The following is a 56,791-nucleotide window of genomic DNA, read 5'->3' as shown; positions in this document are numbered from 1 at the left end:
CCGGGATGGCGAGCACGGCGTCGCGCAACGCGGTGATGTCGACGGTGCCGAGGTCGCGCACCGACAGCGTCTTGCGCGGATTGCCGGGCACCATGCGCGCGTCAGAAGGCATAGCCGAACAACTCCAGGTCGCGGCGATACAGCGCGGCGACGCCATCGATGAGCGCGCGGTCGTAGTACTGGCGGTAGTCGCCGCGGCGCGAGCTGTTCACCTGTTCGAGCGTGCGCGACGGGATGCCGATGCGGTCGCAGATGGTGTCGTAGGACGCCTGCATGTCTTCCACGCGGCCGACGTAATCGGTGAGCAGCGCGCCGGCATCGTCGACCAGCACGGTGTGCTGCGGCTGGAACAGCACGTGTTCGAGCGGCCGCAGGTCGAACAGCACCTGGCGCATCACCGCCTGCGGTTCGCGCGCGAAGCGATCGTCGTTGCGCGTCATGAAGGCGCAGTACGAGACGAAGCGGTCGAACGGATTGCGCACGAACGCGAACTTGAAATACCGCGCGAAGGCCTCGTCGCCGAGGTAGGGCCGCACCTGGCGCAGGCTGATGTGCCCGTGGCGCAATGCGGCCAGGTCCGACCACGGGAAGCGCTTGTCGACGAACAGGCCGACCTGCTCGATGTCGTCGGGCCCGGTGTGTTCGCGCAGGGCCTGGCGGACCGAGTGGGTGCCGGTCTTCGGCACGGCGGCGAAGATGAAACGGTGCTGGTGGGAAATGATCATGCGGGGGCAAGTCTAGCGAGCCCGGGCGGCGCCAGGAGCAAAAGCTCCAGCCCCGCGGGCGCAGGCTCGGCGCATGGACCGCCCCTCGACCGACGCGCCCCTGTCCCCGCTCGCCTTGCGGGAGGAATTCGCCAGCGCGGTGACCCATGGGTTCGGGGCGCTCGCGGCGCTGGCCGGCGGCATCGTGATGGTCACGCTGGCCGCGCTGCACGGCGATGGCTGGCAGCTCGCGTCGGCGATCGTGTTCTCGCTGTCGATGCTGCTGCTGTACGTGGCCTCCACGCTGTACCACGCGATGGCCTCGCCACGCGCCAAGTCCGCGCTGAAGGTGTTCGACCATTGCGCGATCTACCTGCTGATCGCCGGCACGTACACGCCCTTCACGCTCGTGGGCCTGCGCGGCGACGTGGGCCGCAACCTCTTCATCGCGATCTGGTCGCTGGCCGCGGCGGGCATCGTGTTCAAGTTCTTCTTCACCGGGCGCTTCCGGTTGCTGTCCACCGCCGTGTACGTCGCGATGGGCTGGCTCGTGCTGCTGGCCATCCGCCCGGTGATGGCGGCGCTGGATGGCTGGACCTTCGGCTGGCTGATCGCCGGCGGCGTGGCCTACACGCTGGGCACGGTGTTCTACCACCGGCCGTCGATGCGCTATTCGCACGCGGTGTGGCACCTGTTCGTCGTGGCCGGCACCGTGTGCCACTACATCGCGGTGCTCGCGCAGGTGTGGCCGCGGGACTGAACGCGGCGCAACGCATTCACCGGGCTTCGACCGCGCCCTGCGGATGGTGGGGTTCCCCCGGAGAACCGCGCACGGATGGCCACCCCCAAGTCCGATCCCGACGCGCCCCGCCCCCTCGCGCGCGGCGGCCCGCTCGCCCCGCTCGCGCGGCATCCGTTCCTCACGGTGCTCGGCGTGCTGGCGGTGGGCATCGCGTTGCTGCTCGCGTTCTGGGACTGGAACTGGTTCAAGCCGCTGGTCGAACGCCAGGTGGAAGCGCGCACGGGGCGCAAGTTCCACATCATCGGCAACCTCGATGTCGATCGCTTCGGATGGACGCCGCTGGTGCAGGTCGGCGCCTTCACGTTCGGCAATGCCAGTTGGTCGAAGGAGCCGACGATGGTGTCGGCCGATTGCCTGCAGTTCGCGATCGAACTGAAGCCGCTGCTCTTCCATCGCGAATATCGCCTGCCCGAGATCCGCCTGCGCAAGCCGCGCATGCGCCTGGAATACGGCCCCGGCCACACGGGCAACTGGGTGTTCGGCGAAGCGTCGACGGACACGACGCAATACGGCGCACTGTGGATCGACGATGGACGCCTGCGCTTCCTCGATGCGTCGCGCAACACGGACATCGATGTCGCCGTGCACAGCGACCTGCGCGATCCGTCGTCGAAGGCGCCGCCGGTGCTGGCCGATGGTGGCGGGCGTTGGGAAGGCCGCAAGTTCAAGCTCGACGGGCGCGCGGAAACGCCGCTCGCCTTGCGCGAAACCACGCACCCGTATCGCATCGACGTGCACGTCACCGCCGGCACGACGCGGGCGCATGCGCGCGGCACGTTGCTCGACCCGTTCCGCCTGCGCGGCTTCAACCTCAAGCTCGCGCTGGCCGGGCAGAACCTCGCCGACCTGTATCCGCTGCTCGGCATCGCCGCGCCGGATTCACCGCCGTATTCGTTCGATGGCCGCTTCACGCGCGAACAGACGCCCACCAGCCGCACGGGCACGAAGGACACCGGCAACATCTGGCACTACGACGATTTCACCGGGAAGCTCGGCGACAGCGACCTCGGCGGCGACGCGAGTTTCGAAACCGGCCGCAAGCGTCCGATCCTCAAGGCGACGCTCGTCTCCAAGCGCCTGGACTTCGATGACCTCGCGGGCTTCGTCGGCAAGCCGCCCGCCGCGGGCGCGGGCGAAACCGCGACGGCGGAACAAGCGGCGAAGGCGGCGCAGGAACGCGCGAAGACGCGCGTGCTGCCCGACAAGCCCTACGAACTCGACAAACTCCGCGCGATGGATGCGGACGTGCGCTGGAAGGCGCATCGCATCAACGCACCGAAGCTGCCGCTCGACGACATGGATGCGCACCTGTTGATCGATGCGGGCCTGCTGCGCCTGGATCCGCTGAACTTCGGCGTGGCCGGCGGCGACATCCGTTCGACGATCCGCATGGATGCGCGCGAATCGCCGATCCACACGCGCGCCGACATGCAGGTGCGCGGCCTCAGCCTGCCGCAGTTGCTGCCGGAATCGGACGTGATGCGCGAAGCGGTCGGCCGCGTCGGCGGCGACATCCACATCACCGGCACGGGCAACTCGATCGCGAAGATGCTCGGTTCGGCGAACGGCACCGCGCAACTCGGCATGGGCCACGGCCAGATCAGCAACCTGCTGATGGAATACGCGGGCATCGATATCGCCGAAGCGTTGAAGTTCCTCGTCGAAGGCGACCGGCGCATCCCGATCCGCTGCGCGTTCGCGGACTTCGAGGTCAGGAACGGCGTGATGACGACGCAGTCGCTGGCCTTCGACACGACCGACACGCTCATCGTCGGCGAGGGCAGCGTCAACCTGCGCGACGAAACGCTCGACCTGCACCTGCGGCCGCGGCCGAAGGATCGCAGCCTGTTCGCGTTCCGCTCGCCGCTGCTCGTGGGCGGCACCTTCAAGGATCCCTCGTTCCGTCCGGACCTCAAGCGCGTGGGACTGCGTGGCGCGATCGCATTGTCGCTGGCCACGATCACGCCGCCGGCGGCGCTGCTGGCAACGATCGAACTCGGGCCGGGCAAGGACGTGCAGTGCGGCGGGAAGTACGCGAAGTAGGTCGCGCCCGCCAAGCCCGCGCTTCGGACGTCAGCTCGCGATGTAGCGCTGCAACTGGTCGATCTCGACCTGCTGGTCTTCGATCACGGCTTTCACCAGGTCGCCGATCGACACCACGCCCAGCACCGCATCGCCGTCGACGACGGGCAAGTGGCGGATGCGCTTGTCGGTGACCAGTTGCATGCAATGCGCGGTGGTGTCGGACAGGCCCACGCGCACGACGTCGGACGACATGATGTCGCGCACCGGCGTATCGGACGACGCGCGGCCCTGCAGCACGACCTTCCGCGCGTAATCGCGCTCGGAGACGATGCCGACGAGGCGGCCGCCCTGGATCACCAGCAGTGCGCCGATGCGTTTTTCCGCCATCAGCTTGATCGCTTCGAGGACCGGCTGGTCGGGCCCGATGGCGTAGACCTCAGGCGTTTTCGATTCGAGCAGGTGGCGGACCGTGCGCATCGTCGTGTCCCTCCGTCGGCGGCTGGGCCGAGGATACTCCCGCGGCCGGCCGCCAGGCGTCGACGAGGTAGAGCGGGCGCTGCTTGGCCTCTTCGTACAACCGGCCGAGGTATTCGCCCAGCGTCCCCAGCGCGATCAGCTGCATGCCGCCGAGGAACAGGATCACCGCCATCATCGTGGGCCAGCCCGCGACCGGGTCGCCCCAGAGCATCGCCTTCACGACGATCCAGGCGCCGTAGAGGAAGGCCAGCAACGCGGTGGCCAGGCCCACGTACGTGGCCACGCGCAGGGGCGCGGTGGAGAAGCCGGTGATGCCCTCGATCGCGAGGTTCCACAGCTTCCAGAAATTGAACTTGCTGCCGCCGGCGGCGCGCGCCTGGCGCTGGTAGGGAATCGAGGCCTGGCGGAACCCGACCCAGCCGAACAGGCCTTTCATGAAACGGTTGCGTTCGCGCAGTTGCCGCAGCGCGGACAGCGCGCGCGGCGACAGGAGGCGGAAGTCGCCGGTGTCGGCCGGGATGGGCGTGCGCGAGAGGCGGCCGATCACGCGATAGAACATGTGGGCGGTGGCGCGCTTGGCGAGGCTTTCGCCTTCGCGCGCCATGCGCGTGCCGTGGACGTCGTCGAAGCCTTCGCGCCACTTGGCGACGAACTGCGGGATGAGTTCCGGCGGATCCTGGCCGTCGGCATCCAGGATCATCGCCGCGCCCGATTCGATGTGGTCCAGGCCCGCGGTGAGCGCGGCTTCCTTGCCGAAGTTGCGCGACAGCCGCAGCAATGCGATGCGCGGATCCTGCGCGGCGAGGCGTTGCAGCACCTGCCACGTCGCGTCGCGGCTGCCGTCGTCGATGTAGAGCACGCGCCCGACGATGCCGGCGTCGTGCGCAAGCGCGTCGAGCACCGCGGCGATGCGCGGCTGCAGCAGCGGCAGGGCGTCGGCTTCGTCGAAGGCGGCGACCACGACGGTCAATCGCGGATCGCGGCGGGCGTCGTCCGTGGGGAGATGGGCATCCATGCCGGCAATGTTAGTCCAGCGTGCGCACCCACGCGCCGCCGCCGAGCTGGCGCATCTGGCGCTGGATGGCGTTGCTGCGGCGCTGGATGTAGGGCCCCGGGCGGCCGGCGTCGTAGCGGCGCGGGTTGGGCAGCACCGCGGCCAGGCGCGAGGCCTCCGCGGGCGACAGGCGCGCAGCGTCCTTGTTGAAGAAGCGCACGGCCGCGGCCTGCGCGCCGTAGGTGCCGTCGCCGAACTCGGCGATGTTCGCGTACACCTCCAGGATGCGGCGCTTGGGCCACAGCGCTTCGATCAGCACCGTGTACCAGGCCTCCAGGCCCTTGCGCACGTAACTGCGGCCGCTCCAGAGGAACAGGTTCTTGGCGGTCTGCTGCGAAATGGTGCTCGCCCCGCGCAATCGCTTGACGGGCGTGCCGCGCTGTTCGGCGCGCTCGGCCATCTTCTGGTTGTGCGCGCGCGCTTTTTCGATCGCCAGGAAATCGAAGCCATGGTGGCTCGCGAAGTTCTGGTCTTCCGCCGCCACCAGCGCGACGGGGATCGAGGGCGACATGTCCTCGAGGTCCTCCCAGCGATGACCCATGCGATAGCCGAAGTCGCCCTGCCCGATCGCTTCGAACTGCCGCGCGACCATGAAGGCGCTGAAGGGCGGGTCGATGAAGCGCAGCAGCAGCACCTGCAGGGTCGTCAGTACCACGAAGCACACCGGCAGCAGGAGCATCCAGCGCAGGAGGCGCCGCTTGCGCGTGCGCGCTTGCTTCGGCGGGCGGGCGTCCCCATTTCGCACGGCGTTGTCCTTCTTCCGATGTTTTCCCGCGGCGCGGGCGGCGCGCATTATCCACTGGCGCGCCCACGCATCCGCATTTCACGACGGGTCTTCCATGATCGAATCCATGACGCACGCTCCCGCCCAGGCCGACGCCCGCGTTGGCCGCGACGACCACCTCACGCGCTTCCTCCTGCCCGAGGCGGGCGTCCGCGGCGTGCTGGTGCACCTGGACGAGACGTGGAAGCAGATCCGTTCGCGGGCGGACTACCCGGAGTCCATCGCGCGCCTGCTGGGCGAGGCGAGCGCGGCCTCGGCGCTGTTCACCGGCCACGCGAAGGTCGAAGGACGCCTGTCGGTGCAGCTGCGCGGCACGGGCACGCTGCGCACCCTGTTCGCCGAATGCACCGCGGCCGGCACGCTGCGCGGGATCGCGCAGCTGCAGGAAGACGCCCCGCCGCCGCAGGGCCTGGCCGACCTGGGACCGGAGCCGATCCTGGCCATCACGATCGAGAACCCCTCCCCCCACGGGCGCGACCCCCAGCGCTACCAGGGGCTGGTCCCTCTGGTGGGGGACGACCTGGCCTCCGCGTTCGAGCACTACTTCGTCCAGTCCGAGCAGTTGCCCACCCGCCTCCTGCTGGCGGCCAACGGCGAGCGGACGGCCGGCCTGATGCTGCAGAAGCTTCCGGGCGACGAGGGCGACGCGGACGGCTGGACGCGCGCCTCGGCCCTGTTCGACACCCTCGGGCAGGACGAGCTGCTGGCGGTGCCCGGGCCGGTCCTGCTGCACCGCCTGTTCCACGAGGAGGCGCCGGAGGTGCTGGCCGGGAAGGACCTCGCCTTCGGGTGCTCGTGCTCCCGCGGCCGGGTGGAGGCGATGCTCCAGTCCCTCGGCCGGGAAGAAGCCGAAGCGGCCGTGGCCGACGGGCACGCCCACGTGCGTTGCGAGTTCTGTGGGCAGGGGTATTCGTTCTCGGGGCAGGACATCGCGGGGCTGTTCGAACCCGCGGCCTCCGAGCCGATGCCGGCCCCCGACCGGCTGCAATAACGGGACCCGGATCGCGGGTCCCGGGATGTTTTTTCACCGTGGGGCGATTGTTAAAGAAACATAAACGGAATAGGATTCCCACCAAGACCGAAAAAGGAACTTCGCCCGGGGTACCGGGTCAGACACGCGCCATGCGACAGCCGTCCCGCCTCCGCCTTTTCACTGCATTCCTCGCCCTCGCGATGTCGGCGGGCGTGCATGCGCAGGCGAAGAAAGACGACACCATGCAGCTGCCGATCTGGAACCAGGCAAGCGGCAAGGTCGAAGCGGTGCTGTTGCTCGAACCCGCGGACGCTTCGGTCGGCGTGCGCCGCCGCTTCAGCGAAGGCGCGCTCGATGCCGCGTTCGGTCTCGGTGCCGGCGATTCGCTCGGCCTGCTGTGCGATCGCAAGTCGGGTGTGTCGAGTGCGATCGGCAACCTCGCCAATCATTGCCTGCTCGCATCGATGGGCGATGACGCCGCGTCGTCGGACAACCACCGCATCAACGCCACCACCGGCTTCAGCCGCAATGGCGGCCGCGTCGGCCTGACGGTCGGTGCTTCGCAGGAAACGCTGCCGGCCTGGCTCAGCCCCGCGCGCGGCAGGGTCGAACAACACGACGTCACCGTCTCCGGCGAAAAGACCATCGGTCGCGAAGGCTTCGTCACCATCGGCGGCACCGTCGCCAAGGCACGCATCGTGTCCGCGGCCGACGTGCCGGAACTCGCCGATCGCTGGAACACGCACAGCGTCACGCTCGGCGGCGGCTACGGCCACTTCAGCGGCAACATCATCGGTCGCGTCATCGACGTGCCGGGTGCACCGGGCGGCCAGTGGCAGGGCCTCGGCCTCGGCTTCACCTGGCGCACGCCGTGGAGCGGACAGCTCACGGTCGGCGCGGACAACGTGGTCACGCGCGGCAAGAATCCGTTCGCGGCGCCGGCGACGTCCGACGAGCAAGGCACCATCCCGTACGTCCGGTACGAGCAGGACCTCTAAGCGTCCCTGCACCGCGCCGCGTCATCCGACGGCGAGCGCTTCCCGCAACGGTCCCAGCCACTGCGCATACGGCGCCCATTTCGGCACCTCGCGCGCTTCGACTTTCTGTCGCACCTGCACCGCGCTCGCGGTGGCCACGCCGCGCTTGCGCTGGCCGAGCGCCAGCATCCCCGGATCGAACTCCAGTCCGCAGAACGCCGTCACTTCGCGCAGCACCGCATCGGGCTCGCGCGTCAGGCGCGCGTAGTCGACGTCGCAGATCCGGCCGGGATGCGCGGCGTGCCAATGCGCCATGAGGCGCCGGTACTGGTGGTGGAAGTCCGCGAGCTCGCGCTGGTCGTACGAATACGGGTTGGCGTCGGAGAACAATTCGCGCAGGTTCGAAAAACACGTCTCCATCGGGTCCCGCACCATGTGCAGGATGCGCGCGTGCGGCAACGCGCGGCAGATGAAGCCGATGTTGAGGAAGTTGGACGGCAGCTTGTCGGTGAAGCAGCGCTCCGTGCCCAACCGCCATTCCATCTCGCGCAGGTAGCCGGCGCCGACGCTTTCGAACGCCGTGCCCGGCGCGCGCTCGACGATCGTGCGATCGATGACGCCGCGGCAATGGTGGTCGGTGGCGTAGCGCATCTGGCTGGTGAAGTCGTACAGCTCGCCGACGCCGCGTACCTCCGGATGGCCGTCCAGCAGATGCTCGAGCAGCGTGGTGCCCGAGCGATGCATGCCGACGATGAAGATCGGCGTGCGGCCTTGCGCCTGCACATCGAGCGGCCACGGCGAGGCCGGCATGGCGATGAGCGCATCGACGAGGTCGCGCGAGTCCTGCGCGCGATAGTCGAGCGTGGCGCGCTTGGCCTTGCACATCTGTTCGAGCGCGGCCCAGGCGCCGGCGTGGTCGCCGAGGTCGTCGAGCGTCTTGTGCAGCGCTTCGGCGAGCGTGGCGATCTCCGCCGGCTTGCGCGCGGGATGCCGCAGCTCGCGGCGGATCGGATCGACGCAGTTGTCGTCCGGCGTCTGCTTGCGCAGGCGCGAGAGCAGCCACCACCCCTGCGGGATTTCCGGCGCGCGCTGCGTTCCGCGCAATGCGTCGGCCTGCGCTTCGTCGAACCGGCCCAGGTACATCAGCACCTGCGATCGCGCGAGCAGCGTGGGCGGGAAGTCGGGATCGCCGCGCTTCGCTTCGTCCAGTAGCGCAAGCGCGCGCTCCTGTTCGTTGAGGTAGCTGTACTGCGCCGCGCACGCGAGCAGCAGCGGGATCGGCACGCGGTCCGCGGGGCCGAGGCGCTGCACGCAGGCATGCAGGGCCTGGGCCGCATTGAAGGTGCGCAGGCGCGCGACCAGTTCGCGCACGATCGCAGGATCACGCGGCCCGGCGTCGTTCGCACGCAGCGCGTACGCGCGCGCGGCGCGATAGTGGCCGGCGAGCGATTCGACGTACGACAGTTGCACGAGCACGCGCGCATCGTTGGGCGCACGCGCGAGCAACGCTTCGAAGTGCGCGATCGCCTGCGGCCATTCGCGCCGGCTGGCGTGCAGTTCCGCCTGCCGCCAGAGCGGATCGGCCTGGAGGTTCGCGCTCATGCCCTGCCCTCGCCCAGCGCATCGGCCAGCGGGGCCAGCTGGCGTTCGTAGCGTCGCCACGCGCCGATGCCGCGCGCGTGGATCGGCTCGCGCACCTGCGAACTGCTGGCGGTCGAGGACGTCGTGGTGTTGCGCGTGATGTCGGCGACGCCGTCTTCCGCATCCAGTCCGCAGAAGCGCAGCACCGCGGCGCTCGTCGCGTCCGGCTCCGCCACCAGCGCTTCGTACGGCACCGCCAGGAAGCGGCCCGGCAACGTGCGCTCCCAGTGCGCGACGAGCGCGCGGAACCGCAGCGCATGGGCCGCCAGTTCGCGCAGGTCGTAGCTGTAGCCGTAGGTGTCGCCGGAGAACAGTTCCTTTAGGTTGGAGAAGCACGCGTCCATCGGATCGCGCACCAGGCACACGATGCGCGCCTGCGGCAACGCCCGTGCGATCCAAGCGGCGTTGAAGACGTTCAGCGGGTTCTTGTCGACCAGGTGCGTGCGTTCGCCGTAGAGGCGTTGCGTGCGACGCAGGTACTCGGCGCCGGCGACGTCGAAGTCGATCGTGCGCAACGCCTCAACGTCTTCGCGCGTTTGCGGCGTGGCGACGAAGCGGTCCGCGGCGACGGACAACGCATGCTGGAACGCATTGAGTTCGCCCGCGCTCGCCACGTGGCTGTGGTTGCCGAGGATGCGTTCGAGCACCGTGGTGCCGGTGCGCGGCATGCCGACGATGAAGATCGGCGTGCGCGTGGCGGCTTCCGATGCCGGCGCAGGCACCGCCTCGAGGGTCTGCAGCGCGGCGATGCCGGCGGCATCCCGAGCATCGTCGTACTGCAGCAGGCCACGCATCGCGCGCGCGCCGGCGGTCAATGCCTCCCACGCCGCGTCGGTGTCGCCGGCGTCGTCGAGTTCCTTGAACAGGGCGTACTGGAGGTTGGCCTGCGCGAAGGGCTCGCGTGCGTGCCCGAGCGCCTTGCGCACGCGCGCGACGCGGCTGCCGGGCGGCACGGCCTTCGCGTGGTAGGCCAGCGACCAGTGCGCGTAGGGATCGTCGGGCGACAAGGCGAGCGTGCGCTCGAACTCCGCCGTGGCTTCATCGAGACGGCCGGCATGGCGCAACGCATTGGCGCGCGAGTAATGCAGCAACGGATGCGGCTGCGTGCGCGGCATCGCCGCGGCGAGCAGGCGGAGCGCCGAATCGGCGTCTTCCACCAGCCACAGGTGTTGCGAGAGCACGGCCGATTGCGCGAGCACGGCAGGCTGCGACCAGTCGGCGCCGAGGATGAGGTCACGCACCAGGTCGCGTTCGTCGAACCCGAGCAGGCGCAGCGTGGCGAACGGCAGCAGTTCGAAGCGACGCGTGTCGCGGACCAGTTGGGCGGCGGCGATGGCCTCGTCGCGTGCATCGCGATAGCGGCCTTCGCGTTCGGCGATGTCGGACAGGCGCAGGCGCACCATCGGCTGGCGCGGCGCGATCGCGAGGATCCCGGTGTATTCCGCGCGCGCGGCGGCCAGGTCGCCGCGGGCCTCGTCGGCCTGCGCGCGCTGCCATCGGCGCTCCAGTTCCTGCTGCATCCGCCAGCCCGTGCCGCGAAAGGGGGCGCCAGCATAGCCGAGCGCAGCGGGTTCCAAGCGCGCAAAAAAAGACGGCCGCCCCGAGGGGCGGCCGTCGATCTGTCACGCGACTTCGGTGTTGCTTAGAAGTCGTACTGGACCATGAAGCGCAGCGAACGCGGCGCCTGGAACGAAGCCGGCAACAGGTAGTTGTCGGCCGGCAGGCCCGTGGTCGGGTCTTCCGCGGTCTCGATGACCGAGGTGACCTTCTGCGAGTTCATCACGTTGAACACGTCGACCTTGAACTGCAGGCCTTCGGCGAACGCCGGACGCCATGCAACGTTGAGGTCGAGGTTGGTGGTCCACGGCAGGCGACCAGCCGTACCACGCGGGCGACGGACGACGGTGTTGTCGACCGTGCCACCGCGGAACGTCGTGCCGCAACGCATGAACGACGAGCCGTACGGGTGCGGCGTGAAGTTCGGCGTCTGCACGTTCTGGCCGTCGGCCGACGGGGTCGCCGGCGTGGCCGGAACGAGGACCGGCGGCAGCGGGTTCAGGTCGAGCGTACCGAAGCAGTTGAGCGGACGGCCCGACTGCACCAGCAGGTTCGCGCCCACGGACCACTGGTCGGTGATCTCGTAGTTGCCGAACAGCTTCAAGGTGTGGCGGCGATCGTTCGGCAGGTAGCCGTACGTGTCGACCGTCAGTTCCTTGTAGTCGAAGTCCTGCGTGGTGTTGGTGTTCTGCTGGCCGATGTCGGACTTCACGCCGCCTTCGGTGTTGCCCTTCGACTTGGCGTAGGTGTACGAACCCTGGAGGAAGAACTTGTCCCAGTTGCCGTCGAAGAAGAACTCCATCGCCGAGTACGTACGCTTGGCCTTCGGCGACAGCTGGTCGCCGGGGATCGTGAACGAACGCAGGATGCCGTCGCCTTCAACGTCGGTGATGTAAACCGCGTCGGAGCCCGGGTTGAAGATGCGGCAGTACGGGAAGCCCGGGTTCGGGATGACCGGGGACAGGCCCTGCGCCACGGCCGCGTTGTAGATCGGCGAGTAGTCGCAGTTGTCGTCGATGGCCGCCTTCAGGTCACGGAAGATGCCGCGAACGCCGAGCGAGAAGTGCTCGTTGAGCGCCATCTGCATGCCCAGGATGTACTCGTCCTGGTACATCGGGTCGAGGTTCTGCGACGCGATCGTCTGCGCCGTCTTCGCCGAGCCGAACTCGCCGTTGATGAACGTCAGCGGGCCGCGCGCCGTCAGGCCCTGCGGGGCGCCCGTGACCGGATCGATGCTCGTGAAGTTGAAGTTCTGGCGGGTGAAGACCGAAGCCGAGGCGCCGCGGGTGGCGACGTCGGAGGTCAGCGGCAGCGCGTAGCGACCGGCGTTACCGAACACCTTGAACGTCGAGTCGCCGTTGACGTCCCACGAGAAGCCCAGGCGCGGACCGAACTGGTTGTCGATCTTGACGTAGGTCTCGCCGAAGCCGTTCTTGTTCTCGAACGTATCCCAGCGGGCGCCGAGGTAGGCGATGAAGTTGTCGGTGACGTTCCAGGAGTCCTGGATGTAGAACGCGGTCTGGTCGACGGCGTTGGTCGAGCCCTGGTTGACGATCTGCTCACGGACGATGTCCTGGCCCGAAGCGAGCGTCGAGTAGCGCCACGTACGACCACCTTCGGTCGACGTACCGGCCACGGACTCGAAGTTGTCCACGTCGTAACCGAAGCGGAGCAGGTGGTCGCCCAGCTGCCATTCGGCGTCGATGCGGTACTGGTCGCGGGTGTCTTCGGAGTCCGAACGCGAGATCGCGGCGCCGGTGATGTTGCACGAGCTGGTGATCGTGCCGGTCTGCGACTGGCGCAGGGCCGGACGCGCGTCGACGATGACCGGGCAGCCCGAGGCCGGAACGGCGAGGTTGCCGCCGTAGGACACTTCCTGGCCGGCCGCCGTACGCAGGTGCTGCGCGCGCGAGAACACACCGTGGCCGGCGAGGGCCGACAGGGTGAAGTTGTCGGTCAGGTAGCCGGTGTACTTCAGGACGTAGTTGTCGCCGCCCTGCTCGGTGAAGTTCGTGCCGATCAGGTTCAGGCGATCGAGGTTGCCGATGCGCTGGTCGGCCACGTTCGTGTACACCGTGTTGCGGTACACGTCGGTGTCGGTTTCCTGCTTGTCGGAGAACGCGGTGAACTCAAGGATGTGCGCATCCGTGATGTTCCAGTCCATCTTCAACAACCAGGCCGGGGTGTCCGTCGTGGCGCTGGTGTTGGTGTTGGCGACCACGCTGCCCCAGGTGTCGGCTTCCTGGCGGCGGAAGGACACGAGGCCGTAGGCGAACAGCTTGTCCTTGATCAGCGCACCGCTGGCCCACACGGAGGCGACGGCGTTCCACGCCGAGTCACGCGTGTTGTCCTGGCGCAGGCGACCGATCGAGCAGCCAAGGCCGTTGGAACCGCACGCGAGCGGGTTGGAGTAATAGGTGTTCTTGACGTCTTCGGTCAGCGATTCGGGCGTGTAGAAGATGCTGCCGCCGGCGTGGAAGTCGTTCGTACCGCGCTTGGTGATCTGGTTGACCACGCCACCGAGCGAACGGCCGAATTCGGCGCCGTAACCACCGGTCTTGATCTGCTGTTCCTGGATCGCTTCGAACGGAACGTTCGAGAAGTTCAGGCTGCGGAACGAGTTGGTGATGTTGAAGCCGTTGACGTAGTACTGGTTTTCGGCGACGGACGAACCGCCGAACGAAGCCAGGTTGCCGAACGCCGCGTCGCCGCGGACGGTACCCGGGGCCAGCAGCGCGACGCTGGTGGTGTCGCGGGCGACCGGGATCTTCGCGATCTGCTCGGAGGTCAGGATGGTGGTGGACTCGACCGACGAGACGTCGATCGGGTTGACCGCGCCGGAGCCGATGACTTCGACGGTGCCGAGGTCCTGCGTGCCGGTGGCAGCGGACGAGACGAAGTCGACGTTCGCGGACGTGCCGACGCTGACGTTGGCGGTGCGCGGGCTGCCGCCGTTACGGGTCACGGTGTACTGACCGATCGGCAGCGAGGAGAAGCGGTACTGGCCGTCGGCGCCGACCGTGATCGTGCGCGAGAAGCCGGTGGACGGATTGGTGACGGTGATGGTGTCGCCCGCAGCCGCCGAACCGGACACCGAACCCGCGGTGTTGGTCTGGGCCGAGACGCCGCCAACGAAGCACAGACCGAGGGCAACGGTCAGCGCGCTTCGCTTCAAGCCATTGGACATGGAAGCCATTGAGTAGAACCCCCCATAGGGAATTTTGTGGATCGAATGAGTACGCGTACGTCACAGCCAGAAGGCTCGACTGGCCGACTATAGAGATAGAACAAATCCTTAACAAGTACCTGATCCGCGTTTAATGCAGAGAAATCCGTGCTGCATTGCGGAATTGCTAACTTGTTGATCCCCAAGGGAACGCAACCGCATCCGGGGGAATTTTTCATCGGAAGGAAGCGTTAATTGGCCGTGATGGCCGCATTAAAGAAGATGGCCGCCTCGCGGCGGCCATCTTTTCCCAACTCCGTTCGTCGGATCGCTCAGAAGTCGTACTGCACCATGAAGCGCACCGTCCGCGGTGCCTGGAAGCTGGCGGGCAGCAGGTAGAGCTCCGAGGGCAGGCCCGACTCGGGCACTTCGGCCTGTTCGATCACCGACGTCACCTTCTGCGAGTTCATGACGTTGAAGACGTCCATCTTGAGCTGCAGGCCAGGCGCCCAGCCCGGCTTGTAGGCCAGGTTGAGGTCGATGTTCGTCGTCCAGGGCAGGCGGCCGCGCGTACCGCGTGGCACCGGCAGGTTGTTGCAGCGCATGAACGCCGCGTCGTACGGATGCGGATCGTACGTATCGACGTTCGGCGGTGCGCCCGGCGCGCGCGTGGGATCGCGATCGAGCACGCCGATGCAGTTGAGCGGACGGCCCGACTGCACGAGCAGGTTCGCACCCACCGACCACTCGTCCGTGAACTGGTAGTTGCCGAACAGCTTCAGCGTGTGGCGACGATCGTTCGGCAGGTAGCCGTACGTATCGGTCGTCAGTTCGAGGTAGTCGAAGTCCTGCGTCACGCTGGTGTCGTTCTGCCCGATGTCGGACTTCACGCCGCCTTCGGTGTTGCCCTTGCTCTTGGCGTAGGTGTACGACCCCTGCAGGAAGAACTTGTCCCAGTTGCCGTCGGCGAAGAACTCGATCGCCGAATACGTGCGCTTGGCCTGCGGCGACAACCGCGCGCCCGGCACGTTGTACGTGCGCAGCACGCCGTCGCCTTCCACGTCGGTGACGAACACCGCGTCCTTGCCCGGGTTGAACATGCGGCAATACGGGAAGCCGGGGTTCGGCAGCAGCGGCGTGAGTCCCTGCGCCACCGCCTGCTCGTAGATCGCGGTGTAGTCGCAGTTGTCGTCGATCGCCTGCTTCAGGTCGCGGAAGATGCCGCGCACGCCGAGCGAGAAGTGCTCGTTGATGGCTTTCTGGAAGCCCAGGATGTACTCGTCCTGGTACATCGGATCGAGGTTCTGCGAGGCGATCGTCAGCGGGTTCTTGCCGCGGCCGTCTTCGCTGTTGAGGTAGCGGAACGTACCAGGCTGCGCCACCGGGTTGATCGGTGCGCCGGTGACCGGATCCACCGTCTGGTCGAAGTCGAACAGCTCGCGGCTGAAGAGCGATGCGCTCGCGCCGCGCACGGCGACGCTGGGCGTGAGCGGCAACGCGTAGCGGCCGGCGTTGCCGAACACCTTGAACGTCGAGTCGCCGAACACATCCCACGAGAAGCCCAGGCGCGGGCCGAACTGGTTGTTGATCTTGACGTAGCTTTCGCCGGCGCCGTTGAGGTTCTCGAACGTGTCCCAACGTCCGCCGAGGTAGGCGATGAAGTTGTCCGTGACGTTCCAGCTGTCCTGGATGTAGTACGCGTGCTGCTTCACCTCGACCGTCGCGCCCTGCTGGAAGAACTGTTGGCGCACGATGTCGAACTCGTCGCCCGTGTTCTCGATGCCGTCCGGATCGGTCGTCGTGTAGCGCCACTGGAAGCCGCCTTCGAACGCCACGCCCGCCTTCGAGGTGAAGTCGTCGCGGTCGTAGCCGAAGCGCAGCAGGTGGTCGCCCAGTTGCCATTCGGCGTCGAGGCGGAACTGCTTGCGCGTATCGCCCGAGTCGGTGCGCTCGATCGTGCCGCCGGTGGCGGAACTGCCCGTGATGTTGCAGGTGCTCGAATACACGCCGGTGATGTTGCGGCGGTATTCGGGGCGCGCGTCGGTGATCAGCGGGCAACCGGTGGCGATGCTGTTGATGTCGCCGGTGTACTCCACCGGCAGCCCGGCCGCCGTGCGCAGGTGCTGGCTGCGCGCGAACTTGCCGTAGCCGGCCAGCGCCGACAGCGTGAAGCTGTCGGTGAGGTAGCCGGTGTACTTGAGGATGTAGTTGTCGCCACCCTGCTCGCGGAAGTCGGTGCCGATCAGGTTGAGGCGCTCGACCACGCCGGGACGGTTGGCGTAGACGTCGCTGTCGGTCTTGATCTTGTCCGAGAACGCGGTGAACTCGAGGATGTGGCTGTCGGTGATGTTCCAGTCCAGCTTCAGCAGCCAGGTCGGGATCTTGATGCTGTCGCTGCTGTTCTGCGTCGACGTCACGTTGCCCCAGGTGTCCGCGTCCTGGTGGCCGTACGACAGCAGGCCGTACGCGAACAGGCGATCCTTGATCAGCGCGCCGCTGGCCCAGACGTTCGCGCGCCACTCTTCGAACGAATCCTCGTGGTTGTCCGAACGCAACGAACCGAACGCGCCCGGCGTGAGCGGGTTGGCGAGGTAGGCGCTCTTGACCTCCGAGCGCAGGCTGTCGGGCGCCCAGAACACGTTGCCGCCCGCGTGGAAATCGTTCGTGCCGCGCTTGGTGATCTGGTTGACCACGCCGCCGAGCGAACGGCCGAACTCGGCGCCGTAGCCGCCGGTCTTGATCTGCTGTTCGGCGATGGCCTCGAACGGCACCTGCGCGAAGTTGAGGTTGCGGAACGAGTTGGTGATGTTGAAGCCGTTGATGAAGTACGCGTTCTCAGCGACCGACGCGCCGCCGAACGACGCGAGGTTGCCGAAGGCCGCGTCGCCGCGCACCGTGCCGGGCGCGAGCAGCGCGACGCTGGTGGTGTCGCGCGGGACCGGGATCTTCGCGATCTGTTCCGCAGTGAGGATGGTGGTCGATTCCACCGAGGCCACGTCGATGGGATTCACCGCGTTGCCGACGACGGTGACGGTGCCCAGGTCCTGCGCGCCGGTGGCGGCGCTGGAGACGAAGTCGACGTTCGCCGAGGTACCGACGTTGACGGTGACGTTGCGCGGCGTGCCGCCGTTGCGCGTGACGGTGTACTGGCCGATGGGCAACTGCGCGAAACGGTAGGTGCCGTCGGAGCCGACGGTGATGGTGCGCGAGAACCCCGTCGCGGGGTTGGCGATGGTGATGCTGTCGCCGGCCGTGGCCTGGCCACCCACGGCGCCGGCCGTGTTGGTCTGTGCCTGCACTCCGCCGATGAAGCACAGGCCGAGTGCGGCCGCGAGCGTGCTGCGCTTGAAGCGCCTTGCGATTGCTTGGTTCGCCATGGCAATTCCCTCCTGCAGTTGGACCCAGAGAAGAAAGTGCGAGGGCCGGTGGGGGGCCCGATGGCGCGGAACTTAGAGGGCCAACGATTCCTTAACCAGTCCCGCACGAACTAGTCACGAAGGGTCCAACCGGGGGATCGCGGGTTCCGTGTCGGCAAGTGTCGGAATTTGCTGGAAATTCCGGAACGACTGTCACATTTCGACGCCCCCGGCGCGCCGACGAACGGTCGTGTGCCGGGGCCGCATGCCCGGCCCGAAGCTCATCCGTGCGCACAAAAAAAGCCGCCGGCTTGCGCCGGCGGCTCGTGTCACGCGACTGCAGGGCTATCAGAACTCGTAACGGGCGGTGAAACGCACGTAACGCGGTGCCTGGTAGTTGAAGTCGTTGAGGTAGTCCGGATCGGTGACCAGGTTGGTCCGCTGGGACTGCGACGACTCGTTGTACTCGGTCACCGTCTGCGAGTTGAGCACGTTGAAGACCTTCATCTGCAACGTCAGGCCTTCCAGCCACTGCGGCTGGTAGGTCAGGCCCACGTCGAACGTGTGGGTCCACGGCGTGCGGCCTTCATCGCCACGGTTGTGCAGCCTGTAGCGCGCCGACGTCGTGTCGTCCGCCGTGCCCGAGATGCCATCCGGGCCGGGAAGCGGCCGCCCGCCGATCGACCCGTTCGGATCGAGGCAGTAGAAGCTCGAACCGCTGTAGTTGCCGAGGCTGCCGCCGTCCGGCGAAGACGGGTCGATGCCCACGTCCACGAGCGGGATGAAGCCGTTGCAGTTCACCGGGCGACCCGACTGCACGAGCATGTTGGCCGAGACCGACCATTCGTCCGTGATGTCGTAGGCGCCGAACAGCTTCAGCGTGTGGCGACGATCGTTCGGCAGGTAGCCGTACGAACCATCTTCGAACGCGGCGAAGTCGAAGTCCTGCGTGGCGCCCGCGTCGTCCTGTTCCAGCGTGGAGTTCACGTAGCCCTCGACGTTGCCCTTGCTCTTGGCGAACGTGTACGAACCCTGCAGGTACCAGTTGTCGGACTTCGCGCGTTCCCAGAAGAACTCGACCGCGTTGTACGTGCGCTGGTATTCCGGCAGGCCCAGGTAGCGGGCAGGCACGGTGTACTCGGCCAGCGTATTGGTGTTGGTCGGATCCAGCGCGATCGTGACGTCCTTGCCGGGGTTGACCGTGTAGCAGGTCGGCATGTCGATGCCGACGCCGTCCTGCGAGAAGCCGTCCACGAAGCCGTTGTCGGCCGCCCACTGGTCGAACCCGTTGTGCGTGCAGGTGTCGTCCATGCCCGCCTTGACGTCGCGGTGGATGGCGCGCATGCCCAACTGCCAGTTGGTGTTGAGCTGCATCTGCATGCCCAGGATGTATTCGTCCTGGTACATCGGGTCGAGGTTGGTCGCCGCCAGCGTGCGCGGATCCGGCGCGACGAACGAACCGTTCACCGCGGTCGGGATGAGGACGTCGCCGATGATCGGGGTGCCGTCCGGGTTCACGCCGTCGAGGAAGAACCACGTTTCATCGCTGTACTCGAAGCCCGAGCCACGGATGCTCGTGTTCGACGACACCGGGATGTAGTAGCGACCCGCGTTGCCGAACACCTTGAACGTGGAGTCGCCGTTGACGTCCCACGAGAAACCGACGCGGGGGGCGAACAGCGTGTCGGACTTGATGAACGTGGCGCCGTCGGCGTTCTTGTTCTCGAAGGTTTCCGCGCGCAGGCCGCCGTACAGCAGCAGGTTGTCGGTCGCCTGCCAGCTGTCCTCGATGTAGGCCGCCTGGTTGGTGACTTCGTACGCGCCGCTCTGCGTGAAGTTCGTGCGGCGACGCACGATGTCGCCGAGGAACGCGTAGTCCGGGCCGAACACGTCGCCGGCGCGGAAGTAGCGGAAGTACTGGCCGCCCGAATACTGCAGGCCGGCATGGGTCGACTCGAACGCCTCGTGGTCGACACCGAAGCGCAGCTTGTGCGACGCCAGCTGCCATTCGGCATCGAGGCGCCATGCGCGGCGGAAGTCTTCGTCCGGGCCGTCGAACGCGGCGTCGCGGACCTGGAACTGGTCCGGGTTCCAGCAACCGATCGGGCGCAGGGTCAGGTTGGCGTCGCGGCTGTCGTAGATCGCCGGGCAATTGCCGCCGGGCAGTTCTTCCTGGAAGTTGTTGACGTTGCGCAGGTAACCGTACTGCGCCGCGATGGTGAAGTTGTCGGTGAGGTAACCGGTGTACTTGCCGATGTACACCTCGCCGCCGTTCTCCAGCGTGGACACGCTGCTCGCGCCGAGGTGTTGCGTGGCATAGGGCACGCCGACCGGGCGATACGTCGTCGTCTCGGCGACATCCTTGTTCCAGATGCCGGTGACTTCGATGATGTGGTCGTCGGTGATGTTCCAGTCCAGCTTGATCAGGCCGCTCGGATCGTTGTGGTTGACGTTGGTGCTGTCCACCGCGTTGTAGCGATCGACGTTGTTGTCCTGGCCCTGCACGAGGCCGAAGAAGAACAGCTTGTCCTTGATGAGCGGACCGCCGCCGTAGATGTTGTAGAGCAGCTCGTCGCTCGTGTTGGAGGAGCGATACACGAAGCGGTCATCCACCGTGCCAATCAGGTCGGGGTCGCGCGAGTACACGTCCTTGCCGCTTTCCTGGCCCCATTCCGGCGCCCAGTACACGCTCGCGCCCGCCTTCCACTCGTTGGTGCCGCGCTTGGTCACGATGCTGATCACGCCACCCAGCGAACGGCCGTACTCGGCGCCGTAGCCGCCGGTCTTGACCTGCTGCTCGGCGATGGCATCGAACGGCATGTCGGCGAACGACACGAAGTTGCGGATGTTGGTAACGTCGAAGCCGTTGATGTAGTAGCCGTTCTCGGCCACCGACGCGCCGCCGAACGAGGCGAGGTTGCCGAAGCCGGTGTCGCCGCGGACGGTGCCCGGGGCGAGCAGCGCCACGTTGGTGACGTCGCGCGAAACGGGGAGTTCGTCGATCTGCTCGGCGGTGAACACCGAGGTCGACTCGACCGACGAGACGTCGATCGGGTTGAACGCGCCACCGCTGCCCACGACGGTGACGGCGCCGAATTCGGTCCCGTTGGCGGGGGCGGAGAAGCTCACCGTGCTACCCGTGCCGACCTTGACCTGCACATCCTTGGTCACACCGTTCGAAGTGACCTTGTAGCGGCCCGGCGACAGCTGCGGAAACGTGAAGCGGCCCGACGAATCCGACGTGATCTCGCGGGAAACGCCCGTATCGATGTTTTCGATGCGGACCGTGGATCCAGCGGTGGCGTCGCCATTGATGGAACCGACGGAGCTCTGCGCCTGGACGCCCGCCGCGAAGCAGAGACCGAGTGCAACGGTCAGTGCGCTTCGCTTCAGGCCCTTGGAAAGGTGCTTGGAAGCCATGTGATACCCCCCACGGGTAAGTGAGAAAAATCGAAATGTCACAGCCGACAATTCGGTCGGACCACCCGAATATAGGGGAACTCAGGATTTTTTAACAACCATCACACACAAAGTTATCGGCCCCGTGCTGGGGGGAGCACGGGGCCGAGGTTTGTTTCACTCTGTTTTCAGCCGGGGCCTTCACGCGGCCCTAACGCAAATCAGCCTGCGGAGAGTTCCGCGGCGATCCGGTTGCGCTCCTCGCGCAGCGCGTCCGGCATGCGATCGCCAAACTCATCCAGGAAGCCTTCGAGCGCGGCGAACTCGGCATTCCAGCCGTCGCGATCGAAGCCGAAGAGCACGCTGCGGGCTTCGTCCGTCAGGGCCAGGCCGTCCAGGCGGACGTCCTCGGCGCGCGGCACTGCACCAATCGGGGTGGCTTCGGCATCGGCCTGGCCTTCGACGCGGCCGAGCATCCACTCGAGCACGCGCAGGTTGTCGCCGAAGCCCGGCCACAGGAACTTGCCATCGCTGCCCTTGCGGAACCAGTTGACGTGGAAGACCTTCGGCAACTGCGCGCCGGGCTGGTCGAACGACAACCAGTGCGCGAAGTAGTCGGCGAAGTTGTAGCCGCAGAACGGCTTCATCGCCATCGGGTCGCGGCGCATCACGCCCACCGCGCCGGTGGCGGCCGCGGTGGTCTCCGAGCCCATCGCCGCGCCCACGAGCACGCCGTGCGTCCAGTCGCGCGCTTCGAACACCAGCGGCACCAGCGATGCGCGGCGCCCGCCGAACACGATCGCGGAGATCGGCACGCCCTGCGCATCCTCGGCCTTCGGCGACCAGCTCGGGCACTGGCGCGCGCTCACGGTGAAGCGCGCGTTCGGGTGCGCGGCGGGTTTGCCGGCATTGCAATCGTATGCATCGCCACGCCAATCAAAGGCGGGCACGCGTTTGTCGAGTCCCTCCCACCAGGGCTGGTTGTCCTGGGTCAGGCCGACGTTGGTGAAAATGGTGTCGCGCTGCACGGTGGCGAGTGCATTGGGGTTCGACGCTTCCGACGTGCCCGGCGCGACGCCGAAGAAGCCCGCTTCCGGATTGATCGCATACAGGCGGCCATCGGCGCCCGGGCGCATCCAGCAGATGTCGTCGCCCACGGTCCACACCTTCCAGCCTTCGGTGCGATAGCCCTCCGGCGGAATCAGCATCGCGAGGTTGGTCTTGCCGCACGCCGACGGGAACGCGGCCGCGATGTAATGCGTGCGGCCCTGCGGATTCTCCACGCCGAGGATCAGCATGTGTTCGGCGAGCCAGCCTTCGCTGCGCGCCTGGTGCGAAGCGATGCGCAACGCATGGCACTTCTTGCCGAGCAGCGCGTTGCCGCCGTAGCCGGAGCCGTACGACTGGATCGTCAGTTCTTCCGGGAAATGCATGATGAAACGGCGTTCGGGATCGAGCTCGCCGATGGAATGCAGGCCGCGCACGAACTGCCCTTCGCGCTCGATGCGCGCCAGCGCCGCCGCGCCCATGCGGGTCATGATGCGCATGTTGGCCACGACGTACGGCGAGTCGGTGATTTCCACGCCGCAACGCGACAGCGGCGAATCGATCGGGCCCATGCAGTACGGGATCACGTACATCGTGCGCCCGCGCATGCAGCCGGCGAACAGCGCATCCATCTTCGCGTGCGCTTCGGTGGGCGCCATCCAGTGGTTGTTGGGGCCGGCGTCGTCGCGGTCGGTGGTGCACACAAACGTCAGGTGCTCCACGCGCGCCACGTCGTCGGGGTGCGAACGATGCAGCCAGCTGCGCGGATGCGTTTCCTGGTTGAGCGGCAACAGCGTGCCGTCGCCTTCCATCTGCGCGATCAGTTCGGCGAACTCGCTGTCGCTGCCATCGCACCACTGGATGCGATCGGGTTGCGTGAGCAGTGCCACGTCCATGACCCACTGGTTCAACGCGTCCAACTGGCTGCCCATCGCGGTGGTCTCGACTTCAAGGGGGGAAAATTGCGCGGCCATGGCGGTCCTCTGTCAGGCGTGCGGGAAAGGGGGCGAAAATCGGTCAGGGAGAAGCCTCGGGGATCAGCGTCGACATCATGTGTTCGACATAGGCTTCGAATTCTTCGTGCTGCATGTTCATCTGGTGCAGCTGCAGGTTGAGCTGCAGGAAACCGACGTAGGCCGAATAGAGCAGCCGCGCGCGATGCTGCGCGTCGGTGCGGCTCAGGCCGGCCTGGCGGAAGGACGCGGTGAGGTAGTCCAGGCGGCGCTCGGAGACGCGCACGATCACCGGCTGCACGGCGGGATGGTCCATGACCTTGAGCAGCTCGGAATAGATGATGTGGGACTTGGCCTCGTGCGCCACCAGCTGGAACAGGGCGCGGAGGCGTTCGCGGGGGTCCGGGATGGGTTCGAGCGAACCGAACACCGTTTCCTGTTCCACCTTCTCCCAGCGCTCCAGCGCGGCGACCAGCAAGGCCTCGCGCGACGGGAAATGCCAGTAGAAGCTGCCCTTGGTGACGCCCAGCCTGCGGGCCAGCGGTTCCACCGCCACCGAGGCCACGCCTTGTTCGGCGATCTGGTCCAGCGCGGCCTGCGCCCAATCCTCGGCGCTCAATCGCGCATTGCGTTCCTGGCGGGCGGCGGCTTCGGTCATGGCGGAAGTTTACCGTACGGTTGTTATGGCAAGAGTATGCAGCGCGTGATACGTGGCACGCCTCCGATGCGTTGACAGGCTTCGGAAGGGCTACCCATACTTGGGCGTATGGTGCCCCCGCGCACCGATCGAATCAACCGGAGCTTCCGATGAGCGTCGCCGTTCCTTTCCTCTTGTTGTTGCTCGCCGCGATGTTCGCCTCCTACCACCGCATGCGGCTGGCGTACTGGGCCGCGATGACCGCTTCGCTGCTCGTGGTGGCCTGGCTGCTCGGCGCCAACGGCGTCGCCACCATCGTCGCCGCCCTGATCGTCGCCGCCATCGCCATCCCGCTCCTCGTCCCGCAGTTCCGCAAGCCGCGCATCACCACGCCCTTGCTGAAGTTCTACACGCGACTGCTGCCCCCGCTGTCGGACACCGAACGCACCGCGCTGGAAGCCGGCACCGTCGGCTTCGAAGGCGAGCTGTTCTCGGGCAAGCCGGACTGGGACAAGTTGCTCTCGCTGCCCAAGCCCGAACTCACCGCGGAAGAACAGGCCTTCCTCGACGGCCCGTGCGAACAGCTGTGCCGCATGACCAACGACTGGGACATCACCCACGTGCGCGCGGACCTGCCGCCGGAGCTGTGGGAATTCGTCAAGGAGCACAAGTTCTTCGGCCTCAACATTCCGAAGGAATACGGCGGCCTGGGCTTCTCGGCACTGATGAACCACAAGGTCATCCAGAAGCTCGCGTCGATTTCCACCGTCGTCAGTTCCACCGTCGGCGTGCCCAACTCGCTGGGCCCGGCCGAACTGCTGATGCACTACGGCACCGACGAACAGAAATCCGAGTACCTCCCGCGCCTGGCCGACGGCCGCGAAGTGCCGTGCTTCGCGCTCACCGGCCCGTTCGCCGGTTCCGATGCAACCTCGATCCCCGACTACGGCATCGTGTGCATGGGCGACTGGAACGGCGCCAACGTGCTCGGCTTCCGCCTCACGCTCAACAAGCGCTACATCACGCTCGCGCCGGTGGCCACGCTGATCGGCGTGGCGTTCCGCATGTACGACCCGGACGGATTGCTCGGCGACAAGAAGGACATCGGCATCTCGCTCGCACTCGTGCCGCGCGACACGCCCGGGCTCGACATCGGCCGCCGCCACTTCCCGCTCAATTCGCCGTTCCAGAACGGCCCGATCCACGGCAAGGACATCTTCGTCCCGCTGTCGCAGCTGATCGGCGGCGAGGACTACGCCGGCAAGGGCTGGCAGATGCTGATGGAATGCCTGTCGATCGGGCGTTCGATCACCCTGCCCTCCACCGCCAGCGGCGGCGCGAAGCTCGCGGCCGTCGTCACCGGTGCGTACGCGCGCATCCGCAAGCAGTTCGGCTTGTCCGTCGGGCGTTTCGAAGGCGTCGAAGAGGCGCTCGCGCGCATCGCCGGCAAGGCGTACGCGATCAGTGCCTTGTCGCAGGCGACGGCGGCTGCCGTGGCGCGCGGCGAAAACCCCGCCGTGCCTTCCACCATCGCCAAGTACCACTGCACGCAGATGGGCCGCGAAGTCGTCATCGATGCGATGGACGTCCATGGCGGCAAGGGCATCATCCTCGGACCGCGCAATTACCTCGGCCGCGCGTGGCAGGCCACGCCGATCAGCATCACGGTGGAAGGCGCGAACATCATGACGCGCTCGCTGATGATCTTCGGCCAGGGCGCGATCCTGTGCCACCCGTGGGTGATGAAGGAAATGAAGTCGGCGCAGCTGGAGGATCCGGTCGCGCGCATCGACCAGTTCGACGACGCGCTGTTCGGCCACATCGGCTTCGCGTTTTCCAATGCCGTGCGCAGCCTGTGGTTCGGCCTGACCAGCGCGCGCATCGGCAAGGCGCCGGGCGACGACTACACGCGCCGCTTCTACCGCAAGCTCGATCGCTATTCGGCCGCGCTCGCGCTGATGGCCGATACGTCGATGCTGCTGCTCGGCGGCAAGCTGAAGTTCAAGGAATCGCTGTCCGGCCGCCTCGGCGACGTACTCAGCCAGTTGTACATCTGCAGCAGCATGCTCAAGCGCTACGAAGACGAAGGCCGCCCGGCCGGCGATCGTCCGCTGCTCGCGTGGGCGTTCCACGATGCGATCAACAAGATCGAAACCGCGTTGTCCGGTGCATTGCGCAACTTCCCGATCCGCCCGATCGGCTACGTATTGTGGATGCTGATCTTCCCGTGGGGCCGCCGCGCCCAGGCGCCGAGCGACCAGCTTGGCCATCGCGCCGCATCGCTGCTGATGACGCCGTGCGACGCGCGCCAGCGGATGGGCGACGGCGTGTTCCTCGCGCCGACGGCCAACAATCCGGCGGGCCGCATCGACAGCTACTTGCCTAAGGTGATCCTGGCCGAACCGGTGGAACGCAAGTTCCTCAAGGCGCTGAAGAACAGCGACATCGAAGCGCTCGAGTTCGACGCGCAGCTGGACGAAGGCGTGCGCGAAGGCTGGATCACCGCCGACGAACGCAAGCAGCTGGAAGAACTGCGCGCGATGACGCTCGATGCGATCACCGTCGACGACTTCGAAGCGTGGGAACTGCGCGCGGCGTCGTTCGACCGCCTGGCCGGCGTCGGCGATTCGCGCGCCGCGGCCTGACCGCATGTCGGTGCTGCAACTCTACCGCCGGATCACGCGCTGGCCTGGCGGCCACTGGATGTTCGCGCGCGCCGTGTGCTGGCGCGCGCCCTACTTCGCCAGCATCGCACCGCGCATCACGGTGCTCGGACCGGGCCGTTGCGAAGCGTCGATCGCGCATCGCCGCAAGGTGACCAACCACATCGGCACGGTGCATGCGATCGCGTTGTGCAACCTCGCCGAATTCGCGGGTGGCCTGATGACCGACGCGACGATCCCCGCCTCGATGCGCTGGATCCCGAAGGGCATGCAGGTCGAGTACCTGGGCAAGGCGAACGGCACGATGCACGCCGTCGCCACGCCGGACATCGCCGCCGTCGAATCCACGCAGGGCTACGACCTGCCGGTCACCGTGTCGGTGCGCGATCCGCAGGGCGCGGACGTCTTCCGCGCACGCATCGCCATGTGGGTATCGCCGAAGCGCTAGCGCCAGCCGACCAGCACCGACGCGATGATCGCGGGGAAGGCCTGGACGAAGAAGATGCGCTTGTTCACCGTCGCGGCGCCGTAGGCACCGGCCACGATGACGAACACCAGGAACAGCAGCACGATCTCGCGCGACTGCATCGCCAGTCCGTAGACCAGCCCCGCCGCGAGGAAGCCGTTGTAGAGCCCCTGGTTCGCGGCCAGCGTGCGCGACTGCGCGGCGAATTCCGGCGTGAGCCGGAACGTCTTCAACCCCGCCGGCTTCGTCCACAGGAACATCTCGAGCACGAGGAACCATCCGTGCAGCAGCGCGACGAGCGCGACGACGACCATGGCGGGCAGCGACATGTCAGTGCTTCTTTTTCTTGGACGACGACTTCTTCGACGATCCCTTCTTCGCCGGCGCCTTGGGCTTCGCCTTCTTCACCGGCGCCGGCGCCTGCGATTTGTGCCACGCCTGCAGCACTTCGGCTTCGCGCACCATCGACAGCCCCGCCTTCGGTGCGGCGCGGCGGTCTTCCGGCAACGTGTGCCAGTACGCCAGCGTGTCGGCGGTGGTCGTCTCGAGCGGCCGGTACGTGAGCCCCGCCGCCTGCGCCTTCGCGCTGCTCACGCGCCCGAAGCCCGCGTATTCCCCGACCGGCGGGATCCACACCGGCATGTCCTGCCACGCGCTGACGTGTTGCTGGTCGAGGAAGTCCGCCGGCACCCACGTCACCTTCGACGGCTTGCCGGACACGCGCTGCGCCGTGGCGATGACTTCGCCCATCGTCAGCTTGCCCGCGGGCGCATCGGCGTTGAACGTGCCGAAGCGTTGGTCTTCCAGCGCCTTGAGCAGGAACGCGGCGAGGTCGCGAACATCGATGAACTGCGTCGGGTCCGACGCGCTGCCGGGCCCGAGGATTTCGCCGCCGCGGTCCGCGCGCGCCGGCCAGTACGTGAAGCGATCCGTGTTGTCGCCGGGCCCGACGATCAGGCCGGGCCGCACGATGGTCACGCGCCCGGGCATTTCCTTGTTGGCGGCCTGCTCGCACAGCGCCTTCAAACCGCCATACGTGTCGCCCGTGACTTCGGTGACGTTCGGATTGGCGAGCACCGCGAGCGGCGCGGTTTCGTCCTGGTTCGGCGTGTCCATCTTCGCGTACACCGACACCGTCGACACCAGCAGGTACTGGTCGACGCGCTTGCCCAGCAGCTGCGTCGAACGCGTGACATCGGCGGGCAGGTACGCGGACGTGTCCAGCACCGCATCCCACTTGCGCCGGCCCGACAAGGCTTTCATGTCGGTCTTGCGGTCGCCGTGCAGTTGTTCGATGTCCTTGAATTCCTCGCCGCTGAAGCGCGTGGGATTGGTCTTGCCGCGGTTGAACAGCGTGAGCTTGTGGCCCTTCGCGCGCGCGGCTTCGACGAAGTGCGGGCCGAGGAAACCCGTGCCGCCCATGACGAGGATGGTCATCGGATCGCCGGGCTTGCGCGGCTCCGGCGCCTTCGGCTTGCGTGCGAACGCGGGCAGCGCGGCGAGGCCGGCGGTGGCGAGCGAGGCTTTGAGGAATGCGCGGCGGTTGGTCATGCGGCGGGATCTCCGGTGGTGGGGCCGGCGCGCGACGCGTCGCCAGGCAGCGTGCGCTGGGCGCGGATGACGCGCCATGCGCCGAAGGTCATGGCGCCGGCGATGCCGACGCCGCCCAGGAACACGATGTGCGAACCGAACAGCGACAGCCCCTTGTGCACCCACGCAAAGCTGAGGTCGCCGCCGCGGTACACGAACGTGTCGATCACGGCCTTGCCTTTGTAACGCCATTCGCGGGGCACGCGCGTGTAGATCGTCTCGCGCGCCGGCTTGCCCAGCGAGAACTCGCCCGCGCGGGTGACCACCTGCACGATCGCGACCATCATCGGGAACGGCGAGGCCGCCAGGATCGAGAACCCCGCCAGCACCGCGAACGCGGGAATCAGCAACGCCGGCGCCACGCCGTGCGTGCGCAACAGCCACCGCGTGACGAACAACTGGATGACGATCGCCAGGCCGTTGATGGCCAGGTCGATGTTGGCGTAGAACGCCGTGCGCGCCGCATCGTCCGTGAAGGCATGGCGCGTGATCGCGGCCTGCTCGTTGTAGAGCAGCGTGCCCACGCCGACGCCGAAGAACATCAGGATGGCAAGTGCGCGCAGCAGCGGTTCGCGCGCGACCAGGCGCAGGCCCGCCCAGATCGAGCCGCCCATCGCCTGTTCGCCGCTCGCTTCGCCGCGCGCGCGTTCGCGCAGGATCGCCCACGGACGCAGCTGCAGGATGCACAGCAGGCACACGCACAGGAACCCGGCCGACACGAGCAGCAGGTTGCCCACGCCGATGCGCTGCGCCAGGTGCAGCGTGATGACCGGGCCCACCAGCGCGCCGATCGTGCCGCCCGCGCCGATGTAGCCGTACACCTGCTTGGCGTGCGCATCGTCGAACACGTCCGCCATGAAGCTCCAGAACACGCTCACCGCGAACAGGTTGAACACCGCCGTCCACACGAAGAACGCCACGCCCCGCCCCGGCCACGCCTGGTGGAACGCGACGTAGAACGTGAGCAGGCACGCGATGAAGACCAGGTACACCACCGGCAGGAACACGCGCCGCGGGAAGCGCGCCACGAGCGCGCCGTACAACGGCTGCAGCAACAGCATCCCGAGGAAGGTGCCCGTGAACAGGATCTGCAGCGTGAAGTCGGTGATGTCCCAGCCGCGCGCGGTGGCCCAGGCCACCCACGAACGCGGGAACACGGTGAGCGCATCGCCCGACGAGCCCATCGCATCGCGCACGGGGCGCAGCACGTAGTAGCCGCACAGCAGGCTGAAGAAGTAGAGCAGCGACCACCACAGCGCCGCGGGCTGGTCCACCAGGCGCACCCGGACGCGCGACGCGCGCGCGCCGCCATCCGTTTCGCGGGGATCCGTTGGCGCCATGGGTTTCCGTGGGGGCTGCGCGGGTGCCGGGGCACGTTAGCCCAAAGGTCGCGGGGATGGCTACCATGCCTGGAGTACTTGCTCCATCCCCGCGGCCTACCGTCGCGCAGCCTTGTCCCGGGATCCACCGTGCACGCGTTCGACTACATCATCATCGGCGCCGGCTCCGCCGGCTGCGTGCTCGCCAACCGCCTTTCCGAAGACCCGCACGTGCGCGTGCTGTTGCTCGAAGCCGGCCCGCGCGACTGGCATCCCTTCATCCACATGCCCGCGGGCCTGGCCAAGCTGGTCGGCAAGAAGGGCGTGAACTGGGACTACGACACCGCGCCGGAACCACACCTCGACAACCGCACCCTGTGGTGGCCGCGCGGCAAGGTGCTCGGCGGCTCCAGTTCGATCAACGCGATGTGCTACATCCGCGGCCATGCGCGCGACTACGACGACTGGGCCGCGCAGGGCGCGACCGGCTGGTCGTGGGACGCGGTGCTGCCCTACTTCCGGCGCAACGAAGGCAACACGCGCGGCGCGGATGCTTTGCATGGCGGCGATGGTCCGTTGTCGGTGTCGGACCTGCGTTACGTGAACCCGCTGTCCGAAGCGTTCATCGAAGCGGGCGTGCAGGCGGGCTATGCGCGCAACGACGATTTCAACGGCCCGCGCCAGGAAGGCGTCGGCCTGTACCAGGTGACGCAGAAGGACGGCGCGCGGTGTTCGGCGTCGGTGGCCTACCTCAATCCCGCACGCTCGCGGCCCAACCTCGTCGTGCGCACCGATGCGATGGTCAGCCGCATCACCTTCGACAAGGGGCGCGCCGACGGCGTGACCTGCGTCGTGCGCGGGCAGGCGTTCCATTACGAGGCGACGCGGGAGGTGTTGCTGAGCGGCGGTGCGATCAATTCGCCGCAACTGCTGATGTTGTCGGGCGTCGGGCCGGCGGATGCGTTGCGTCGCCTCAAGATCGACGTCGTGCACGATGCACCCAACGTCGGCGCGAACCTGCAGGACCATCTCGACATCTGCTCGCTGCAGCATTCCACGCAGCCGATCACCTACGACCGCGTGGGCGACCTCAAGATCGCGTTCGACTACTACCTGCGCGGCCACAGCGGCCCCGGCAGCAGCAACATCGCCGAGGGCGGCGGGTTCGTGCGCTCGGCGCTCGCGCCGGACGATCGCCCCGACATCCAGTTCCACTTCGTCCCCGCGATGCTCGACGACCACGGCCGCCATCGCCTGCGCGGCGACGGCTACACGCTGCACGCCTGCTTCCTGCGCCCGCGGAGCCGCGGCCGCATCGCGCTCGCCAGCAACCGCGCCGGCGACAAGCCGCGCATCGAAGCGAATTACCTGAGCGACGCGGAAGGCTTCGACCTGCGGATGATGGTGGAGTGCGCGAAAGTCTCGCGCACGCTGTTCGCGCAGAAGGCCTTCGATCCCTATCGCGGCGCGCCGATCTTCCCCGCGCGCAACGACCTGTCGGACGCCGAACTCGCGGACTTCATCCGCGCGAAGGCCGAGACCGTGTACCACCCGGTCGGCACGTGCCGGATGGGCAGCGACGCGGCGTCGGTGGTCGACAACGACCTGCGCGTGCGTGGCGTCGAAGGCCTGCGCGTGATCGATGCCTCGGTGATGCCCACGCTGATCGGCGGCAACACCAACGCGCCGACGATGATGATCGCCGAGCGCGCATCCGACCTGATCCGCGGACGCTGATCCGCGGCCGCCGGGTCAGCGCGCGCGGGGCGCGGTTTCCAGCATCGGCGGCAACGGGCAATGCAGGGCGGCGCAGATCGTGCGCAGCAGTTCCGCCTCGCCCACCGTCACCTGGTTGTCGTGGCCGATCGTCGCGGTGATGCCTTCCACCAGCGATTGCTTGGCGAGCGGATCCAGCCCGTCGAGCGGCCCCCACGTTTCCTCCAGCGCCAGCGCGCCCTGCGGCCGCGCCAGGTACGGCAGGTGGTCGCTGGGCAACACGCGCTGGATGCCGGTGAGGTAGGCGCGCTTGGCCATCTCCGGGTCTTCGTGCCCGCACTGCGCGACGACGCACAGCAGCGTGGAAATCTCGCTGCGCACCAGCGCGAGCGGCGTGCGGCCGAAGCGCGCATGGCGCGAGGGATCGAGCGATTCGCGTACCTGCACCTGCAGCAGGCGGCCGAGGCAGTATTCGAACAACGACACGCGGCCGTCTGCGTGGACGATCGCGTGCACCGTGTCGAGGAAGGTGTCGAGTTCCGGGCGCGGGCGCAGGCGCAGCACGGGGAATGCGATGGAAGCCAAGGGCAGGCGCAGCGCCGGGTGCAGCGTCGCCAGGTGGTCGTTGCGCAACTGGCGCGCATGTTCCGACATCGCCATGCCGAGGCGCGCGGCGATCTCCTCGCGCTGCAGCGACGCCACCTGCTGGTCTTCGTCGAGCAGCAAGCCGAGCAGCAACGGCATCACCGCATCGCGTTGCCCGGCCAGCGTGCGCACGGCGTCGGGGATGCGTTCGGCGATCGCATCGGCGCGCTTGTAGTCGTCCGGCGACGGCTGCGCGACCTGCGCGACCACCATCGGTGGCGTCACCGCGAATTGCGCGGTGGGCGATGGCAACGTGCCGTCCTTCGGCGACACGAGGCCGAGCTGCACGTCTTCTTCCAGCCCGTCCGGCGGCGTGTCGAGCCACTTGCGTTGCAGCGCCTCCAGCTGGTCGGCGCGGAACTGCGGCTCCAGCGCCTGGATGCGTTCGAGCAGCGGCGGATGCGTGGCGAACAGGCCCGAGAAGTCGAGGCCTTCGCCGAACAGCATGTGGCTCACTTCTTCCGTGTTCTGGCTGGCGGTGAGGCGCGAGCCTTCATCGAGCCCGCCGATCTTCTTCAGCGCGCCGGCCAGGCCGGTGGTCTGCCGCGTGAACTGCACCGCCGACGCGTCGGCCAGCGTTTCGCGCTGGCGCGCGACGCCGGCCTTGATCATGCGGCCGAAGAACACGCCGACGTAGCCCACCACGATCGCGATGAGCGCCGCGATCATGATCACGCCCGCGCCCTTGTTGTTGCGCCCGCCGTAGCGCGCGTTCACCAGGATCTTCCGGCCGATGATCCCCATCATCAGGATGCCGAACAGCACACCCATCAGGCGGATGTTCAGCCGCATGTCGCCGTTGAGGATGTGGCTGAACTCGTGCGCGATGACACCCTGCAACTCGTCGCGGTTCAACTTGTCGAGCGCGCCGCGCGTGACCGCGATGACCGCGTCCGACGGCGAATAACCCGCGGCGAACGCGTTGATCGCCGACTCTTCTTCGAGCACGTAGATCTTCGGCACCGGCACGCCGGAGGCGATCGCGATTTCCTCGACCACGTTGCGCAGGCGGCGCATGCTGAAGTCGGTGGTGTCGGCCGCGACGGGCGTGCCGCCCATCTGCTGCGCGACCGGTTCGCCGCCGCCGCGCAGCGAGGCGATGCGGTACAGCGATCCCAGCCCGACGATGCCGATCGTGAGCAGCGTGGTGAACGCGAGCAACGCGCCGGTCTCGCCCGGATCGGCGCCGCTGCTGCCGAACACGAGCCACGCCGCGCCATCCACCGCGAGCACCATGCCGGCCACCGCCAGCGCGAACAGGAGCACGAGGCGCGAGGAACTCCGCCGCGCGGCTGCCTGGCGTTCGAAGAAATTCATGCGAAGGTCCCCATCGGCGCGCGCCCGGCCTCACGCCGGGCGCGGCGTCGTTCGATCAGAACTGCACTTTCGGCGCGGCGCGCACCTGCGCCTGCTGCTCCGCCGGGATCTCGAGCAAGGCGGCCGGCAGGAAATTGAACATGCCCGCGAAGATGGAGGACGGGAAGGTCTCGCGCCGGTTGTTGTACGTCATCACCGAATCGTTGAAGGCCTGGCGCGCGAACGCCACCTTGTTTTCGGTGGACGTCAGCTCCTCGGTGAGCTGCATCATGTTCTGGTTGGCCTTGAGGTCCGGATAGGCCTCGGCCACCGCCATCAGGCGACCCAGTGCGCCATTCAGGACGCCCTGCGAGTTGGCCAGCTCGGCCATCGCGGACGGATCGCCCGGGCTGGCCTTCGCGGCGGACAGGCCCGCCATCGCGGCGCCGCGCGCGGCGATCACCTCTTCCAGCGTGCCGCGCTCGTGCGCCATGTAGCCCTTCACGGTCTCGACCAGGTTCGGGATGAGGTCGAAGCGGCGCTGCAGCTGCACGTCGATCTGCGCGAACGCATTCTTGAAGGCGTTCCGGGCGGTGACCAGCCCGTTGTACATCCCCATGACCCAGAAGCCGACGACGACGACAAGCGCAAGCAGGATCAACAAGCCGATCATCAGAACTTCCCCTTGTTTTATTGACGCGCGTTCATGCAAACCGTGGGCGTGGCGCTATGATCCGCCAGCAATCGCAGCATACGCAGGGGGATCGCCCGATGAAAGGCGCTTCAATTCGGGCAATCGCAAGGGGGGCCATCGCCGGCCTGCTCCTTCCGCTCGCCGTCGGTTCCGCGGCCCAGACGCCGCTTCGTTGGGACACGCCCGCGCCTTCGGCGCCGGTGGTCCGCACGCCGGTGCAGGTCGCGTCCGCCGCGCCCGTCATCAGCCCCACGGGCCTGGTGCCCCACCCGCTCCCGGTCGCCGACGGCTTCAACGTCCGCATGTTCGAGGACATCGCCCAGCAACTGGTCGTGGACCAGCGCATCCCGGGCATGGCGATGGCCATCGTGCAGAACGGGCGCATCGTCTCGCTTCGCGGCTACGGCATCACCGATACGCGCGCGGCCGAGCCGGTCGACACGCACACCGTCTTCCGCCTCGCGTCGTTGTCCAAGGCCTTCGCCGGCACGATGACCGGCCTGCTCGTCAACGACGGGCAGCTGCGGTGGGACAGCCGCGTCACCGACTTCCTGCCCGACTTCCACCTGCGCGATGCGTACGCCACGCAGCGCCTCACGGTGGCCGACGTCCTCAGCCATCGCGTGGGCCTGGTGCACAACACCTACGACCGCGACCTCGAGGGCAACGTCGACTACCGCTCGCTCACGCAGAAGCTCGCGTACGCGCCGGCCGCGTGCCTGCCCGGCGATTGCTACGGCTACCAGAACATCGCCTTCAGCCTGATCGGCGACGTGGTGTTCGCCGCCACCGGCAGCTTCTACAGCCAGGAAGTCGAGCGCCGCATCTTCAAGCCGCTGGGCATGAACGATGCGAGCTACGGCCTGGAAGGCATCGAAGCGAGCCCGCGCTGGGCCAAGCCGCACGTGCACGGTCGCGGTGGCTGGGTGTCGATCACGCCGAAGCCGAACTACTACCAGGTGGCCCCGGCCGCCGGCGTCAACGCCAGCATCTCCGACATGGCGCAGTGGCTCATCGCGCAGGGCGGCCATCGCCCCGACGTGCTGCCCGCGCCGCTGCTCGCCACGTTGCATGCACCGCTGGTGTCCACGCCGGGCGAAGTGCGCGGGTCGTCGTGGCGCCGCGCGCGCCTGTCCGCCGCGAGCTATGCGATCGGCTGGCGCGTGTACGACTACGCGGGCCACCAGCTTGTCTTCCACGGCGGTGCGGTGCAGGGCTATCGCGGCCTGGTCGCGCTGCTGCCGGAACGCGACCTCGGCGTCGCCATCCTCTGGAACAGCGAAAGCTCGCTGCCGTCGGGCCTGTTGCCCACGATCATCGACCGCGCGATCGGCATGCCCGCGCAGCGCTGGCTCGATGTCGAACCGTCCGACGACCTGCTGTATGCCGAGGGCCGCACCCCGGCCACGCAGGCCGGCGCCGACGCCAACACGTCCACCGCCTCGCCGAAGTAATCCGCTTCGGCTGGAACGCAAAACGCCGGCCTCGCGCCGGCGTTCCTGTTTTCGTCACCCCAAAAGAAAACCCCACCCCGCCTGGGCAAACGCGGGATGGGGTCTCGATTACGGCTTCGGGTCTTGCTTACATCATCGGCATGACGGGCGCCGGCATGTTCACCGGTGCCGACTTGCGCGAGGCCTTGCGGGCCTTCTTGGCTGCAGGCTTCTTGGCGGCCTTCTTCGCAGCGCGCTTCTTGGTCGCCTTCTTGGCGCCGGCCTTGCGGACGGTCTTCTTGGCGGCCGACTTGCGGGCGGTCTTCTTGGCTGCACCCTTGCGGGCGGTCTTCTTCGCAGCCTTCTTCGCGGTCTTGCGGACGGCCTTCTTCGCGGCCTTCTTCGCAGTCTTGCGGACAGCCTTCTTGGCGGTCTTGCGGACGGCCTTCTTCGCCGTCTTCTTCGCGGTCTTGCGGACGGCCTTCTTCGCCGTCTTCTTCGCAGCCTTCTTGGCACCGGCCTTGCGGACGGTCTTCTTGGCCGCCGATTTACGGGCGGTCTTCTTCGTCGCCTTCTTGGCGGACTTCTTCGCAGCTTTCTTCATGGCCATGGGATGGCTCCTCGTCAGTGGACTTGCTTGGCTAGAACTGCCCAGTTCGAAGCGACGCCGCGGGAGTCGGACCCGCGGCCAACCGCCGACGCGCCAGGCGCGCCGGGACGGATTCGGTGCACCGCGACGGCAGGGCCGCGGCAATAAAAAACCCGCCACGCCGAGCGTCGCGGGTTTGATGGATTTGGTGCCTGTGCGATTTCGCGAAGGAAACGGGGCCTGCATCCACCGTGTGTTGTGTCCGGGCGGAGGTCCGTTTCGTGGTGCGCGTTGTCGTGTTTTTCAGACTCACTCTTTTCCGCACGGGCGGCAGATGCGGCGAAACCTAATTAGGCTTTTTTGCGATGTCAACAACCCCCCTTGATTTTTTTCTCCCGCGGGGGGCCGCGTCGGGCGCCGCGCGCGCGGGTCGGCGGTGCGTGCGCGGCGAGGGGTGCGCGGTCGCGCGCGGCGCGCCGTCGCGACATCGCTTGCAAAAAACATCTTGATTTCAGCACTGCAACAAAAACGCGAACGCGGATCGCGACCGTCGCGCATGCCGCGCGCGATCGTCGACGACGCCGTTCGGCGTTGCCCGCGCGGGCAAGTTCGCGACCGTTTGTCGGCCGCAAAAAAGTTTTCGCGATGGCGCGTCGCAACACCCGATTTGCGCGGAACTGCGCGAACACCGGAAACGAATCCGGCCGCGCGAGGCGGCCGGATCGGGTGTGTCGCGACGTGCGCGACCGTGTTCGGAACGCGCGTCAGTGGTCTTCGGCTTCGAGCAGTTCGGCGTAGTCGTCGGGGCCGAGGAGATCGTTGAGTTGCTCCGGCTCTTCGGCTTCGACGACGAAGATCCAGCCTTCGCCGTAGGCGTCTTCGTTGATCGTTTCCGGCTTGTCGGCCAGCGCGGTGTTGACCGCGACGACCTTGCCCGTGACGGGCGAATACACATCGGACGCCGCCTTGACCGACTCCACCACGGCGCTCGCCGTGCCCTGTTCGACGCGGTCGCCGACGTTCGGCAGCTCGACGTACACCAGGTCGCCGAGCAGGCCCTGCGCGTGGTCGGAGATGCCGATGGTGACCTTGCCGTCGCCTTCGACGCGCGCCCACTCATGGGACTTCATGAACTTCAGGTCGCCGGGGATCTCGTTCATTCGCGTTGCTCCGTGCTCTACGTCGTCGGGGGGTGGGTCGTAGTGTAGCGAAGGGCACCGGCGCGAAATCAAGCGCGCCGCATGCCTTTGGTCAGATGCCGGGTTGCGCCTTGCCTTCGCGCACGAACGGGAACTTCACCACCCGCACCGGCACTTCGCGCCCGCGGATGTCCACGCGCACCTGGCCCGGTTCGCCCGACGGCACGCGCGCGAACGCGATCGCCTTGCCGAGCGTCGGGGAGAACGTGCCCGACAGGATCTCGCCGTCGCCGTTGTCGGTGAGCACCTTCTGCCCGTGGCGCAGCACGCCCTTCTCGTCCATCACCAGGCCGATCATCTGGCGCGGTACGCCGGCGGCGCGCTGCGCTTCGAGCGCGGCACGGCCGGTGAAGTCGCGGCCTTCATCGAGCGCGACGGTCCATGCCATGCCCGCCTCGTACGGCGTGGTGGTCTCGTCCATGTCCTGGCCGTAGAGGTTCATGCCGGCTTCCAGGCGCAGCGTGTCGCGCGCGCCCAGGCCGGCGGGTTTGACGCCGGCGGCGAGCAGCGCGTTCCAGAATGCGGGCGCCTGCGCTTCGGGGACGATGATTTCGAAACCGTCTTCACCGGTGTAGCCCGTGCGCGCCACGAACAGCGGCACGCCGTCGCGCGAGGTGGCCTCCACCGCGGCGAAGCGCGCGAGCTTCTGCACGACCGGCGCGCTCGCCGCGTCGAGCAGGCCGACCACGCGTTCGCGCGCGGTCGGTCCCTGCACGGCGACCATGCCGAACTCCGGGCGTTCGCTCACCGACACGTCAAAGGCCTTCGCCTCGCCCGTGATCCACGCCAGGTCCTTGTCGCGCGTGGCGGCGTTGACCACCAGGCGGAACCATTCCTCGCCCATGAAGTACACGATCAGGTCGTCGATCACGCCGCCCTGCGGATCGAGCATCGCGGTGTAGAACGCCTTGCCCGGCACCTTCAGCTTGTCGACGGAGTTGGCGACCAGCTTGCGCAGGAACTCGCGCACGCGCGCGCCGCGCAGGTCCACCACCGTCATGTGCGAGACGTCGAACATGCCCGCGTCGCTGCGGACGAGGTGGTGCTCGTCCACCTGGGAACCGTAGTGCAGCGGCATGTCCCAGCCGCCGAAGTCCACCATCTTCGCGCCGAGCGAACGATGGGTGTCGTTGAGGATGGTCTTGCGCGTCATGCACCGGCTCCGTGGGGGGCGGCCGCAAGGCGGCGGCCGAAGCGCCGGATTATCGCATCGCCGGCAAGCTCAGCCGGCCGCTTCCACCCGCAACGTCATGCCTTCGGCCGAGAGCACGCGCACCGGCGTGCCGGCCGGCAACTCCGGCCCGACCACGTCCCAGAACGCATCGGCGATCTGCACGCGCCCGTGTCCGTTGACGATCCCGCGCTCCAGCGGGACCACGCGCCCGATCAGCGCGGCGGTGCGCTTGTTGAGCACCGGGTCGTCGCTGGCGCGCCCGCGACCGCGCGCCCAGCGCCGCCACGCGAGGATCGACAGCACGCCCAGCACGCCGAACAGCACGGCCTGCGACAGCACCGAGATCCCGGGTACCAGTAGCACGACGAAGAACACCGCGGCCGCGGCGAACCCGAGCCACAACAGGAAGGCGCCCGGCGCGATCATCTCCGCCGCGCACAGCAGCAGCGCGATGGCGGCCCACGCGAAGACATCCATGCGCATGGGTCAGCTCCCGGCCGGGCGCGGCGTGGGCGGCGGCGCGATCGGCTTGGCGGCCATGCGCGGTGCACCGAGCGCTTCGCGCGCCAGTTCCGCGATGCCGCCGAGCGAACCGAGCACGCCGGAGGATTCCATCGGCATCAGCACGAACTTCTGGTTCGGCGCCTCGGCCAGCGACTTGAAGGCCTCGATGTATTTCTGCGCGACGAAGTAATTGATGGCGTTGACGTTGCCGCCGGCGATGGCATCGGACACGACCTGCGTCGCCTTCGCTTCCGCTTCGGCCAGGCGCTCGCGCGCTTCGGCCTGGCGGAACGAGGCTTCGCGATGGCCTTCGGCTTCCAGGATCGCGGCCTGCTTCTCGCCTTCGGCGCGCAGGATGGCCGCGGCGCGGTGGCCCTCGGCTTCCAGGATGTTGGCGCGCTTCTCGCGTTCGGCCTTCATCTGCCGCGCCATCGAATCGATGAGGTCGCGCGGCGGCTGGATGTCCTTCAGTTCGATGCGGTTGACCTTCAGGCCCCACGGATGCGTCGCCGCGTCCACCGCCACCAGCACCTTCGCGTTGATCTCGTCGCGCTTGGAGAGCGACTCGTCCAGGTCCATCGAACCGATCGAGGTACGGATGTTGGTCATCACCAGGTTGAGGATGGCGACCTCCAGCTGCGCGACCTCGTAGGCGGCCTTGGCCGCGTCGAGCACCTGGAAGAAGACGATGCCGTCCACCTTCACCACGGCGTTGTCCTTGGTGATGACGTCCTGGCTGGGCACGTCCATCACCTGTTCCATCATGTTGATCTTGCGCCCGATGCGCTGGTAGATCGGCACGAGGAAGTGCAGGCCCGGGCTCAGCGTGTGGGTGTAGCGCCCGAAGCGCTCGACGGTCCACTCGAAGCCCTGCGGCACCATCCGCACCGCCTTGGACACGAGCACGATGGCGAAGAAGACGACGACCGCGGTCAGGATCCAGCTCAACGACATAGCCACACTCCCCATGCTCAGGTCGGCCGGAGTATAGGGTTGCCGGGGGCCTGCGACGGTTTCGCCCCCTCGGGCATCCAGCCATGCACATGACCGGTCATTCGAGCTTCGCCATCGATGTCCCCGACGCCCTCCTCGCCCGCGCACGGGCCGGGGATCGCGCGGCGTTCGAGCAGCTCTACCGGTGGTTCGAGCGCCCGGTGTTCACCCTGGCGCTGCGCATCGCCGGCAACCGCGAGGAGGCACAGGACGTGCTGCAGGAAACGATGCTCAAGGTGCTGGGCCGGATCGGCGAGTTCCGCGGCGACGGCAGTCCGTTCTGGGGCTGGTTGCGCCAGATCGCGGTGAACGAGGCGCTGATGCGCCTGCGTCGCGACAAGCGGCTCGCGCAGGAAATCGGCGTCGACGATCCGTCCGAATACGCCGAGGACCTCGCGCCGCTGCCGCCGGCCGCCGCCGATGCGGCGCTGCTGCAGCGCGCGCTGGCGACGTTGCCGACGGCCACGCGCAGCGTGCTGTGGCTGTACCACGGCGAGGGCTACACGCACGACGAAATCGCGGCGCTGATGCAGCGCACGCCCAGTTTTTCCAAGTCACAACTCGCGCGCGGCACGAAGAAGCTGCGCGCAGTGCTCCAGGTCCCGGAGGCTGCACATGCCTGACGACATCCGCTCCACCCAGGGAGGCGCGCCCGCCGATTGGGGCGCCGCGTTCGCCGCGTTGCCGCTCGAACGTCCCGACCGCGATGCATGGCCCGACATCGCGCCGCGCCTGCGCGTGCGCGCGCGTCCGCAGTGGCCGGTGCGCCTGGCGATCGCCGCCGCGCTCGTCCTCGTGCTGATCGTGCCGTTGCGGTTGCTCGGCCCGATGCCCGCGGTTGCGCCGAACGTGGTCGCCACGACCGCCACCGCCACGACGCCCGCCGATCCGCTCGTCGCGCTCCAGTCCGAATCCGCGCAACTCGAACGCCTGCTCGACGTGGCGCGCGACGATCGCGTGTCCAGCGGCGCCGCCGCCGAAGTCGCGGTCGACCTGGATCGCCAGCTCGCCCGCATCGATGCCGCCCTCGCCCGGTCCGATCTTCCGCGCGACCGCCAGCTCACGCTGTGGCAGGCACGCGTGGACACGCTGCGCGAATCCGTCGGCTTCGAGAGCACGCGCCGCTGGCTGGTCGCGCAGGGCGAACGCTACGACGGCGCGCTGGTGCGCGTCGACTGAACACCACTGCGACGCTTTCTTCCCGCGCCGCATCCATGCCATCGAATCCCGACCAAGAGGTTTGCATGCAACCCATCCGCACCCGTTCCCTGCTGGGCCTGGCCGTGGCGCTCGCGCTCGCCGGCGGCCTGGCCGCCGCGCAGACGCCGGCACCGAAGGCGCGCGTCGCAGCCGCGCCCGCCACCAAGGTCCGCGTCGCCGATCCCGCCACCGAAGCGCAGCTCGCCGCCGCGCAGAAGGACCTCGAACAGGCCGCGCGCCGCGTCGCCGCCCTCAACCGCCAGCTCGGCCGCGACAACGGACGCGTGCAGGTCATCGACCAGCGCATGGTGCTCAAGCCCGTCATCGGCGTGGTGCTCGCGCCCGACGCGCAGGGTGGCGTGCGCGTCGCCGGCGTCACGCCCGACAGCGGCGCGGCGAAGGCCGGCCTGAAGACCGGCGATCGCATCACCAGCGTCAACGGCACGCAGGTGCTCGGCACCACGAGCGAGTTGCGCGTCGACAACGCGCGCACGTTGCTGTCCGACATGGAAGAAGGCAAGCCGGTGCGCATCGGTTACCAGCGCGGCGGACAGACCGCCACCGCGAGCGTCGTGCCGCGCATGGAACCGGAAACCGTCGTGCTCCGCGGCGCCGAACCGGGCGAGGGCCGCCGCATCCACCTCATCGACGTGCCGGGCATGGCGCCGGGCCTGGAGCAGGAAATCATCCGCATCGGACCGCGCGGCGATTGCAAGGGCCAGGACTGCAAGGTGCCGATGCTGGCCGAAGCGTTCCGCTGGAACGGGCTCAACCTGGCGTCGGTCGATCCCGCGCTAGGTCGCTACTTCGGCACCGATCGCGGCGTGCTGGTGCTCAGCGCCGGCGCCGATCTCGCGGGCCTGCAGCCGGGCGACGTGATCCAGAAGATCGACGGCCGCGCCGTGTCGTCGCCGCGCGATGCGATGGATGCGCTGCGCGACAAGCCGGAGAACGCGATGGCGCTGGTGGAATACCTGCGCGATCGCAAGGTCGCCAGCACGCGCGTGAAAGTGCCGAAGGCGATGCCGTTCCGCGTGCCCGCGCCGCCGCCGCCCCCGCCGCCGCGCGCACCGAAGGCGCCGCTGCCGCCTCCGCCGCCGCCGGCCGCGATGGAAGACCTGCACCTGGAGCACGGCACGATCGCGCTCTACCGCGACGGCACGCGCGTGGCCTATGCACCGGACGCGCCGGGCCAGATCGTGATCGACCACGTCATCGCGCCGACGAGCCTGCCGGCGCCGCCGGAACCCCCGATGGCGCCGGACGCGCCCGGAGCGCCCGACGTCGAGATCATCACCGAGGACGTGCGCGGCAACTGACGCGTTGCATCAACTCGCCGCAGCGGCCAACCGCTCCCACGTCGCGTCATCGAAGCGCTCGACAAGGTCGAGCGCTTCGAGGTTCTGCAGCAACTGCTCGGTGCGCGACGCACCCAGCATCACCGTCGACACGTGCGGGTTGCGCAGGCACCAGGCGATCGCCAGCGGCGCGGGCGCCACGCCGAGTTGCTTCGCCACGTCGGTGAATGCACGCGCGCGTTCGAGGCGACGCTCCGCCGGATCCTGCAGCAACCACTGCAGCCACGTGTAGCCTTCCTGCGCCAGGCGCGCATCCTGCGGCACGCCCGCGTTGTACTTGCCGGTGAGCAGGCCCGAGGCGAGCGGCGACCAGATCGTGGTGCCCATGCCGTACTCGGAATACAGCGGTGCGTATTCCAGTTCCACGCGCTGGCGATGCAGCAGGTTGTATTGCGGCTGCTCCATCGTCGGCGCGATCAGTCCGTTGGCACGCGCGACCTTGTGCGCTTCGCGGATCGCCTGCGCCGGCCACTCCGACGTGCCCCAGTACAACACCTTGCCCTGGCGCACGAGCGTGTCCATCGCGAGCACCGTCTCGGCGATCGGCGTGTCCGGATCGGCGCGGTGGCAGAAGAACAGGTCGAGGTAATCCACGCGCAGGCGCCTGAGCGCATCGTGGCAGGCGTCGTGCACGTGCTTGCGCGACAGGCCGCGCTGCGTCGGCCGCGGCCCGTCCACCGATCCGAAGAACACCTTGCTCGACACGCACCACGCATCGCGCGGCAGGCGGAGGTCGGCGAGCGCATCGCCCATCACGCGTTCGGCTTCGCCGTTGGCGTAGGTCTCGGCGTTGTCGAAGAAGTTGATGCCGTGGTCGTAGGCGGCGGCGAGCAGTTCGCGCGCTTCCCCGCGCCCCACCTGCTTGCCGAAGGTGACCCAGGCGCCGAAGGAGAGCGCGGACAACTGGAGGCCCGAAGAGCCGAGGCGGCGGTATTGCATGCGCGTGTCCTTGCCTGCTGAACAGGACCGCGAGTCTAACCATCGCGCCGTCGCCGCGAGGCCATTACAATGCCGCCCTCTTTCCTCCGGGGAGTAGCTCGCCGCACCGCCGTCACCGGCCGTGCGGACCGGGCGCCAACACACTTGGCCGGCAGGCCATGGCGCCAGGCTGCAACGCACGTTGCAGGAGCAAGACCGAAGGCGAGCGCTGCGCACCACACCGGGCAACCGGGGCCGGGCTGCGTGGCGTCGCCTTCGCGTCCACGCGAAACGCCCGGCCCCCGGAACTCCCATCGATGCAGACCTTCCTCGTTTCCACCCTGGCCGTCGCCGTCGCCGAGATCGGCGACAAGACCCAGCTCCTCGCGCTGCTGCTGGCCGCGCGCTTCCGCAAGCCCGTGCCGATCATCGCGGGCATCCTCGTGGCCACCCTGCTCAACCATGCGCTCGCCGGCTGGCTGGGCGTGATCGCGGCGCAGTGGCTCACGCCGCAGGTGCTGCGCTGGGTCGTGGCGGTGAGCTTCTTCGCCATCGCGCTGTGGACGCTCAAGCCCGACAAGCTCGACGACGACCAGGCCCTGCCCGCGCGCAACGCCTTCATCGCCACGGTCATCGCCTTCTTCATCGCCGAGATCGGCGACAAGACGCAGGTCGCCACCGTGCTGCTCGCGGCGAAGTACCACCCGCTGTGGGAAGTGGTCGCGGGCACGACGGTGGGCATGCTGCTGGCCAACGTGCCTGTGGTGCTGCTCGGCAGCCGCTTCGCGGCGAAACTGCCGCTTCGCGCTGCGCGCATCGTCGCGGCGCTGCTGTTCCTGGCGCTGGCGATCTGGACCGCGTTCCGCGGCCTGGGCTGATCGCCGCCGCACCACCCCGCGGTGGGCGCAAGTAGCGCTATCCTCGCCGCGGGGATTGGGGGGACACCGGATGCGCACCACGGGGCGCCATTACCGCGACATCGCCACTGCGCTGCTGTCGCGGCCCGACGAGGTGATGCTGGAAGTCGGCGCGGGCGGCGAACTGCTCGTCGCGCGGCTGCGCGTGGTGGTCGCTGCGATGTTGCTGCTGCTGCCGCTGGCCAACGCCACCACGGGCGGGCAGGTCAACGAAACGCTGATCGGCCTGGCCGGCGCGGTGTTCGTCAATCTTTCCGCGCAGGTCTGGCTCGCGCTGGCGCGGCACAAGCGCCGGTTCCGCTGGCTGCCCTTCGCCTCCGCCGCCTACGACGTGAGCGCCACGACGCTGGTGCTGGTGCTGCTCGCGCTCAACCACCTGCCGGCCGGCCTCAACAGCATGATCGTGTGGTGCGGGTACCTGCTCGCGATCGCACTGACCGCGCTGCGCAACGACGGCCGCGTGACCTTGCTCATCGGCTTGCTCGCGGTCGCGCAGTACGCCGTGCTGACCTTCGTCGTGTTCGCGATCGCCACGCCCGACCAGTTGATTTCCAGCGACTACGGCACGGTGAGCCTGGGCGGGCAGTTGCAGCGGCTCGTGCTGCTGGTGGCGTTCACCCTGATCACGGCGGTCGTGGTCTATCGCATGCAGCGGCTGGTGGAAATGTCCGGCACGGACGGCCTGACGGGACTGCCCAACCGCACCTGGCTCGTGCATCGCTTCCCGCGCCTGCTCGATGCGGCCCGCCGCGACGGCGTCAGCCTGTGCGTGGCGCTGATCGACCTCGATGCGTTCAAGCGCATCAACGACGAAATCGGCCACCACGCCGGCGACCGCGCGCTGCTGCACGTGGTGGACCTGATGCGCGACAGCCTGGAGGACGGCGAATGGCTCGCGCGCCTGGGCGGCGAGGAATTCGTGCTGGTGCTGCGCAAGCCGCTCGGCACCGCGTGGGAGCGCGTGGACGGTTTGCGGCGCACCTTGTTCGCGCGGCGCTTCGTGCCCGAACAGGGCGCCGACCCGCTGCTGCTCACGTTCAGTGCCGGCGTGGCGAGCTTCCCGCACGAAGCCAGCGACCTGTCCGGCATGCTCCGCCGCGCGGACCTGCGCCTCAACATGGCCAAGTCCACCGGGCGCAACCGCGTGCTCGCGCGGGATACCTGAACACGGCCGCGGGCACCCCTCGGTTGCCCGACGGGGCGCCCAGCCCGTAGATTGCGCCGTCGGCCGCAACGGCCCATGGGGATTCATCGATGGAAGCTTTGGCGCGGGTCGGTTTCGGCCTGTTCGGACTTGCGGTGCTCATCGGCATTGCGTGGCTGTTCTCGAACAACAAGAAGGCCGTGGACTGGCGCCTCGTTGCGACGGGCGTGACCTTGCAGATCGGTTTTGCGGCCATCGTGCTGCTGGTGCCGGGCGGGCGCGATGTGTTCGACGCCCTCGGGCGCGGGTTCGTGAAGGTGCTCAGCTTCGTCGGCGCCGGTTCGAACTTCATCTTCGGCTCGCTGATGGATACGTCGAAGTTCGGTTTCATCTTCGCGTTCCAGGTGCTGCCCACCATCATCTTCTTCGCGTCCCTGATGGGCGTGCTGTATTACCTCGGCGTGATGCAGATGATCGTGCGCGCGATGGCGTGGGCGATCACGAAGGTGATGCGCGTGTCGGGCGCGGAAACGACGTCCGTGTGCGCGAGCGTCTTCATCGGCCAGACCGAAGCGCCGCTGACCGTGCGCCCGTACATCCCGCGCATGACCGAATCCGAACTGATCACGATGATGATCGGCGGCATGGCGCACATCGCCGGCGGCGTGCTCGCCGCGTACGTGGGCATGCTGGGCGGCGGCGATCCGGTCGCGCAGGCCTTCTACGCCAAGCACCTGCTCGCGGCCTCGATCATGGCCGCGCCGGCCACGCTCGTCGTCGCCAAGATCCTCATCCCGGAAACCGGCACGCCGCTCACGCGCGGCACGGTGAAGATGGAAGTGGAGAAGACCGCCAGCAACGTCATCGACGCGGCGGCGTCCGGCGCGGGCGATGGCTTGCGCCTGGCGCTGAACATCGCCGCGATGCTGCTCGCCTTCATCGCGCTGATCGCGCTCGTCGATTCGCCGCTGACGTGGCTCGGCCAGGTCACGGGCCTGGAAGGCGCGATCGGCAAGCCGACCAGCCTGGCGACGATCTTCGGTTACGTGCTCGCGCCGGTGGCGTGGGTGATCGGCGTGCCGTGGCAGGACGCGACCACGGTCGGTTCGCTGATCGGCCAGAAGGTGGTGATCAACGAATTCGTGGCCTACCTGCAGCTCGCCGACATCGTGAACGGCAAGGTGCCGGGCGTGATGCTGACCGAACAGGGCAAGCTGATCGCCACGTATGCGCTGTGCGGCTTCGCCAACTTCTCGTCGATCGCGATCCAGATCGGCGGCATCGGCGGGCTTGCGCCGGAACGCCGCGGGGATCTCGCGCGCTTCGGCCTGCGCGCGGTGCTCGGCGGGTCGATCGCGACGTTCATGACGGCCACGATCGCCGGCGTGCTGACGTACCTCGGAACCTGAGGCAGGCCGGGGCATGACACGCGTCGTCGTCGCCGGTTCGTTCAACGTCGACCACGTGTGGCGGTGCGAGAGCCTGCCGCACCCCGGCGAAACGCTCGCCGGGGCGTATGGCTCCGGGCCGGGCGGCAAGGGCTTCAACCAGGCGGTCGCGGCGGTGCGTGCGGGGGCGGCGACGACGTTCCTGTGCGCGCTCGGCGATGACGCGGGCGCGCAACTCGCCCGCGCGCTCGCCAACGCGGACGGCATCGACTTGCGCGACCAGCGCAGCACGCATCCCACCGGCACCGCCGGCATCTACGTGGATGCGCAGGGGCGCAACAGCATCGTGATCGGCGCGGGCGCGAACGGCGACCTCGACGCAGGCTTCATCGCGGCGCAGGTCGATGTGTTCACCGGTGCGCGCGTGGTGCTGGTGCAGCGCGAATCGCCGACGGATGCGGTGGCGATGGCGTTGCGGCTCGGACGCGAGGCAGGGGCGACGACGGTGCTCAATCCCGCGCCCGCGAATGCCGACGTCGACGGCACGCTGCTGGCGCTCACCGACATCGCGACGCCGAATGAAACCGAATTCGTGGCGCTGGCGGGCAAGCACGTCGGCGAGCGCATCGATCCCGAATCCGTCGTGCGCATGGACGACGATGCGCTGCATGCGGTGTGCCGGCGCTTGTTGCCGCACGGCACGGTCGTCATCACGCTGGGTGCCGCGGGTGCGTTCGTGTCGCATGGCGACGCCATGCGCGGCGATCGCGCCGCCTGTTATCGCGTGGCGGCCGAACGCGCCGACGTCGTCGATACCACCGGCGCAGGCGATGCCTTCAGCGGCGCGCTTGCCGCTTCGATCGCGCAACGCGACGCGGCCTTCGCCGAGCATGTGGCCTTCGCGGGCCTGTTCGCTGCACGGTCGACGGAACGGCGCGGCGCCGCCGAGGCCATGCCGAGGTTGCGCCCGGCCTGAGCATTTCAGGCCTGATCGCGGCAGGGGCCTTAGAATCGCGCCCCATGCGCATCGGCCCCCACGCCATCGACCCGAAGGTGATCCTCGCCCCCATGGCGGGCGTCACCGACAAGCCGTTCCGGATCCTGTGCAAACAGCTGGGCGCCGGGCTGTGCGTGTCGGAGATGACGACGTCCGATCCGCGTTTCTGGTCCACGGCCAAGTCGCTGCACCGCATGGACCACGTGGACGAGCCGGCGCCGATCAGCGTGCAGATCGCGGGCACCGACCCGGCGGTGATGGCCGAGGCGGCGCGCTACAACGTCGACCACGGCGCGCAACTGATCGACATCAACATGGGCTGCCCGGCGAAGAAGGTGTGCAACGCCTGGGCGGGATCGGCGCTGATGCGCGAACCGGCCCTCGTCGCGCGCATCCTCGAAGCCGTGGTCGGCGCAGTCGACGTGCCGGTGACGCTGAAGATCCGCACCGGTTGGGCGAGCGACCGGCGCAACGCACCGGAGATCGCGCGCATCGCCGAAGCGAGCGGCATCGCCTCGCTCGCCATCCATGGCCGCACGCGCGACCAGCAATACGGCGGCGTGGCCGAGTACACGACGATCGCGGCGATCAAGGCGTCGCTGTCGATCCCGGTGATCGCGAACGGCGACATCGACAGCCCAGACAAGGCCGCCGCGGTGTTGCGCGAAACCGGCTGCGATGCGGTGATGATCGGCCGCGCGGCGCAGGGCCGGCCGTGGATCTTCCGCGAAGTCGCGCATTTCCTCGCGACCGGCACCTACCTCGCCCCGCCCTCGCTCGCCGACGTGCGCGACGTGCTGCTGGGCCACCTCGAAGCGCTGCACGCGTTCTACGGCGAGCAATCCGGCGTGCGCATCGCGCGCAAGCACCTGGGCTGGTACGCGAAGGACCAGCGCGAACATCTCGCCTTCCGCCACGTCGTCAATCGCGCCGAGACGGCCGAGGCGCAACTGCGCCTGACGCGCGATTACTTCGACGCGCTGATCGCGGGCGTGGCACCGGACCTGCCGGTCGCCGCATAACGCGCTGCGGAAAATCACCTTCCGGGAAATCGGGCCAACCCCAGGCGCGACGCAACTTTCTGGTCACAGGTTTTGCAGGGGATTTGAACGTCGGCGCGTCTCACGACGGGCGGCTGCGCAAGAGGTCAACCACGGGCGCAGTCTCCGGATCGCGCGCGTTCGCGTCTGCACGATCGATCCCGCGTCCCGCGCGAACACTCTGCGCGTCCCGTCCGAAATCAATCGTCGCCGACGGTCTGCGGCGGGCTCGCGGGCGCATGCCAGATGCGCGTCCACATCGGCGCGAGGCGTCGCGAGGCTTCCCACGGCCAGCGCATCTGCTGGGTGGGGATTGCACGCCAGCCATCGCCGGCGCGTTCCGCCACCGCGAACCGGAAGCTGTAGTCCGGCTCCGATCCCATGCGCAGGTCGCTGAGCACCAGCGTGTCGTCGCGCACCTGCGCCTTCATGAAGTGGTGGTTGAACCAGAGCAGCTTCGCGACATCGGGCTGCGTGCGCACAGCGGCCAGCGCCTGCGTGTCGGAAGGATGCGCGGTGAACTGCATCGGCCCGTGGTCGGCGACCAGCGAACGCTCGCCTTCGACGAACCCTTGCGGCGTCATCGCCACCACGCGCCACAACAAGGTGTTGAACGGCATCGGCGTCGAGAAATGCGGTGCGTCGCCCAGCCCGATCGCGGCCAATGACTGCGTGGCCACGCGATCGACCATCTGCTTGGCGACGATCGACCACCCCAGGTACGCCACGGATATCGACAACGCCGCCACCAGCGCCCGCTGCCCTGCCCGCCGCGCGCCGACGAACGCCGCGACGATGCACCCGACCATCAACGGCAACGTCAGCGCCGGATCGATGATGAAGAGCGTCGACCACATCGCCGGCGGCACATCGAGCGGCCACAACAGCTGCGTCCCGTACACGGTGAAGGCATCGAGCAACGGATGGGTGACCAGCGCCAGCTGGAAGATCCAGAACCATCGCACCGGCGCCGCCGAGACCCGTCCGCCCCGGCCCTTGAACCACATCCACAGCAGCCATCCGACGATCGGCAGCACCAGCAACGAGTGCGTCGCCGCCCGGTGCCAGGTCATGCGGATCACGGGGTTGTCCGTGAGGAACAGCGGCAGGACGTCGAGGTCCGGCAGCGTGTTGAGCGCCGCCCCGGCCAGCAGGGCCGCGCGGCGCTGGGCCGGCGGGGCGATGGCGGCCGCGATGGCGGCGCCGACGAACAGGTGGGTGATCGAATCCATGCGCCGATCCTAGCCGAGCAGCCGCCCACCTCCCCACCGCTTACGGCCGCTTGGTTTTCCTCTGAACGAGCGATGGCGCAAACTGCGCAATCCCGTCCGCAGGCTTGTACAATGCCGGCCCATCCTTTCATCCGAATCAAAGGATATATCCAGCGATGACCAGCTCCAGCTACCTCTTCACCTCCGAATCCGTCTCCGAAGGCCACCCGGACAAGATCGCCGACCAGATCTCCGACGCCGTCCTCGACGCGATCCTCGCGCAGGACAAGCGCGCCCGCGTGGCCTGCGAAACGATGGTGAAGACCGGTGCGGCGATCGTCGCCGGCGAAGTCACCACCGGCGCGTGGGTCGACATCGAAACGCTCGCGCGCAAGGTCATCAACGACATCGGCTACAACAATTCCGACGTCGGCTTCGACGGCCACACCTGCGCGATCATCAACATGCTCGGCAAGCAGTCGCCGGACATCGCCGCCGGCGTGGACCGCAAGAAGCCGGAAGAACAGGGCGCGGGCGACCAGGGCCTGATGTTCGGCTACGCCTGCAACGAGGCGCCGGAATTCATGCCGGCCCCGATCTATTACTCGCATCGCCTCGTCGAACAGCAGGCGAAGGTGCGCAAGGCGAAGAACTCCAAGCTGCCGTGGCTGCGCCCCGATGCGAAGTCGCAGGTCACGCTGCGCTATGAAGGCGACAAGATCGCCGGCCTCGACGCCGTCGTGTTGTCGACGCAGCACGATCCGGGCATCAAGCAGAAGGACCTGGTCGAGGGCGTGTACGAGCACATCCTCAAGCCGGTGCTGCCGAAGAACTGGCTCGACAAGCTGCCGAAGAACAAGGTGCACATCAACCCGACGGGCATCTTCGTGATCGGCGGCCCCGTGGGCGACTGCGGCCTGACCGGCCGCAAGATCATCGTCGACAGCTACGGCGGCATGGCCCGCCACGGTGGCGGTGCGTTCTCGGGCAAGGATCCGTCGAAGGTCGATCGTTCCGCTGCGTACGCGGCGCGTTACGTCGCCAAGAACATCATCGCCGCCGGCCTGGCCGACAAGTGCGAAGTGCAGGTGTCCTACGCGATCGGCGTGGCGGAACCCACCTCGATCTCGGTCACCACCTTCGGCACCGGCAAGATCTCCGACGACAAGATCGAGAAGCTGATCCGCAAGCACTTCGACCTGCGCCCGTACGGCATCGTGAAGATGCTCGACCTGATCCACCCGATGTACCAGGCCACCGCGAGCTACGGCCACTTCGGCCGCAAGCCGCAGGCGTTCGAGTACGTCGACGGCGCCGGCAAGAAGCAGAAGGCCACCGCGTTCTCCTGGGAGAAGACGGACAAGGCCGACGAGCTGCGCAAGGACGGCGGGCTCAAGAAGTAAGTCGCAAGCAAATCGGGGGCGCGGCCGCGAGGGCCGCGCCTCCTGCTCCGCCGAGGGGCGCTGCGACCGTGGATAGGCACGGCCAGGCTCGGTGGGGTGCACCACGCAACAACGGCGCCCGCTCGAATGGAGCAAACGCCATGAATGCTGTCCGCAACGAAACCCCGGACTACAAGGTCGCCGACATCACGCTCGCCGACTGGGGCCGCAAGGAAATCGACATCGCCGAGCGCGAGATGCCGGGCCTGATGTCCATCCGCCGCAAGCACGCCGCCGCCAAGCCGCTCAAGGGCGTGCGCGTCACCGGCTCGCTGCACATGACCATCCAGACCGCCGTGCTGATCGAGACGCTGAAGGACATCGGCGCCGACGTGCGCTGGGCCTCGTGCAACATCTTCTCGACGCAGGACCACGCCGCCGCCGCGATCGCCGCCACCGGCACGCCGGTGTTCGCATGGAAGGGCGAGTCGCTGGAGGAATACTGGGACTGCACGCTGGACGCGGTGACGTTCCCGGGCGGCAAGGGTCCGGAGCTCGTCGTCGACGACGGCGGCGACGTGACGCTGCTGATCCACAAGGGCTACGAGCTCGAGCAGGGTTCGGACTGGGTGAACACCCCGTCGGATTCGCACGAAGAGCAGATCATCAAGAACCTGCTCAAGCGCGTCGCGAAGGAACGCCCCGGTTTCTGGACCACCGTGGTCAAGGACTGGAAGGGCGTGTCGGAAGAAACCACGACCGGCGTGCATCGCCTGTACCAGATCGCCGAGCAGGGCAAGCTGCTGGTGCCCGCGATCAACGTCAACGACTCGGTCACCAAGTCGAAGTTCGACAACCTGTACGGCTGCCGTGAGTCGCTGGCCGATGGCCTGAAGCGCGCGATGGACGTGATGCTGGCGGGCAAGGTCGCGGTGGTCTGCGGCTACGGCGACGTCGGCAAGGGTTCGGCGCATTCGCTGCGCGCGTACGGCGCCCGCGTGGTGGTCACCGAGATCGACCCGATCTGCGCCCTGCAGGCCGCGATGGAAGGCTTCGAAGTCAACACGATCGAAAGCACGCTCGGCCGCGCCGACATCTACGTGACCACGACCGGCAACAAGGACGTGATCACGCTCGAGCACATGGGCCGCATGAAGGACCAGGCGATCGTGTGCAACATCGGCCACTTCGACAACGAGATCCAGGTCGACGCACTGAACGCCTCCGGCGCCAAGCGCATCAACATCAAGCCGCAGGTCGACAAGTACGTCTTCGACAACGGCAACGCGATGTTCCTGCTTGCCGAAGGCCGCCTGGTGAACCTGGGTTGCGCGACGGGCCATCCGAGCTTCGTGATGTCCAACTCGTTCTCCAACCAGACGCTCGCGCAGATCGACCTGTGGGCCAACAAGGACACGTACGAGAAGACGGTGTATCGCCTGCCGAAGCACCTCGACGAGGAAGTGGCGCGCCTGCACCTGGAAAAGATCGGCGTGAAGCTCACCACGCTCACGAAGGCCCAGGCCGATTACCTCGGCGTGTCGGTCGACGGCCCGTACAAGCCCGAGCACTACCGCTACTGATGCACGCGGCGGGCGGCGAAAGCCGCCCGCTTCTTTTCCAGACCCGACCGGATCCGTCCATGGCCCTGCGCGTCCCGATCTCCTTCGAGTTCTACCCGCCCAAGACCGATGAACAACGCGTGCAACTGGACCGCACCGCGGCCCGGTTGAAGGCGCACGACCCGGAATACGTGTCGTGCACGTTCGGCGCCGGCGGCTCCACGCTGTCCTACACGCCCGAAACCATCCAGCGCCTGCGCGAACACCACGGCCTCCCGTCCGCGCCGCACGTCTCGTGCATGGGCGGCACGCGCGAAGAATTGCGCCAGTTGCTCAAGCTGTATCGCGCGCTCGACTGCAAGCGCATCGTCGCGTTGCGCGGCGACCTGCCCTCGGGCATGGCGCGCATGGGCGACTTCCGCTACGCCTCCGAACTCGTCGAGTTCATCCGCACCGAACACGATGGCTGGTTCCACATCGACGTGGGCTGCTATCCGGAAATGCATCCGCAGGCCGACGATGCGTTCGCCGACCTGCGCCACTTCAAGGCCAAGGCGGACGCGGGCGCCGACGGCGCGATCACGCAGTACTTCTATAACGCCGATGCGTACTTCCGCTTCGTCGACGACGTGCGCCGCATGGGCGTCACGCTGCCGATCGTGCCGGGCATCATGCCCATCTCCAACTTCAGCCAGCTGCGCCGCTTCTCCGACGCCTGCGGCGCGGAAATCCCGCGCTGGATCACCAAGCGCATGCTGGCCTACGGCGACGATGCCGAGAGCATCCGGTCCTTCGCCGCAGAGTTCGTCGCCGACATGTGTTCACGCCTCGTCCACGGCGGCGCGCCGGCGTTGCACTTCTACACATTGAACCTGTCGAAACCGACTCTGAACGTCATCGAACATCTGACCTGAATTGCACTGCGGTTCAGCGCAACGGCGCATCCAGCACCTTGCGTTGACGCATCGACACCGATGCTGCACGTGTCTTCCCCCAAGGCACGTGCAACACCATGGACAAGTCCCTGCTCGCCGGATTCGCGGTCGCCCTGGCCGCAGCCGCATTGCCCGCGCCCAACATCGCCGAAGCCAGTGCGACCGTGCAGCAATGCCGCACCGCGGATGGCACGAGCCTGTTCACCGACAAACCCTGCAAGCTGGTGGGCGCGCAATCCGTGCCCATGCGTGGCGATCTCGCGACGCGCTTGATGCGCGAGGAAGCGCTCGAAGCCAGCATCTCCGGCGTCGAAGTCGCGACGCTGCAACCCGACAGCACGACGATGGCCGCCGCGCGCGAAGCGATCGGCCGACGCGCCGCCGCGGGCGGTTGCGCGCGCACGCCGACGCAACTGGCGATGGACCTGCGCGGCGCGTTCGCGCTCGGTGACGTCAACCGCGTCGCCGAGAGCTACCACTGGGTCGGCATGGGCCAGCGCGCGGCGAACGCCACGATGCTGCAACTCGATCGCCTCGCGCATCGCCAGGTGCGCGACACGCAGTACTACGACGCGCAGATCGGCGGCTTCGCCGATGCGGGCGGCGGCATCGGCGGCGGCGCGGGCGTGATGCAGGTGCGTTTCGGCGACGGCGAAGGCGCGACGATCCAGGACTTCGACGTCGAGCGTTACCAGGGCTGCTACTTCGTCCGGTTCTGACGCTGGTCCCGGGGGCATTCCCCGGGCATCGAAGCACCATCGACCAATCGACGAAGCCGTGCACGCGTGTACGCTCCCGGCATGGCGCCCGCCGTTCGTCCCCTGCTGTGCTTGCTCCTGCTCGTCGCGGCGTCGTTCGCGCCGCGCATCGCGCATGCGCAGATCCATCGCTGCGTGACCGGCGAAGGCCAGGAGATCTACACCGACCGGCGCTGCGTGGACGTCGGCGCGACCGAACAGGCACCGCCCCCGCTGCAGCAACCCCGGGCCCTCGGCGCGACGGGCGTGCGCGTGTATCGCGGGTGTTCGCATTCGTTGCAGGACCTGGTGTTCGAGATCCAGAGCGCCGTGGATGCCAACGACGTCAATCGCCTGGCCGGCGTGTACCACTGGGTCGGCATGTCGCAGGGCGCATCGGTGGGCGTGATGGACCGGCTCGATGCGATCGTGCGCCGGCCGCTGGTCGACATCGTGCCAGTGTCCGGCGCCCCACCCGACGATGGCGCGCTGCCCGCGGCCACGGACCAGCCCGCGCCGCCGGTCGTCCGGCACGCCCCGGTCGGGGTCCGGCTGGAACAGACGCTCGGCGACAGCGCCACGCCCGCGTCCACGGTGTTCGGGCTGCGCCGGTACCTCGGCTGCTGGTGGATCTCGCTGTAGCCCTCCTCTCCGGCAGGGGCGGCGCGGCAGGCGGGCCCCTTACAATGCGCGACTCCCCTGCACGCGAGCCGCCCGCATGACGATGCGCTACCCCGAATGGATCTGGCACAACGGATCGATCAAGCCGTGGGCCGACGCCACCACGCACGTCATGTCGCACGCGATCCACTACGGGTCGTCGGTGTTCGAAGGCGTGCGCAGCTACGACACGCCCAACGGTCCGGCGATCTTCCGCCTCACCGACCACACGCGCCGCCTGTTCGCGTCGGCGCGCATCTACGAGATGGGCATCCCGTACATGGTCGACGACATCAACGCCGCGTGCCGCGCGGTGCTGAAGAAGAACGACCTCGGCAAGGCCTACCTGCGCCCGGTCGCGTTCCGTGGCCTCGGCGGTTTCGGCTTGTCGGCGGATACGCCCACCGACGTCGCGGTCGCGGCGTGGCAGATGGGGGCGTACCTCGGTGAAGGCGTGCTCGAAGAAGGCATCGATGCATGCGTGTCGAGCTGGCAGCGTTTCGCGCCGAACACCATCCCCGCGGGCGCGAAGGCCGGCGGCAACTATCTGTCGGGCCAACTGGTCGCGCGCGAAGCGCGTCGCCTGGGCTTCGGCGAAGGCATCGCGCTGGCCTCCACGGGCCTGTTGAGCGAAGGCGCCGGCGAAAACCTGTTCCTCGTCTTCGAAGGCCAGCTGCACACCACGCCGGTCAGCGCCGCGCTGCTCAACGGCATCACGCGCAACACGCTGATCCGCCTGGCGAAGGACAACGGCATCGAAGTCGTCGAGCGCGACATCCCGCGCGAATACCTCTACCTGTGCGACGAGCTCTTCATGTGCGGCACGGCGGCGGAAATCACGCCGATCCGTTCGGTCGACGGGCGCCAGGTCGGCGCAGGCCGCGCGGGCCCGGTGACGCGTCGCATGCAGGAATTGTTCTTCGGCCTGTTCGATGGCCGCACGCCAGACAAGTACGGCTGGCTCGAACTCGTCGGCTGATCAGACCGCAGGCTTGATCACGCGGGTTTGAACCGGAGCGTGGCGATCACGCCGCGCTCCGCGCCCGGCACCACGCGCACGTCCCAACCGTAGAGCGCGCACAGGCGGCGCACGATCGACAGGCCGATGCCCGCGCCCTGCGAATGCTCGGCGTGCGTGCCGCGATAGCCGCGTTCGAACAGGCGTGCGGCTTCTTCGGCCGTCAGGCCCGGGCCGGAGTCGATGACGTCGACCGAATCGGGCGCCATGCGCACCACCACGTCGCCTTCGTGCGTGTACTTCACCGCGTTGCCGATCAAATTGCCCAGCGCCACCGCGACGGCGGCGTCGGGCGCATCCACGATCAATCCGCCCTCGCCTTCCATGCGCAGCACCAGCGGCTTGCCGCCCAGCTGCGCGCGATGCATGTCGAGCAGTTGTTCGGCGACCTTGCCCACGTCGCAGATGCCGTGCCCGCGCTCGTTGCGCGAGAGCAGCAGCAGCGCGCTGATCAGGTCGGTGCATTGCTGTTCGGCGCGCTGGATGCGGCG

At 67.9% G+C, this 56,791-nt stretch carries 47 protein-coding genes, 1 pseudogene and 1 riboswitch (2 of these 49 cut by a window edge); of the genes and pseudogenes, 23 read left to right on the top strand and 25 right to left on the bottom strand.

Annotated elements, in window-relative coordinates:
- Both LYSHEL_RS09240 and LYSHEL_RS09235 read right to left on the bottom strand, forming a co-directional pair.
- Positions 1–112, bottom strand: partial view of an aspartyl/asparaginyl beta-hydroxylase domain-containing protein gene (locus LYSHEL_RS09240; RefSeq protein ID WP_213433722.1) — the 5' end (the start) only. It extends 491 nt beyond the left edge of the window; only the first 112 of its 603 coding nucleotides appear in the window; its start codon is at positions 110–112; its stop codon lies beyond the left edge, outside the window.
- Positions 102–725: a sulfotransferase family 2 domain-containing protein gene (locus LYSHEL_RS09235; RefSeq protein ID WP_213433720.1), complete on the bottom strand. Its 624-nt coding sequence runs from the start codon at positions 723–725 to the stop codon at positions 102–104. The genes LYSHEL_RS09240 and LYSHEL_RS09235 overlap by 11 nt, the downstream gene beginning before the upstream one ends.
- Positions 726–798: 73 nt before the next feature.
- On the opposite strand from LYSHEL_RS09235, the gene trhA reads away from it, so the two are divergent.
- Positions 799–1,464 carry a PAQR family membrane homeostasis protein TrhA gene (trhA, locus tag LYSHEL_RS09230; RefSeq protein ID WP_213433718.1) on the top strand — a complete coding sequence of 222 codons (666 nt, stop codon included), beginning with the start codon at positions 799–801 and terminating at the stop codon, positions 1,462–1,464.
- Between the two features lie 75 nt (positions 1,465–1,539).
- Positions 1,540–3,549: an AsmA family protein gene (locus tag LYSHEL_RS09225; protein ID WP_213433716.1), complete on the top strand. Its 2,010-nt coding sequence runs from the start codon at positions 1,540–1,542 to the stop codon at positions 3,547–3,549.
- A 30-nt stretch (positions 3,550–3,579) separates the two neighbouring features.
- Here the strand turns inward: LYSHEL_RS09225 and LYSHEL_RS09220 are convergent, their stop codons facing one another.
- From LYSHEL_RS09220 to mtgA, 3 genes are read right to left on the bottom strand one after another with little or no spacing between them, the layout of a single operon-like run.
- Entirely contained in the window at positions 3,580–4,008 is a 429-nt protein-coding gene (locus tag LYSHEL_RS09220; RefSeq protein WP_213433714.1) for a CBS domain-containing protein, read from the bottom strand.
- On the bottom strand, positions 3,968–5,023 hold the full coding sequence (locus LYSHEL_RS09215; protein ID WP_213433712.1) for a glycosyltransferase family 2 protein: 1,056 nt from the start codon (positions 5,021–5,023) through the stop codon (positions 3,968–3,970). The genes LYSHEL_RS09220 and LYSHEL_RS09215 overlap by 41 nt, the downstream gene beginning before the upstream one ends.
- Before the next feature lie 10 nt (positions 5,024–5,033).
- Positions 5,034–5,741, bottom strand: coding sequence for a monofunctional biosynthetic peptidoglycan transglycosylase (gene mtgA / locus LYSHEL_RS09210; protein WP_244858741.1), 708 nt, complete (start codon positions 5,739–5,741; stop codon positions 5,034–5,036).
- 172 nt (positions 5,742–5,913) lie between these two features.
- Between mtgA and hslO the strand changes: the two genes are divergently transcribed.
- Positions 5,914–6,837 carry an Hsp33 family molecular chaperone HslO gene (hslO, locus tag LYSHEL_RS09205; RefSeq protein ID WP_213437746.1) on the top strand — a complete coding sequence of 308 codons (924 nt, stop codon included), beginning with the start codon at positions 5,914–5,916 and terminating at the stop codon, positions 6,835–6,837.
- 131 nt (positions 6,838–6,968) lie between these two features.
- Entirely contained in the window at positions 6,969–7,817 is an 849-nt protein-coding gene (locus LYSHEL_RS09200) for an XOO1806 family protein (RefSeq protein WP_213433708.1), read from the top strand.
- Positions 7,818–7,838: 21 nt separating this feature from the next.
- Here the strand turns inward: LYSHEL_RS09200 and LYSHEL_RS09195 are convergent, their stop codons facing one another.
- From LYSHEL_RS09195 to LYSHEL_RS09165, 7 genes are all read right to left on the bottom strand, one after another.
- A complete protein-coding gene (locus LYSHEL_RS09195) occupies positions 7,839–9,398 on the bottom strand; it encodes a tetratricopeptide repeat-containing sulfotransferase family protein (protein WP_213433706.1) in 1,560 nt (519 codons plus the stop codon).
- Complete coding sequence (locus tag LYSHEL_RS09190; RefSeq protein ID WP_213433704.1) at positions 9,395–10,957, bottom strand: tetratricopeptide repeat-containing sulfotransferase family protein; 1,563 nt, start codon at positions 10,955–10,957, stop codon at positions 9,395–9,397. The genes LYSHEL_RS09195 and LYSHEL_RS09190 overlap by 4 nt, the downstream gene beginning before the upstream one ends.
- 122 nt (positions 10,958–11,079) lie before the next feature.
- Positions 11,080–14,181, bottom strand: a complete 3,102-nt coding sequence (locus tag LYSHEL_RS09185; RefSeq protein WP_213433702.1) for a TonB-dependent receptor — start codon at positions 14,179–14,181, stop codon at positions 11,080–11,082.
- Positions 14,182–14,492: 311 nt separating this feature from the next.
- Positions 14,493–17,537: a TonB-dependent receptor gene (locus LYSHEL_RS09180; RefSeq protein ID WP_213433700.1), complete on the bottom strand. Its 3,045-nt coding sequence runs from the start codon at positions 17,535–17,537 to the stop codon at positions 14,493–14,495.
- Between the two features lie 327 nt (positions 17,538–17,864).
- The gene (locus LYSHEL_RS09175) at positions 17,865–20,936 is read right to left on the bottom strand and encodes a TonB-dependent receptor (protein ID WP_213433698.1); all 3,072 of its coding nucleotides are present in this window, start codon (positions 20,934–20,936) and stop codon (positions 17,865–17,867) included.
- Positions 20,937–21,136: 200 nt separating this feature from the next.
- Complete coding sequence (locus tag LYSHEL_RS09170; RefSeq protein ID WP_213437744.1) at positions 21,137–22,894, bottom strand: phosphoenolpyruvate carboxykinase (GTP); 1,758 nt, start codon at positions 22,892–22,894, stop codon at positions 21,137–21,139.
- A gap of 85 nt (positions 22,895–22,979) precedes the next feature.
- Positions 22,980–23,573, bottom strand: a complete 594-nt coding sequence (locus LYSHEL_RS09165) for a TetR/AcrR family transcriptional regulator (protein WP_213433697.1) — start codon at positions 23,571–23,573, stop codon at positions 22,980–22,982.
- A 149-nt stretch (positions 23,574–23,722) separates the two neighbouring features.
- Here LYSHEL_RS09165 and LYSHEL_RS09160 point away from each other — a divergent pair, with 149 nt between their 5' ends.
- Together LYSHEL_RS09160 and LYSHEL_RS09155 are read left to right on the top strand one after the other, a co-directional pair.
- On the top strand, positions 23,723–26,197 hold the full coding sequence (locus LYSHEL_RS09160; RefSeq protein ID WP_213433695.1) for an acyl-CoA dehydrogenase: 2,475 nt from the start codon (positions 23,723–23,725) through the stop codon (positions 26,195–26,197).
- A 4-nt stretch (positions 26,198–26,201) separates the two neighbouring features.
- The gene (locus LYSHEL_RS09155; protein WP_213433694.1) at positions 26,202–26,663 is read left to right on the top strand and encodes a hotdog fold domain-containing protein; all 462 of its coding nucleotides are present in this window, start codon (positions 26,202–26,204) and stop codon (positions 26,661–26,663) included.
- On the opposite strand, the gene LYSHEL_RS09150 is transcribed toward LYSHEL_RS09155, so the two are convergent.
- From LYSHEL_RS09150 to LYSHEL_RS09140, 3 genes are read right to left on the bottom strand one after another with little or no spacing between them, the layout of a single operon-like run.
- Positions 26,660–27,010, bottom strand: a complete 351-nt coding sequence (locus tag LYSHEL_RS09150) for a DUF1304 domain-containing protein (RefSeq protein WP_213433692.1) — start codon at positions 27,008–27,010, stop codon at positions 26,660–26,662. The genes LYSHEL_RS09155 and LYSHEL_RS09150 overlap by 4 nt on opposite strands.
- Position 27,011: 1 nt before the next feature.
- A complete protein-coding gene (locus LYSHEL_RS09145) occupies positions 27,012–28,232 on the bottom strand; it encodes an NAD-dependent epimerase/dehydratase family protein (RefSeq protein WP_213433690.1) in 1,221 nt (406 codons plus the stop codon).
- Positions 28,229–29,611 carry an NTP/NDP exchange transporter gene (locus LYSHEL_RS09140; RefSeq protein ID WP_213433688.1) on the bottom strand — a complete coding sequence of 461 codons (1,383 nt, stop codon included), beginning with the start codon at positions 29,609–29,611 and terminating at the stop codon, positions 28,229–28,231. Before LYSHEL_RS09140 ends, LYSHEL_RS09145 begins: the two co-directional genes overlap by 4 nt.
- A gap of 129 nt (positions 29,612–29,740) precedes the next feature.
- On the opposite strand from LYSHEL_RS09140, the gene LYSHEL_RS09135 reads away from it, so the two are divergent.
- The gene (locus LYSHEL_RS09135) at positions 29,741–31,327 is read left to right on the top strand and encodes a GMC family oxidoreductase (RefSeq protein ID WP_213433686.1); all 1,587 of its coding nucleotides are present in this window, start codon (positions 29,741–29,743) and stop codon (positions 31,325–31,327) included.
- A gap of 15 nt (positions 31,328–31,342) precedes the next feature.
- Here the strand turns inward: LYSHEL_RS09135 and LYSHEL_RS09130 are convergent, their stop codons facing one another.
- Together LYSHEL_RS09130 and LYSHEL_RS09125 are read right to left on the bottom strand one after the other, a co-directional pair.
- Entirely contained in the window at positions 31,343–33,268 is a 1,926-nt protein-coding gene (locus LYSHEL_RS09130) for a M48 family metallopeptidase (RefSeq protein WP_213433684.1), read from the bottom strand.
- Positions 33,269–33,323: 55 nt separating this feature from the next.
- Positions 33,324–33,917: a LemA family protein gene (locus LYSHEL_RS09125; RefSeq protein ID WP_213437742.1), complete on the bottom strand. Its 594-nt coding sequence runs from the start codon at positions 33,915–33,917 to the stop codon at positions 33,324–33,326.
- A 101-nt stretch (positions 33,918–34,018) separates the two neighbouring features.
- Here LYSHEL_RS09125 and LYSHEL_RS09120 point away from each other — a divergent pair, with 101 nt between their 5' ends.
- A complete protein-coding gene (locus LYSHEL_RS09120; RefSeq protein ID WP_407075139.1) occupies positions 34,019–35,395 on the top strand; it encodes a serine hydrolase domain-containing protein in 1,377 nt (458 codons plus the stop codon).
- A gap of 155 nt (positions 35,396–35,550) precedes the next feature.
- A pseudogene (locus tag LYSHEL_RS16150) lies at positions 35,551–35,985 on the top strand (hypothetical protein); the annotation flags it as partial.
- Between the two features lie 346 nt (positions 35,986–36,331).
- Here LYSHEL_RS16150 and LYSHEL_RS09110 read toward each other — a convergent pair.
- The 5 genes from LYSHEL_RS09110 to LYSHEL_RS09090 all read right to left on the bottom strand — a co-directional run bounded on the left by LYSHEL_RS09110 (position 36,332) and on the right by LYSHEL_RS09090 (position 39,794).
- Positions 36,332–36,652 (bottom strand): hypothetical protein, encoded by a 321-nt coding sequence (locus LYSHEL_RS09110; protein ID WP_213433680.1) that lies wholly within the window; start codon positions 36,650–36,652, stop codon positions 36,332–36,334.
- Positions 36,653–36,727: 75 nt separating this feature from the next.
- Complete coding sequence (gene gcvH / locus LYSHEL_RS09105) at positions 36,728–37,123, bottom strand: glycine cleavage system protein GcvH (RefSeq protein ID WP_213433678.1); 396 nt, start codon at positions 37,121–37,123, stop codon at positions 36,728–36,730.
- A 91-nt stretch (positions 37,124–37,214) separates the two neighbouring features.
- Complete coding sequence (gene gcvT, locus LYSHEL_RS09100) at positions 37,215–38,315, bottom strand: glycine cleavage system aminomethyltransferase GcvT (RefSeq protein WP_213433676.1); 1,101 nt, start codon at positions 38,313–38,315, stop codon at positions 37,215–37,217.
- 69 nt (positions 38,316–38,384) lie between these two features.
- A complete protein-coding gene (locus LYSHEL_RS09095; RefSeq protein WP_213433674.1) occupies positions 38,385–38,819 on the bottom strand; it encodes an NfeD family protein in 435 nt (144 codons plus the stop codon).
- Positions 38,820–38,822: 3 nt separating this feature from the next.
- Positions 38,823–39,794, bottom strand: a complete 972-nt coding sequence (locus LYSHEL_RS09090) for an SPFH domain-containing protein (protein ID WP_213433672.1) — start codon at positions 39,792–39,794, stop codon at positions 38,823–38,825.
- Between the two features lie 83 nt (positions 39,795–39,877).
- On the opposite strand from LYSHEL_RS09090, the gene LYSHEL_RS09085 reads away from it, so the two are divergent.
- From LYSHEL_RS09085 to LYSHEL_RS09075, 3 genes are all read left to right on the top strand, one after another.
- Positions 39,878–40,456, top strand: coding sequence for an RNA polymerase sigma factor (locus LYSHEL_RS09085; protein ID WP_244858494.1), 579 nt, complete (start codon positions 39,878–39,880; stop codon positions 40,454–40,456).
- Positions 40,449–41,012, top strand: a complete 564-nt coding sequence (locus tag LYSHEL_RS09080; protein WP_213433670.1) for a hypothetical protein — start codon at positions 40,449–40,451, stop codon at positions 41,010–41,012. Before LYSHEL_RS09085 ends, LYSHEL_RS09080 begins: the two co-directional genes overlap by 8 nt.
- A gap of 65 nt (positions 41,013–41,077) precedes the next feature.
- Positions 41,078–42,352, top strand: coding sequence for a PDZ domain-containing protein (locus tag LYSHEL_RS09075; RefSeq protein WP_213433668.1), 1,275 nt, complete (start codon positions 41,078–41,080; stop codon positions 42,350–42,352).
- A gap of 9 nt (positions 42,353–42,361) precedes the next feature.
- Here the strand turns inward: LYSHEL_RS09075 and LYSHEL_RS09070 are convergent, their stop codons facing one another.
- Entirely contained in the window at positions 42,362–43,330 is a 969-nt protein-coding gene (locus LYSHEL_RS09070) for an aldo/keto reductase (RefSeq protein WP_213433666.1), read from the bottom strand.
- A gap of 296 nt (positions 43,331–43,626) precedes the next feature.
- Here LYSHEL_RS09070 and LYSHEL_RS09065 point away from each other — a divergent pair, with 296 nt between their 5' ends.
- The 5 genes from LYSHEL_RS09065 to dusB all read left to right on the top strand — a co-directional run bounded on the left by LYSHEL_RS09065 (position 43,627) and on the right by dusB (position 48,777).
- Positions 43,627–44,187, top strand: a complete 561-nt coding sequence (locus LYSHEL_RS09065; protein ID WP_213433664.1) for a TMEM165/GDT1 family protein — start codon at positions 43,627–43,629, stop codon at positions 44,185–44,187.
- A 70-nt stretch (positions 44,188–44,257) separates the two neighbouring features.
- Positions 44,258–45,391 carry a GGDEF domain-containing protein gene (locus tag LYSHEL_RS09060; RefSeq protein ID WP_213433662.1) on the top strand — a complete coding sequence of 378 codons (1,134 nt, stop codon included), beginning with the start codon at positions 44,258–44,260 and terminating at the stop codon, positions 45,389–45,391.
- 89 nt (positions 45,392–45,480) lie between these two features.
- Positions 45,481–46,779 carry a NupC/NupG family nucleoside CNT transporter gene (locus LYSHEL_RS09055; RefSeq protein WP_213433660.1) on the top strand — a complete coding sequence of 433 codons (1,299 nt, stop codon included), beginning with the start codon at positions 45,481–45,483 and terminating at the stop codon, positions 46,777–46,779.
- Positions 46,780–46,792: 13 nt separating this feature from the next.
- On the top strand, positions 46,793–47,734 hold the full coding sequence (locus LYSHEL_RS09050; protein ID WP_213433658.1) for a ribokinase: 942 nt from the start codon (positions 46,793–46,795) through the stop codon (positions 47,732–47,734).
- A gap of 44 nt (positions 47,735–47,778) precedes the next feature.
- A complete protein-coding gene (dusB, locus tag LYSHEL_RS09045) occupies positions 47,779–48,777 on the top strand; it encodes a tRNA dihydrouridine synthase DusB (protein ID WP_213433656.1) in 999 nt (332 codons plus the stop codon).
- A 218-nt stretch (positions 48,778–48,995) separates the two neighbouring features.
- Here dusB and LYSHEL_RS09040 read toward each other — a convergent pair whose 3' ends face one another.
- Positions 48,996–50,027 carry a metal-dependent hydrolase gene (locus tag LYSHEL_RS09040; RefSeq protein ID WP_213433654.1) on the bottom strand — a complete coding sequence of 344 codons (1,032 nt, stop codon included), beginning with the start codon at positions 50,025–50,027 and terminating at the stop codon, positions 48,996–48,998.
- A gap of 155 nt (positions 50,028–50,182) precedes the next feature.
- On the opposite strand from LYSHEL_RS09040, the gene metK reads away from it, so the two are divergent.
- The 6 genes from metK (at position 50,183) to LYSHEL_RS09010 (ending at position 56,261) form a co-directional block, all read left to right on the top strand.
- Positions 50,183–51,409 (top strand): methionine adenosyltransferase, encoded by a 1,227-nt coding sequence (gene metK, locus LYSHEL_RS09035; RefSeq protein ID WP_213433652.1) that lies wholly within the window; start codon positions 50,183–50,185, stop codon positions 51,407–51,409.
- A 46-nt stretch (positions 51,410–51,455) separates the two neighbouring features.
- A riboswitch (S-adenosyl-L-homocysteine riboswitch) is annotated at positions 51,456–51,536 on the top strand.
- A gap of 13 nt (positions 51,537–51,549) precedes the next feature.
- Positions 51,550–52,971 (top strand): adenosylhomocysteinase, encoded by a 1,422-nt coding sequence (gene ahcY, locus LYSHEL_RS09030; RefSeq protein WP_213433645.1) that lies wholly within the window; start codon positions 51,550–51,552, stop codon positions 52,969–52,971.
- A gap of 59 nt (positions 52,972–53,030) precedes the next feature.
- A complete protein-coding gene (gene metF, locus LYSHEL_RS09025; RefSeq protein WP_213433643.1) occupies positions 53,031–53,864 on the top strand; it encodes a methylenetetrahydrofolate reductase [NAD(P)H] in 834 nt (277 codons plus the stop codon).
- A 98-nt stretch (positions 53,865–53,962) separates the two neighbouring features.
- Positions 53,963–54,604: a hypothetical protein gene (locus LYSHEL_RS09020; protein WP_213433641.1), complete on the top strand. Its 642-nt coding sequence runs from the start codon at positions 53,963–53,965 to the stop codon at positions 54,602–54,604.
- 81 nt (positions 54,605–54,685) lie between these two features.
- The gene (locus LYSHEL_RS09015; protein WP_213433640.1) at positions 54,686–55,264 is read left to right on the top strand and encodes a hypothetical protein; all 579 of its coding nucleotides are present in this window, start codon (positions 54,686–54,688) and stop codon (positions 55,262–55,264) included.
- Between the two features lie 76 nt (positions 55,265–55,340).
- Positions 55,341–56,261 carry a branched-chain amino acid transaminase gene (locus tag LYSHEL_RS09010; RefSeq protein WP_213433638.1) on the top strand — a complete coding sequence of 307 codons (921 nt, stop codon included), beginning with the start codon at positions 55,341–55,343 and terminating at the stop codon, positions 56,259–56,261.
- Between the two features lie 17 nt (positions 56,262–56,278).
- Here LYSHEL_RS09010 and LYSHEL_RS09005 read toward each other — a convergent pair whose 3' ends face one another.
- Positions 56,279–56,791 carry the end of a sensor histidine kinase gene (locus LYSHEL_RS09005; protein WP_213433636.1) on the bottom strand. 810 nt of this gene lie beyond the right edge of the window, so only the last 513 of its 1,323 coding nucleotides appear in the window; the start codon falls outside the window, past its right edge; it ends in the stop codon at positions 56,279–56,281.

Source organism: Lysobacter helvus (genome assembly GCF_018406645.1).
GTDB lineage: Bacteria > Pseudomonadota > Gammaproteobacteria > Xanthomonadales > Xanthomonadaceae > Noviluteimonas > Noviluteimonas caseinilytica.
Note: the sequence above shows the minus strand (reverse complement) of the source record. Positions and strands in the feature narration are given on the sequence as shown.

Excerpts from the sequence above, each read along its gene's own strand:
- LYSHEL_RS09020 (WP_213433641.1), top strand. The coding sequence starts at position 53,963 with ATGGACAAGTCCCTGCTCGCCGGATTCGCGGTCGCCCTGGCCGCAGCC.
- LYSHEL_RS09055 (WP_213433660.1), top strand. The coding sequence starts at position 45,481 with ATGGAAGCTTTGGCGCGGGTCGGTTTCGGCCTGTTCGGACTTGCGGTG.
- LYSHEL_RS09235 (WP_213433720.1), bottom strand. The coding sequence starts at position 725 with ATGATCATTTCCCACCAGCACCGTTTCATCTTCGCCGCCGTGCCGAAG.
- LYSHEL_RS09190 (WP_213433704.1), bottom strand. The coding sequence starts at position 10,957 with ATGCAGCAGGAACTGGAGCGCCGATGGCAGCGCGCGCAGGCCGACGAG.
- LYSHEL_RS09065 (WP_213433664.1), top strand. The coding sequence starts at position 43,627 with ATGCAGACCTTCCTCGTTTCCACCCTGGCCGTCGCCGTCGCCGAGATC.
- gcvT (WP_213433676.1), bottom strand. The coding sequence starts at position 38,315 with ATGACGCGCAAGACCATCCTCAACGACACCCATCGTTCGCTCGGCGCG.
- LYSHEL_RS09070 (WP_213433666.1), bottom strand. The coding sequence starts at position 43,330 with ATGCAATACCGCCGCCTCGGCTCTTCGGGCCTCCAGTTGTCCGCGCTC.
- LYSHEL_RS09120 (WP_407075139.1), top strand. The coding sequence starts at position 34,019 with ATGAAAGGCGCTTCAATTCGGGCAATCGCAAGGGGGGCCATCGCCGGC.
- LYSHEL_RS09090 (WP_213433672.1), bottom strand. The coding sequence starts at position 39,794 with ATGTCGTTGAGCTGGATCCTGACCGCGGTCGTCGTCTTCTTCGCCATC.
- LYSHEL_RS09155 (WP_213433694.1), top strand. The coding sequence starts at position 26,202 with ATGTCGGTGCTGCAACTCTACCGCCGGATCACGCGCTGGCCTGGCGGC.
- LYSHEL_RS09150 (WP_213433692.1), bottom strand. The coding sequence starts at position 27,010 with ATGTCGCTGCCCGCCATGGTCGTCGTCGCGCTCGTCGCGCTGCTGCAC.
- LYSHEL_RS09080 (WP_213433670.1), top strand. The coding sequence starts at position 40,449 with ATGCCTGACGACATCCGCTCCACCCAGGGAGGCGCGCCCGCCGATTGG.
- hslO (WP_213437746.1), top strand. The coding sequence starts at position 5,914 with ATGACGCACGCTCCCGCCCAGGCCGACGCCCGCGTTGGCCGCGACGAC.
- LYSHEL_RS09140 (WP_213433688.1), bottom strand. The coding sequence starts at position 29,611 with ATGGCGCCAACGGATCCCCGCGAAACGGATGGCGGCGCGCGCGCGTCG.
- LYSHEL_RS09165 (WP_213433697.1), bottom strand. The coding sequence starts at position 23,573 with ATGACCGAAGCCGCCGCCCGCCAGGAACGCAATGCGCGATTGAGCGCC.
- LYSHEL_RS09220 (WP_213433714.1), bottom strand. The coding sequence starts at position 4,008 with ATGCGCACGGTCCGCCACCTGCTCGAATCGAAAACGCCTGAGGTCTAC.
- dusB (WP_213433656.1), top strand. The coding sequence starts at position 47,779 with ATGCGCATCGGCCCCCACGCCATCGACCCGAAGGTGATCCTCGCCCCC.
- LYSHEL_RS09040 (WP_213433654.1), bottom strand. The coding sequence starts at position 50,027 with ATGGATTCGATCACCCACCTGTTCGTCGGCGCCGCCATCGCGGCCGCC.
- LYSHEL_RS09085 (WP_244858494.1), top strand. The coding sequence starts at position 39,878 with ATGCACATGACCGGTCATTCGAGCTTCGCCATCGATGTCCCCGACGCC.
- metF (WP_213433643.1), top strand. The coding sequence starts at position 53,031 with ATGGCCCTGCGCGTCCCGATCTCCTTCGAGTTCTACCCGCCCAAGACC.
- LYSHEL_RS09075 (WP_213433668.1), top strand. The coding sequence starts at position 41,078 with ATGCAACCCATCCGCACCCGTTCCCTGCTGGGCCTGGCCGTGGCGCTC.
- LYSHEL_RS09170 (WP_213437744.1), bottom strand. The coding sequence starts at position 22,894 with ATGGGCAGCCAGTTGGACGCGTTGAACCAGTGGGTCATGGACGTGGCA.
- LYSHEL_RS09225 (WP_213433716.1), top strand. The coding sequence starts at position 1,540 with ATGGCCACCCCCAAGTCCGATCCCGACGCGCCCCGCCCCCTCGCGCGC.
- LYSHEL_RS09185 (WP_213433702.1), bottom strand. The coding sequence starts at position 14,181 with ATGTCCAATGGCTTGAAGCGAAGCGCGCTGACCGTTGCCCTCGGTCTG.
- LYSHEL_RS09180 (WP_213433700.1), bottom strand. The coding sequence starts at position 17,537 with ATGGCGAACCAAGCAATCGCAAGGCGCTTCAAGCGCAGCACGCTCGCG.
- mtgA (WP_244858741.1), bottom strand. The coding sequence starts at position 5,741 with ATGCTCCTGCTGCCGGTGTGCTTCGTGGTACTGACGACCCTGCAGGTG.
- LYSHEL_RS09015 (WP_213433640.1), top strand. The coding sequence starts at position 54,686 with ATGGCGCCCGCCGTTCGTCCCCTGCTGTGCTTGCTCCTGCTCGTCGCG.
- LYSHEL_RS09130 (WP_213433684.1), bottom strand. The coding sequence starts at position 33,268 with ATGAATTTCTTCGAACGCCAGGCAGCCGCGCGGCGGAGTTCCTCGCGC.
- LYSHEL_RS09175 (WP_213433698.1), bottom strand. The coding sequence starts at position 20,936 with ATGGCTTCCAAGCACCTTTCCAAGGGCCTGAAGCGAAGCGCACTGACC.
- LYSHEL_RS09060 (WP_213433662.1), top strand. The coding sequence starts at position 44,258 with ATGCGCACCACGGGGCGCCATTACCGCGACATCGCCACTGCGCTGCTG.
- LYSHEL_RS09145 (WP_213433690.1), bottom strand. The coding sequence starts at position 28,232 with ATGACCAACCGCCGCGCATTCCTCAAAGCCTCGCTCGCCACCGCCGGC.
- LYSHEL_RS09195 (WP_213433706.1), bottom strand. The coding sequence starts at position 9,398 with ATGAGCGCGAACCTCCAGGCCGATCCGCTCTGGCGGCAGGCGGAACTG.
- LYSHEL_RS09050 (WP_213433658.1), top strand. The coding sequence starts at position 46,793 with ATGACACGCGTCGTCGTCGCCGGTTCGTTCAACGTCGACCACGTGTGG.
- LYSHEL_RS09200 (WP_213433708.1), top strand. The coding sequence starts at position 6,969 with ATGCGACAGCCGTCCCGCCTCCGCCTTTTCACTGCATTCCTCGCCCTC.
- gcvH (WP_213433678.1), bottom strand. The coding sequence starts at position 37,123 with ATGAACGAGATCCCCGGCGACCTGAAGTTCATGAAGTCCCATGAGTGG.
- ahcY (WP_213433645.1), top strand. The coding sequence starts at position 51,550 with ATGAATGCTGTCCGCAACGAAACCCCGGACTACAAGGTCGCCGACATC.
- LYSHEL_RS09160 (WP_213433695.1), top strand. The coding sequence starts at position 23,723 with ATGAGCGTCGCCGTTCCTTTCCTCTTGTTGTTGCTCGCCGCGATGTTC.
- trhA (WP_213433718.1), top strand. The coding sequence starts at position 799 with ATGGACCGCCCCTCGACCGACGCGCCCCTGTCCCCGCTCGCCTTGCGG.
- LYSHEL_RS09010 (WP_213433638.1), top strand. The coding sequence starts at position 55,341 with ATGACGATGCGCTACCCCGAATGGATCTGGCACAACGGATCGATCAAG.
- LYSHEL_RS09095 (WP_213433674.1), bottom strand. The coding sequence starts at position 38,819 with ATGCGCATGGATGTCTTCGCGTGGGCCGCCATCGCGCTGCTGCTGTGC.
- metK (WP_213433652.1), top strand. The coding sequence starts at position 50,183 with ATGACCAGCTCCAGCTACCTCTTCACCTCCGAATCCGTCTCCGAAGGC.
- LYSHEL_RS09215 (WP_213433712.1), bottom strand. The coding sequence starts at position 5,023 with ATGGATGCCCATCTCCCCACGGACGACGCCCGCCGCGATCCGCGATTG.